The 55,970-nt window shown below is 60.1% G+C and carries 56 protein-coding genes and 1 tRNA gene (1 of these 57 running past the window's edge); 33 read left to right on the forward strand and 24 right to left on the reverse strand.

The genetic code is table 11. From position 1 onward, the window contains the following. The first annotated feature begins 993 nt into the window (after nt 1–993). The 5 genes from AACV02_RS22155 (at nt 994) to AACV02_RS22175 (ending at nt 6,294) form a co-directional block, all read left to right on the forward strand. Nucleotides 994–1,815, forward strand: coding sequence for an SDR family oxidoreductase (locus tag AACV02_RS22155; protein ID WP_119742024.1), 822 nt, complete (start codon nt 994–996; stop codon nt 1,813–1,815). Between the two features lie 29 nt (nt 1,816–1,844). Then, entirely contained in the window at nt 1,845–2,825 is a 981-nt protein-coding gene (locus tag AACV02_RS22160; protein WP_106576180.1) for a substrate-binding domain-containing protein, read from the forward strand. After that, nucleotides 2,822–4,321, forward strand: a complete 1,500-nt coding sequence (gene araG / locus AACV02_RS22165) for an L-arabinose ABC transporter ATP-binding protein AraG (RefSeq protein ID WP_119742026.1) — start codon at nt 2,822–2,824, stop codon at nt 4,319–4,321. Before AACV02_RS22160 ends, araG begins: the two co-directional genes overlap by 4 nt. A gap of 17 nt (nt 4,322–4,338) precedes the next feature. Then, nucleotides 4,339–5,304 (forward strand): L-arabinose ABC transporter permease AraH, encoded by a 966-nt coding sequence (gene araH, locus AACV02_RS22170; protein WP_106576704.1) that lies wholly within the window; start codon nt 4,339–4,341, stop codon nt 5,302–5,304. A 186-nt stretch (nt 5,305–5,490) separates the two neighbouring features. Next, nucleotides 5,491–6,294, forward strand: a complete 804-nt coding sequence (locus AACV02_RS22175) for an IclR family transcriptional regulator (protein WP_106576182.1) — start codon at nt 5,491–5,493, stop codon at nt 6,292–6,294. Here the strand turns inward: AACV02_RS22175 and AACV02_RS22180 are convergent, their stop codons facing one another. Continuing rightward, nucleotides 6,295–7,347, reverse strand: a complete 1,053-nt coding sequence (locus AACV02_RS22180; RefSeq protein ID WP_106576183.1) for an NAD(P)-dependent alcohol dehydrogenase — start codon at nt 7,345–7,347, stop codon at nt 6,295–6,297. It abuts the gene before it with no gap. 181 nt (nt 7,348–7,528) lie between these two features. On the opposite strand from AACV02_RS22180, the gene AACV02_RS22185 reads away from it, so the two are divergent. Then, nucleotides 7,529–8,419, forward strand: a complete 891-nt coding sequence (locus AACV02_RS22185; RefSeq protein ID WP_106576185.1) for an AraC family transcriptional regulator — start codon at nt 7,529–7,531, stop codon at nt 8,417–8,419. A 168-nt stretch (nt 8,420–8,587) separates the two neighbouring features. Here AACV02_RS22185 and AACV02_RS22190 read toward each other — a convergent pair whose 3' ends face one another. Beyond that, nucleotides 8,588–10,252 carry an electron transfer flavoprotein-ubiquinone oxidoreductase gene (locus AACV02_RS22190; RefSeq protein ID WP_119742028.1) on the reverse strand — a complete coding sequence of 555 codons (1,665 nt, stop codon included), beginning with the start codon at nt 10,250–10,252 and terminating at the stop codon, nt 8,588–8,590. A 532-nt stretch (nt 10,253–10,784) separates the two neighbouring features. Here AACV02_RS22190 and AACV02_RS22195 point away from each other — a divergent pair. From AACV02_RS22195 to AACV02_RS22260, 14 genes are all read left to right on the forward strand, one after another. Continuing rightward, the gene (locus AACV02_RS22195; protein WP_119742030.1) at nt 10,785–11,534 is read left to right on the forward strand and encodes an electron transfer flavoprotein subunit beta/FixA family protein; all 750 of its coding nucleotides are present in this window, start codon (nt 10,785–10,787) and stop codon (nt 11,532–11,534) included. Nucleotides 11,535–11,536: 2 nt separating this feature from the next. Then, the gene (locus tag AACV02_RS22200; protein WP_053257535.1) at nt 11,537–12,466 is read left to right on the forward strand and encodes an electron transfer flavoprotein subunit alpha/FixB family protein; all 930 of its coding nucleotides are present in this window, start codon (nt 11,537–11,539) and stop codon (nt 12,464–12,466) included. Between the two features lie 81 nt (nt 12,467–12,547). Beyond that, complete coding sequence (locus AACV02_RS22205; protein WP_119742032.1) at nt 12,548–13,369, forward strand: substrate-binding periplasmic protein; 822 nt, start codon at nt 12,548–12,550, stop codon at nt 13,367–13,369. A 9-nt stretch (nt 13,370–13,378) separates the two neighbouring features. Next, a complete protein-coding gene (locus AACV02_RS22210) occupies nt 13,379–13,741 on the forward strand; it encodes a DUF4398 domain-containing protein (protein ID WP_119742034.1) in 363 nt (120 codons plus the stop codon). After that, complete coding sequence (locus AACV02_RS22215; RefSeq protein ID WP_106576191.1) at nt 13,738–14,553, forward strand: OmpA family protein; 816 nt, start codon at nt 13,738–13,740, stop codon at nt 14,551–14,553. The genes AACV02_RS22210 and AACV02_RS22215 overlap by 4 nt, the downstream gene beginning before the upstream one ends. Nucleotides 14,554–14,805: 252 nt before the next feature. Continuing rightward, nucleotides 14,806–16,245: an aminotransferase-like domain-containing protein gene (locus AACV02_RS22220; RefSeq protein WP_106576193.1), complete on the forward strand. Its 1,440-nt coding sequence runs from the start codon at nt 14,806–14,808 to the stop codon at nt 16,243–16,245. A 117-nt stretch (nt 16,246–16,362) separates the two neighbouring features. Next, nucleotides 16,363–16,857 carry a translation initiation factor 2 gene (locus tag AACV02_RS22225; RefSeq protein WP_119742036.1) on the forward strand — a complete coding sequence of 165 codons (495 nt, stop codon included), beginning with the start codon at nt 16,363–16,365 and terminating at the stop codon, nt 16,855–16,857. Nucleotides 16,858–17,018: 161 nt separating this feature from the next. Then, nucleotides 17,019–17,273: a YkgJ family cysteine cluster protein gene (locus AACV02_RS22230; protein ID WP_083357231.1), complete on the forward strand. Its 255-nt coding sequence runs from the start codon at nt 17,019–17,021 to the stop codon at nt 17,271–17,273. Nucleotides 17,274–17,314: 41 nt separating this feature from the next. Further along, on the forward strand, nt 17,315–17,920 hold the full coding sequence (locus AACV02_RS22235; RefSeq protein ID WP_106576195.1) for an START domain-containing protein: 606 nt from the start codon (nt 17,315–17,317) through the stop codon (nt 17,918–17,920). Nucleotides 17,921–18,023: 103 nt separating this feature from the next. Beyond that, complete coding sequence (locus AACV02_RS22240; protein ID WP_106576196.1) at nt 18,024–18,260, forward strand: hypothetical protein; 237 nt, start codon at nt 18,024–18,026, stop codon at nt 18,258–18,260. A 213-nt stretch (nt 18,261–18,473) separates the two neighbouring features. Next, nucleotides 18,474–18,815 (forward strand): ribonuclease E inhibitor RraB, encoded by a 342-nt coding sequence (locus AACV02_RS22245; protein ID WP_003193463.1) that lies wholly within the window; start codon nt 18,474–18,476, stop codon nt 18,813–18,815. A gap of 483 nt (nt 18,816–19,298) precedes the next feature. Continuing rightward, a complete protein-coding gene (locus AACV02_RS22250) occupies nt 19,299–20,708 on the forward strand; it encodes a circularly permuted type 2 ATP-grasp protein (RefSeq protein ID WP_119742038.1) in 1,410 nt (469 codons plus the stop codon). Nucleotides 20,709–20,712: 4 nt separating this feature from the next. Next, nucleotides 20,713–21,663, forward strand: coding sequence for an alpha-E domain-containing protein (locus AACV02_RS22255; protein WP_119742040.1), 951 nt, complete (start codon nt 20,713–20,715; stop codon nt 21,661–21,663). Next, nucleotides 21,660–22,463 (forward strand): transglutaminase family protein, encoded by an 804-nt coding sequence (locus AACV02_RS22260; protein ID WP_119742042.1) that lies wholly within the window; start codon nt 21,660–21,662, stop codon nt 22,461–22,463. The genes AACV02_RS22255 and AACV02_RS22260 overlap by 4 nt, the downstream gene beginning before the upstream one ends. Nucleotides 22,464–22,608: 145 nt before the next feature. On the opposite strand, the gene AACV02_RS22265 is transcribed toward AACV02_RS22260, so the two are convergent. Further along, on the reverse strand, nt 22,609–23,415 hold the full coding sequence (locus tag AACV02_RS22265) for a c-type cytochrome (protein WP_119742817.1): 807 nt from the start codon (nt 23,413–23,415) through the stop codon (nt 22,609–22,611). Between the two features lie 647 nt (nt 23,416–24,062). Here AACV02_RS22265 and AACV02_RS22270 point away from each other — a divergent pair. The 3 genes from AACV02_RS22270 to AACV02_RS22280 all read left to right on the forward strand — a co-directional run bounded on the left by AACV02_RS22270 (nt 24,063) and on the right by AACV02_RS22280 (nt 28,376). Then, nucleotides 24,063–25,268: an acetyl-CoA C-acetyltransferase gene (locus AACV02_RS22270; protein WP_119742044.1), complete on the forward strand. Its 1,206-nt coding sequence runs from the start codon at nt 24,063–24,065 to the stop codon at nt 25,266–25,268. Between the two features lie 16 nt (nt 25,269–25,284). Beyond that, the gene (locus tag AACV02_RS22275) at nt 25,285–27,432 is read left to right on the forward strand and encodes a 3-hydroxyacyl-CoA dehydrogenase NAD-binding domain-containing protein (protein WP_119742046.1); all 2,148 of its coding nucleotides are present in this window, start codon (nt 25,285–25,287) and stop codon (nt 27,430–27,432) included. A 215-nt stretch (nt 27,433–27,647) separates the two neighbouring features. Further along, nucleotides 27,648–28,376, forward strand: a complete 729-nt coding sequence (locus tag AACV02_RS22280; protein WP_119742048.1) for an amidotransferase — start codon at nt 27,648–27,650, stop codon at nt 28,374–28,376. Nucleotides 28,377–28,414: 38 nt separating this feature from the next. Here AACV02_RS22280 and AACV02_RS22285 read toward each other — a convergent pair whose 3' ends face one another. The 3 genes from AACV02_RS22285 to AACV02_RS22295 all read right to left on the reverse strand — a co-directional run bounded on the left by AACV02_RS22285 (nt 28,415) and on the right by AACV02_RS22295 (nt 31,169). Beyond that, entirely contained in the window at nt 28,415–29,386 is a 972-nt protein-coding gene (locus tag AACV02_RS22285) for a magnesium and cobalt transport protein CorA (protein ID WP_058420797.1), read from the reverse strand. A gap of 136 nt (nt 29,387–29,522) precedes the next feature. After that, nucleotides 29,523–30,263 carry a lysophospholipid acyltransferase family protein gene (locus AACV02_RS22290; RefSeq protein WP_119742050.1) on the reverse strand — a complete coding sequence of 247 codons (741 nt, stop codon included), beginning with the start codon at nt 30,261–30,263 and terminating at the stop codon, nt 29,523–29,525. Nucleotides 30,264–30,476: 213 nt separating this feature from the next. Continuing rightward, nucleotides 30,477–31,169, reverse strand: coding sequence for a crotonase/enoyl-CoA hydratase family protein (locus AACV02_RS22295; RefSeq protein ID WP_119742052.1), 693 nt, complete (start codon nt 31,167–31,169; stop codon nt 30,477–30,479). Between the two features lie 336 nt (nt 31,170–31,505). Between AACV02_RS22295 and AACV02_RS22300 the strand changes: the two genes are divergently transcribed. Next, nucleotides 31,506–31,595 (forward strand) — tRNA-Ser (locus AACV02_RS22300). Between the two features lie 299 nt (nt 31,596–31,894). Then, nucleotides 31,895–32,263, forward strand: a complete 369-nt coding sequence (locus AACV02_RS22305; protein ID WP_119742054.1) for a hypothetical protein — start codon at nt 31,895–31,897, stop codon at nt 32,261–32,263. A 255-nt stretch (nt 32,264–32,518) separates the two neighbouring features. Here AACV02_RS22305 and AACV02_RS22310 read toward each other — a convergent pair whose 3' ends face one another. The 8 genes from AACV02_RS22310 to AACV02_RS22345 all read right to left on the reverse strand — a co-directional run bounded on the left by AACV02_RS22310 (nt 32,519) and on the right by AACV02_RS22345 (nt 37,870). Continuing rightward, nucleotides 32,519–32,893 carry a c-type cytochrome gene (locus tag AACV02_RS22310; protein ID WP_177410066.1) on the reverse strand — a complete coding sequence of 125 codons (375 nt, stop codon included), beginning with the start codon at nt 32,891–32,893 and terminating at the stop codon, nt 32,519–32,521. 192 nt (nt 32,894–33,085) lie between these two features. Continuing rightward, entirely contained in the window at nt 33,086–33,355 is a 270-nt protein-coding gene (locus tag AACV02_RS22315; RefSeq protein ID WP_106576259.1) for a short-chain dehydrogenase, read from the reverse strand. A gap of 222 nt (nt 33,356–33,577) precedes the next feature. Beyond that, nucleotides 33,578–34,618, reverse strand: coding sequence for a DMT family transporter (locus tag AACV02_RS22320; RefSeq protein WP_119742056.1), 1,041 nt, complete (start codon nt 34,616–34,618; stop codon nt 33,578–33,580). A gap of 68 nt (nt 34,619–34,686) precedes the next feature. After that, nucleotides 34,687–35,022, reverse strand: coding sequence for a hypothetical protein (locus AACV02_RS22325; protein WP_106576263.1), 336 nt, complete (start codon nt 35,020–35,022; stop codon nt 34,687–34,689). 100 nt (nt 35,023–35,122) lie between these two features. After that, the gene (locus tag AACV02_RS22330; RefSeq protein ID WP_106576264.1) at nt 35,123–35,476 is read right to left on the reverse strand and encodes a gamma-glutamylcyclotransferase family protein; all 354 of its coding nucleotides are present in this window, start codon (nt 35,474–35,476) and stop codon (nt 35,123–35,125) included. 9 nt (nt 35,477–35,485) lie between these two features. After that, nucleotides 35,486–36,145, reverse strand: a complete 660-nt coding sequence (locus tag AACV02_RS22335; RefSeq protein ID WP_119742058.1) for a M24 family metallopeptidase — start codon at nt 36,143–36,145, stop codon at nt 35,486–35,488. A gap of 207 nt (nt 36,146–36,352) precedes the next feature. After that, nucleotides 36,353–36,931 (reverse strand): DUF4337 domain-containing protein, encoded by a 579-nt coding sequence (locus AACV02_RS22340; protein ID WP_119742060.1) that lies wholly within the window; start codon nt 36,929–36,931, stop codon nt 36,353–36,355. A gap of 54 nt (nt 36,932–36,985) precedes the next feature. Then, nucleotides 36,986–37,870, reverse strand: coding sequence for a LysR family transcriptional regulator (locus AACV02_RS22345; protein ID WP_119742062.1), 885 nt, complete (start codon nt 37,868–37,870; stop codon nt 36,986–36,988). Between the two features lie 92 nt (nt 37,871–37,962). Here AACV02_RS22345 and AACV02_RS22350 point away from each other — a divergent pair, with 92 nt between their 5' ends. Next, nucleotides 37,963–38,931 carry an NAD-dependent epimerase/dehydratase family protein gene (locus tag AACV02_RS22350; RefSeq protein WP_119742064.1) on the forward strand — a complete coding sequence of 323 codons (969 nt, stop codon included), beginning with the start codon at nt 37,963–37,965 and terminating at the stop codon, nt 38,929–38,931. Here AACV02_RS22350 and AACV02_RS22355 read toward each other — a convergent pair. Together AACV02_RS22355 and AACV02_RS22360 are read right to left on the reverse strand one after the other, a co-directional pair. Next, the gene (locus AACV02_RS22355) at nt 38,918–39,274 is read right to left on the reverse strand and encodes a DUF2784 domain-containing protein (RefSeq protein ID WP_119742067.1); all 357 of its coding nucleotides are present in this window, start codon (nt 39,272–39,274) and stop codon (nt 38,918–38,920) included. The two genes, AACV02_RS22350 and AACV02_RS22355, sit on opposite strands and share 14 nt — an antisense overlap. A gap of 30 nt (nt 39,275–39,304) precedes the next feature. Continuing rightward, entirely contained in the window at nt 39,305–40,201 is an 897-nt protein-coding gene (locus AACV02_RS22360) for a LysR family transcriptional regulator (RefSeq protein WP_119742069.1), read from the reverse strand. A gap of 97 nt (nt 40,202–40,298) precedes the next feature. Between AACV02_RS22360 and AACV02_RS22365 the strand changes: the two genes are divergently transcribed. Both AACV02_RS22365 and AACV02_RS22370 read left to right on the forward strand, forming a co-directional pair. Further along, the gene (locus tag AACV02_RS22365) at nt 40,299–41,147 is read left to right on the forward strand and encodes an oxidoreductase (RefSeq protein ID WP_119742071.1); all 849 of its coding nucleotides are present in this window, start codon (nt 40,299–40,301) and stop codon (nt 41,145–41,147) included. A 104-nt stretch (nt 41,148–41,251) separates the two neighbouring features. Beyond that, on the forward strand, nt 41,252–41,941 hold the full coding sequence (locus AACV02_RS22370; protein WP_106576275.1) for an HAD-IA family hydrolase: 690 nt from the start codon (nt 41,252–41,254) through the stop codon (nt 41,939–41,941). Nucleotides 41,942–42,050: 109 nt separating this feature from the next. Here the strand turns inward: AACV02_RS22370 and AACV02_RS22375 are convergent, their stop codons facing one another. Further along, a complete protein-coding gene (locus tag AACV02_RS22375) occupies nt 42,051–42,797 on the reverse strand; it encodes a 3-oxoacyl-ACP reductase family protein (RefSeq protein ID WP_106576276.1) in 747 nt (248 codons plus the stop codon). 106 nt (nt 42,798–42,903) lie between these two features. Between AACV02_RS22375 and AACV02_RS22380 the strand changes: the two genes are divergently transcribed. After that, entirely contained in the window at nt 42,904–43,827 is a 924-nt protein-coding gene (locus AACV02_RS22380; RefSeq protein WP_119742073.1) for a LysR family transcriptional regulator, read from the forward strand. Between the two features lie 106 nt (nt 43,828–43,933). Here the strand turns inward: AACV02_RS22380 and AACV02_RS22385 are convergent, their stop codons facing one another. From AACV02_RS22385 to AACV02_RS22395, 3 genes are all read right to left on the reverse strand, one after another. Next, nucleotides 43,934–44,662 (reverse strand): aspartate/glutamate racemase family protein, encoded by a 729-nt coding sequence (locus AACV02_RS22385; protein ID WP_106576279.1) that lies wholly within the window; start codon nt 44,660–44,662, stop codon nt 43,934–43,936. Nucleotides 44,663–44,675: 13 nt separating this feature from the next. Then, complete coding sequence (locus tag AACV02_RS22390) at nt 44,676–46,205, reverse strand: NCS1 family nucleobase:cation symporter-1 (RefSeq protein ID WP_119742075.1); 1,530 nt, start codon at nt 46,203–46,205, stop codon at nt 44,676–44,678. 468 nt (nt 46,206–46,673) lie between these two features. Continuing rightward, nucleotides 46,674–47,408: a phosphoadenylyl-sulfate reductase gene (locus AACV02_RS22395; protein ID WP_106576281.1), complete on the reverse strand. Its 735-nt coding sequence runs from the start codon at nt 47,406–47,408 to the stop codon at nt 46,674–46,676. Between the two features lie 152 nt (nt 47,409–47,560). On the opposite strand from AACV02_RS22395, the gene thrH reads away from it, so the two are divergent. Continuing rightward, the gene (gene thrH / locus AACV02_RS22400; RefSeq protein ID WP_119742077.1) at nt 47,561–48,178 is read left to right on the forward strand and encodes a bifunctional phosphoserine phosphatase/homoserine phosphotransferase ThrH; all 618 of its coding nucleotides are present in this window, start codon (nt 47,561–47,563) and stop codon (nt 48,176–48,178) included. 219 nt (nt 48,179–48,397) lie between these two features. Here the strand turns inward: thrH and pabB are convergent, their stop codons facing one another. From pabB to rloA, 4 genes are all read right to left on the reverse strand, one after another. Continuing rightward, nucleotides 48,398–49,741 carry an aminodeoxychorismate synthase component I gene (pabB, locus tag AACV02_RS22405; RefSeq protein ID WP_119742079.1) on the reverse strand — a complete coding sequence of 448 codons (1,344 nt, stop codon included), beginning with the start codon at nt 49,739–49,741 and terminating at the stop codon, nt 48,398–48,400. Between the two features lie 177 nt (nt 49,742–49,918). Beyond that, complete coding sequence (locus tag AACV02_RS22410) at nt 49,919–50,905, reverse strand: alpha-L-glutamate ligase-like protein (RefSeq protein ID WP_106576284.1); 987 nt, start codon at nt 50,903–50,905, stop codon at nt 49,919–49,921. After that, on the reverse strand, nt 50,905–52,437 hold the full coding sequence (gene rloB, locus AACV02_RS22415; protein WP_106576285.1) for an osmotic stress tolerance membrane protein RloB: 1,533 nt from the start codon (nt 52,435–52,437) through the stop codon (nt 50,905–50,907). Before rloB ends, AACV02_RS22410 begins: the two co-directional genes overlap by 1 nt. 5 nt (nt 52,438–52,442) lie before the next feature. Further along, entirely contained in the window at nt 52,443–52,979 is a 537-nt protein-coding gene (gene rloA, locus AACV02_RS22420; protein WP_119742081.1) for a retropepsin-like aspartic peptidase RloA, read from the reverse strand. Between the two features lie 270 nt (nt 52,980–53,249). On the opposite strand from rloA, the gene AACV02_RS22425 reads away from it, so the two are divergent. The 3 genes from AACV02_RS22425 to prpC form a co-directional block, all read left to right on the forward strand. Further along, the gene (locus AACV02_RS22425; RefSeq protein WP_119742083.1) at nt 53,250–53,945 is read left to right on the forward strand and encodes a GntR family transcriptional regulator; all 696 of its coding nucleotides are present in this window, start codon (nt 53,250–53,252) and stop codon (nt 53,943–53,945) included. A gap of 11 nt (nt 53,946–53,956) precedes the next feature. Next, the gene (gene prpB / locus AACV02_RS22430; protein WP_025854214.1) at nt 53,957–54,850 is read left to right on the forward strand and encodes a methylisocitrate lyase; all 894 of its coding nucleotides are present in this window, start codon (nt 53,957–53,959) and stop codon (nt 54,848–54,850) included. Nucleotides 54,851–54,917: 67 nt separating this feature from the next. Further along, nucleotides 54,918–55,970, forward strand: partial view of a bifunctional 2-methylcitrate synthase/citrate synthase gene (prpC, locus tag AACV02_RS22435; protein WP_119742085.1) — the 5' portion only. It continues 75 nt past the right edge of the window; only the first 1,053 of its 1,128 coding nucleotides appear in the window; it begins with the start codon at nt 54,918–54,920; its stop codon lies beyond the right edge, outside the window.

Consider the following 55,970-nt stretch of genomic DNA (forward strand, 5'->3'; position numbering starts at 1 on the left):
TCGCGAAGGCGGTGTATCAGTAACAATCAAGCCGCCTGACCCACCGCTATCGCAGGCAAGCCAGCTCCCACCTTTATGGGTGACAGACCAAAATCTACGCACCCAGCGCAATCCAAATGTGGGAGCTGGATTGCCCGCGAAGGCGGTGTATCTGCACCAACCAAGCCGCCTGACCCACCGCCATCGCAGTCAAGCCAGCTCCCACACTAATGAGCGGCAGACCAAAATCTCCGCACCCATCTCAATCCAAAGATGGGAGCGGGCTTGCCCGCGAAGGCGGTGTATCTGCCCCAACCAAGCCGCCTGACCCACCGCCATCGCAGTCAAGCCAGCTCCCACACTAATGAGCGGCAGACCAAAATCTCCGCACCCACCTCAATCCAAATGTGGGAGCGGGCTTGCCCGCGAAGGCGGTGTATCTGCCCCAACCAAGCCGCCTGACCCACCGCCATCGCAGGCAAGCCAGCTCCCACCTTTATGGGTGACAGACCAAAATCTTCGCACCCACCTCAATCCAAATGTGGGAGCGGGCTTGCCCGCGAAGGCGGTGTATCAGTAACAACCAAGCCGCCTGACCCACCGCCATCGCAGGCAAGCCAGCTCCCACATTAATGAGCGGCAGACCAAAATCTCCGCACCCACCTCAATCCAAATGTGGGAGCGGGCTTGCCCGCGAAGGCGGTGTATCTGCCCCAACCAAGCCGCCTGACCCACCGCCATCGCAGGCAAGCCAGCTCCCCCACTAATGAGCGACAGAGCAAAATTCCGCATCCACCTCAGCCCAATTGTGGGAGCCGGGCTTGCCCGCGATGGCACTCCTCCAGCCAACCATCCACCTCTGGACGCACCGCATTCCCAAGAACCCGCACGCCCGCATTTTTCAGGCTTTGTTTCAATATATGGGATGCAAATTTATATATTGAGATATTTCAAAAGATGGGTTTATAGTCGCCTGCATCAGCACTCACTACCAAAAATAAAACAGGTGAAGCGATGCAGCCCCAACCGTTGTCATTACCCGCCGTGCCGGAACCCACCTACGGTGAGCGGCTGAAAAACAAAGTGGTGATCATCACCGGCGCCGCTCAAGGCATTGGCGAGGCGATTGTCGCCTGCTTCCAGGCCCAGCAGGCCCGTCTGGTGATCGCGGATATCCAGGCTGAAAAGGTCCAGAGCGTCGCCGCCCACTGGCGCGAACGCGGTGCCGACATTGTCGCGCAGGCCGTCGACATCACGTCCAAAGAGCAATGGCAGTCGCTGGTCAACCTGGCCATCGAGCGCTTTGGCCGTGTGGATGTGTTGGTCAACTGCGCCGGCGTCAATGTGTTCCGTGACCCGCTGGAGATGACCGACGAAGACTGGCGCCGCTGCTTTGCCATCGACCTCGACGGCGCCTGGTACGGTTGCCGTACGGTGCTGCCGCACATGATCGAGCAGGGCATCGGCAACATCATCAACATCGCCTCCACCCATTCCAGCCACATCATCCCCGGCTGCTTTCCCTACCCGGTCGCCAAGCACGGCCTGCTCGGCCTGACCCGCGCGCTCGGCGTCGAATACGCACCCAAGGGCATCCGCGTGAATGCCATCGCGCCGGGCTATATCGAAACCCAGCTCAATGTTGATTACTGGAACGGTTTCCCCGACCCGCATGCCGAGCGCCAACGCGCGTTCGACCTGCACCCGCCCAAGCGCATCGGCCAGCCGGTCGAGGTGGCGATGACGGCGCTGTTCCTGGCGACTGACGAGGCGCCCTTTATCAACGCAACCTGCCTGATGATCGATGGCGGGCGTTCTGTGATGTACCACGACTAAAATTTTTCGATAACAAGAAGAGGTGGTTCATGTTCAAGAAAACACTCGGCGCCCTGGCGCTCGCCGCAGCCTTCAGCGGCTTCGTGTCTGCCGAAGAGGTAAAGATTGGCTTTTTGGTCAAGCAGGCAGAAGAGCCCTGGTTCCAGACCGAATGGGCCTTCGCCGAAAAGGCCGGCAAGGACCAGGGCTTCACCGTGATCAAGATCGCCGTGCCCGATGGCGAGAAAACCCTGTCGGCCATCGACACCCTCGCCGCCAACGGCGCCAAGGGCTTTGTGATCTGCCCGCCGGACGTGTCACTGGGCCCGGCGATCATGGCCAAGGCCAAGCTCAACGGCTTGAAAGTGCTGGCGGTGGATGACCGTTTCGTCGACGCCAAAGGCAAGCCCATGGAAGACGTCCCTTACGTCGGCCTGGACGCCTACAAGATCGGCCAGAAACAAGGCGAAGCCATGGCCACCGAAGCCAAGCACCGCAACTGGGACTGGAAGGAAACCTACGCCGTCATCAACACCTTTGATGAGCTGGAAACCGGCAAGAAACGCACCGACGGTTCGGTAGAAGGCCTCAAGGCCGCCGGCTTGCCCGCCGACCACATCCTGTTCAGCGCACAGAAAACCCTCGACGTGCCGGGCAGTATGGATTCGACCAACTCGGCACTGGTGAAACTGCCGGGCACCGCGAAAAACCTGATCATCGGCGGCATGAACGACAGCACCGTGCTTGGCGGCGTGCGCGCCACCGAAAGCGCCGGGTTCAAGGCGGCCAACGTGATTGGCGTGGGCATCAATGGCACCGATGCCATCGAAGAACTCAAGAAATCAGACACCGGTTTCTACGGCTCGATGCTGCTGAGCCCGGACGCTTCCGGCTACAAAACCGCCACGGCGATGTTCGAGTGGGTGACCAAAGGCACTGAGCCGGCCAAGTTCACCGCCCTGGACAACGTGACCCTGATCACCCGCGCCAACTTCAAGGAAGAGTTGAGCAAAATCGGTCTGTGGAAATGACCGGCGCGGCCTTGCGCTTCAACGGCATCGGCAAGGAATTTCCTGGGGTCAAAGCCTTGGCGCAGATCAGCTTTGAAGCGCGGCCGCACTCGGTGCACGCGCTGATGGGCGAGAACGGCGCGGGCAAATCGACCCTGCTGAAAATCCTCGGTGGCGCCTACATTCCGAGCAGCGGCACGGTGCAGATCGGCGAGCAGACCATGGACTTCAAGTCTGCCGCCGACAGCATTGCCAACGGCGTCGCGGTGATCCACCAGGAGTTGCACCTGGTGCCGGAAATGACCGTGGCCGAGAACCTGTTCCTCGGGCATTTGCCGTCGCGTTTTGGCGTGGTCAATGGCGGGCTGCTGCGCAAGCAGGCGCTGGCGTGTCTCAAAGGCCTGGCCGATGAGATCGACCCGCAGGAGAAGCTCGGCCGGCTGTCGCTGGGCCAGCGTCAGCTGGTGGAAATCGCCAAGGCATTGTCGCGTGGCGCCCATGTGATTGCCTTCGACGAACCCACCAGCAGTCTGTCGGCGCGTGAGATCGACCGTTTGATGGCGATCATCACGCGCCTGCGCGACGAGGGCAAAGTGGTGCTCTACGTGTCGCACCGTATGGAGGAGGTGTTTCGCATCTGCGACGCGGTGACGGTGTTCAAGGACGGCCGCTTTGTGCGCACCTTTGACGACATGGCCACACTGACCCACGACCAATTGGTAACGTGTATGGTCGGCCGGGATATTCAGGACATCTACGACTACCGCCCGCGTGAGCGCGGCGAGGTGGCGCTCAGGGTCGAGGGGCTGCTGGGCCCGGGCCTGCGCGAAGCGGTCAGCCTTGAGGTGCACAAGGGCGAGATTCTCGGCCTGTTCGGGTTGGTTGGCGCGGGGCGTACCGAGTTGTTTCGGCTGCTGAGCGGATTAACGCGCTCCACCGCCGGTCAGCTGCAGCTCTTTGGTGAAACCCTGCACCTGCGCTCGCCGCGTGATGCCATCGATGCGGGCGTGCTGCTGTGCCCGGAAGACCGTAAAAAGGAAGGCATCATCCCGCTGTCCAGCGTCGCCGAGAACATCAACATCAGCGCACGCGGCGCCCATGCCACCTTTGGCTGGCTGCTGCGCGAGGGCTGGGAGAAGGGCAACGCCGACCAGCAAATCAAGGCAATGAAAGTCAAAACGCCAAACGCCGAGCAGAAAATCATGTACCTGTCCGGCGGTAACCAGCAGAAGGCCATTCTCGGCCGCTGGCTGTCGATGCCGATGAAGGTGCTGCTGCTCGATGAGCCGACGCGCGGCATCGACATCGGCGCCAAGTCGGAGATCTACCAGATCATCCACAACCTGGCCGCCAGCGGCATCGCGGTGATCGTGGTGTCCAGCGACTTGATGGAAGTCATGGGCATCTCCGACCGCATCCTGGTGATGAGCGAAGGCGTGCTGACCGGCGAGTTGAACCGCGATCAGGCGGACGAAGCACAGCTATTGCAACTGGCACTTCCGCGTACGCGGGCTTGAAGAATTCGAGGTGAATGATGTCGCAAATAAAAACTGCAAAGAGCTTCTGGCCGGGTTTTAACCAGCGCAAGTTTCTTGATGATTGGGTGATGCTGCTCGCCGCGTTGAGCATCTTTGTGCTCAGTGCGTTGTTTATCGACAACTTCCTCTCGCCGCTGAACATGCGCGGGCTGGGCCTGGCGATTTCCACGGTGGGCATCGCTGCGTGCACCATGTTGTTCTGCCTGGCGTCGGGGCACTTCGACTTGTCGGTGGGTTCGGTGATTGCCTGCGCCGGCGTCGTGGCGGGGATTGTGATTCGTGACACCGACAGCGTGGTGCTCGGCGTGTCGGCGGCGTTGGCCATGGGCCTGGTGGTGGGGCTGATCAACGGCATTGTCATCGCCAAGCTGCGTATCAACGCCTTGATTGCCACGTTGGCGACCATGCAGATCGTGCGCGGCCTGGCCTACATCTTTTCCAACGGCAAAGCCGTCGGCGTAATGGACGAGCGCTTTTTCGTGTTCGGCAATGGCCAATTGATGGGCGTGCCGGTGCCGATCATTATCACCGTACTGTGCTTTGTGTTCTTCGGCTGGCTGCTCAACTACACCACCTACGGGCGCAACACCATGGCCATCGGCGGCAACCAGGAAGCGGCGTTGCTGGCCGGGGTGAACGTCGATCGCACCAAGATCATCATCTTTGCCGTGCACGGTTTGATCGGTGCCCTGGCTGGGGTGATCCTCGCCTCGCGCATGACCTCGGGCCAGCCGATGATCGGGCAGGGCTTTGAGCTGACGGTGATTTCCGCCTGTGTACTGGGCGGCGTGTCGCTGAGCGGCGGCATCGGCATGATCCGGCACGTGATTGCCGGGGTGCTGATTTTGGCGATCATCGAGAATGCGATGAACCTGAAGAACATCGACACCTTTTACCAGTACGTGATCCGCGGTTCGATCCTGTTGCTGGCGGTGATTATCGACCGCATGAAGCAACGCTAAAGTCGTGCCCTGTGGAGATCAAAATGTGGGAGCTGGCTTGCCTGCGATAGCGGTGTGTCAGCCTGCACGTTTACTGCTGACACGCCCTCATCGCAGGCAAGCCAGCTCCCACAGTGGATCTCCTCTGTTCAGGAGGGCTGCATTTGCCATAATGGCGCCGTTTTCGTACTTCCCAATAGGCCCGATATGCAGGAAAACGCCCACATCCCCGTCAAAGACGCCGCGCCCACCGGCACCCAGACTCTGTTGCGTGGCCTGGGCGTGGTACAGGCAGTGGCGGCCGGTGCGCGGGATCTGAAAGAGATCGCCCGGCGCATCGGCACCACCCGCAGCACTACCCACCGCCTGGCCAGTTGCCTGGTGGAAGAGCGTTACCTGCGCGTGGTGCCGCAAGTCGGTTACCTGTTGGGGCCCAAGCTGATCGAGTTGGGCTTCCAGGCCCGTGAAGAATTGCCGTTGGTGAGCCTCGCGGTGCCGTATCTGGATGAGTTGTCGGCGCTGACCGGCGACACCATCCACCTGGCGATTCGCGAATACGACGACGTGCTTTACCTGCACAAGAATCCCGGCCGTAACGGTCCGGAAATGCGCTCGCGGGTGGGCCATCGCATGCCACTGGCGCGCACGGGTGTGGGCAAGGCAATGTTGCTGGACGACTCGGTGCAGGAGTGGCAGCGCCTGTATGAAGCCAGCCTTCCGGCCGGTGGCAAGAGCCAGCAGTGGCCGCAGCACCCGGAGCAATCCTGGGCGCAGTTCGAGCAGCGCATGCGCGAATACGTGGCGGGGGGGTATGCGTTCGATCTGGAAGACAACGAACCGTCGATCCGTTGTGTGGCGGCACCGGTGCGCGATGCCAGCCGGCGAATCGTCGCCGGCATCAGCATCGCCAGTACCGTGCCCTACATGCCGCTGGAAAAAATGGCCGAGCTGATCCCTGTGATCAAACAGGTCGCAGCGCGGCTGTCAGCGGAGTTGGGCGCCAAGGCCTGATCAGGCCTTCAAGGTCGCCATGTCGATGACAAAGCGGTATTTCACATCACCGGCGATCATGCGGGTGTAAGCCTCATTGATCTGGCGGATGTCGAGCATTTCGATGTCGCAGGTGATGTTGTGCTCGGCGCAGAAATCCAGGACTTCCTGGGTTTCGGCAATACCGCCGATCAACGAACCGGCCAGCACTTTACGGCCCAGCACCAGCTTGGCAGCGTTGACCGGCGGATCGACCGGCTCGATCAGGCCGACCAGAATGTGCACGCCGTCAAAGCGCAGCACGTCGAGGTAGGGGTTCAGGTCGTGCTGCACGGGAATGGTGTCGAGCAGGAAGTCGAAGCTGCCGGCAGCGGCTTTCATTTGCTCGGCGTCGGTGGACACGATCACGTGATCGGCGCCCTGGCGACGGCCTTCTTCAGCCTTGCTCGCGGAGCGGGTGAACAGCGTGACTTCTGCGCCCATCGCCTTGGCGAACTTGATGCCCATGTGGCCCAGGCCACCCATGCCCAGCACGCCGACTTTGTCGCCCGCTTTCACGCCGTAGTGCTTGAGTGGCGAGTAGGTGGTGATGCCGGCACACAGGATCGGTGCGGCGCTGGCCAGGTCGAGCTTGGCCGGGATTTTCACCACGAAGTGCTCGCTGACCACGATGCTGTCGGAGTAGCCGCCCATGGTGTTGCTGCCGTCGACCCGGTCCGGGGTGGCGTAAGTCATGGTCGGGCCTTCGAGGCAGTATTGCTCCAGGTCCGCGTGGCAGGCGTCGCAGTGACGGCACGAATCAACCATGCAGCCTACGCCGACCAGGTCGCCGACTTTGTGCGCGGTGACGCTGGCGCCGACGGCGGTGACTTTGCCGACGATCTCGTGGCCCGGCATCAGCGGGTAAACGGCAATGCCCCACTCGTTGCGCGCCTGGTGGATGTCGGAGTGGCACACGCCGCAGTAGAGAATCTCGATGGCCACGTCATCGGCGCGCGGGCTGCGGCGCTCGAAGGACATCGGGGCGAGGGGAGTGGTCGGCGACTGGGCGGCATAACCGATGGCGGTATACATGAGGAAACCTCGCAGCAGGAATAACTAGGGAGGCGGCGCATTCTCCGCGCCGCGCCTGAATGCGGCCATGGCGATTGCTCCGAGTCTCATGCCTATTCGTCCGGGAGTGCCCCTTGTTTGGATCCATGTGCCCTCAGACCTGCGATGATGCTCTCATCCCTTTTTCGCGAAGTTTTTTGCCATGTTGTTGACCCGCCATCTCGACGCCAACGCCACGTTGGTGGCCTTGATAAAAGGGCTTACGCCCTGCGACGGATTTTCGCCGACGAACCTTCCCGGCGTGCAGGTCTTGCGCGCCAGTTGCGACGTGGCGCGCGGCCCGCAGATCTACGAGCCGAGCCTGATGATCGTCGCCCAGGGCAGCAAGGTCGCCTACCTGGGCCCGCGTACGCTGGAGTATGGCGCCGGGCATTATTTGATCCAGGCGATGCCGGTGCCGTTTGAATGCGAGACCTTTGCCCTGCCGAACGCGCCGTTGTATGGCGTGACGGTGGGTATTGATCGGGTGGTGCTGGGCGAGTTGGTCATGGCCATGGGCATTCAGGCCGGGCCGCCGCCGGCAGCGCAGACGCTGGAATCGATGAGTTCGGTGGTGCTCGATGATGCGATGCGTGGGTGCGTCGAGCGGCTGTTGCAGTGCCTGCACGATCCGCTGGAGAGCCGGATCATGGGCCCGGCGCGGGTGCGCGAATTGTTGTTCACCGCGTTGCGTGGGCCGCAGGCCGATGTGTTGCGGGCGTTGGTGGAGCAGCAGGGGCAGTTTTCGCGCATCGCCACGTCGTTGAATCACCTGCATGCCCATTACGCCGAGCCGCTGAATATCGAGACGTTGGCAGGTTATGCGCACATGAGCGCGTCGACGTTTCACGAGCATTTCAAGCGCTGTACGTTGTTGTCGCCGGTGCAGTATTTGAAGCGGTTGCGGTTGCTCAAGGCGCAGCAGTTGCTGCTGGTGGAGGGCATGGGTGTGGCGCAGGCGGCACACAATGTGGGGTATCAGAGTACGTCGCAGTTCAGTCGCGAATATAAGCGCTATTTTTTGCGTAACCCCGGTGAAGAGCGGGCTGCCTGATCACACCTTGCTCAATGTGGGAGCTGGCTTGCCTGCGATGGCGATGGGTCAGCTAAAGATTGGTTGACTGAGACTCCGCTATCGCAGGCAAGCCAGCTCCCACAGTTGATATATGTTGCCCATAAAAAAGGCTCCCATTTGGGAGCCTTTTTTGTTCAAGCAGCTGGCTTACATATTCGGGTAAGTCGGCCCGCCCGCGCCTTCCGGCGTCACCCACGTAATGTTCTGCGAAGGGTCCTTGATGTCACAGGTCTTGCAGTGCACGCAGTTCTGGGCATTGATCTGGAAGCGCTTCTCGCCGTCTTCCTTGGTGATCACTTCATACACGCCGGCCGGGCAGTAGCGCTGCGCCGGTTCATCGTAGAGCGGCAGGTTGGTGCCGATCGGGATGCTCGGGTCTTTGAGCTTCAAGTGGCACGGCTGTTCTTCTTCGTGGTTGGTACCGGAGATGAACACCGAGCTCAGCTTGTCGAAGCTCAGCTTGCCGTCGGGTTTTGGGTAATCGATCTTCTTGCTGTCCTTGGCGAGCTTCAGGCAGGCGTAGTCCGGCTTGGTGTCGTGCAAGGTGAACGGCATTTTGCCGCCGAGGATGTTCTGGTCGAACCAGTTGAATCCGGCACCCAGGATCGGGCCGAATTTGTGCATCGCCGGGCCGAAGTTGCGGCTGGCAAACAGCTCTTCGTAGAGCCAGCTGGCTTTGAAGCTGTCGACGTAGTTGGTCAGTTCGTCGCCGCCTTCAGACTCGGCGAACAGGCGTTCGGCCACCGCGTCGGCGGCGAGCATGCCGGACTTCATCGCAGTGTGGCTGCCCTTGATCTTGGCCACGTTCATGGTGCCCAGGTCGCAGCCGATCAAGGCGCCGCCTTCGAAGACCATCTTCGGCAACGAGTTGATGCCGCCTTTGGCCAAGGCACGCGCGCCGTAGCTGACGCGCTTGCCGCCTTCCAGGTACTGGGCCAGCACCGGGTGATGCTTGAGGCGCTGAAACTCATCGAATGGCGACAGGAACGTGTTGCTGTAGGACAGGTCGACGATCAGACCCACGACCACCTGGTTGTTTTCCAGGTGATAGAGGAAAGAACCGCCCGTGTTCTCGTTGCTCATGATGTCCAGCGGCCAACCGGCGGTGTGTACCACCAGGCCAGGTTGGTGCTTGGCAGGGTCGATTTCCCAGATTTCTTTCAGGCCGATGCCGTAGTGCTGTGCGTCGGCGTCGCTGTCCAGGTTGAAGCGCTGGATCAGTTGCTTGCCGATGTGGCCACGGCAGCCTTCGGCGAACAGCGTGTACTTGCCACGCAGCTCCATGCCTGGGGTATAGACGCCTTCTTTTGGATGGCCTTCGCGGTCGACGCCGAGGTCGCCGGTGATGATTCCGCGGACCACGCCGTTTTCGTCGAACAGCGCTTCTTGAGCGGCGAAGCCTGGGTAGACTTCCACACCCAGGTTCTCAGCCTGCTGGGCCAGCCAGCGGCACAGGTTGCCCAGGGAGATGATGTAGTTGCCTTCGTTGTGCATGGTCTTGGGCACAAAGAAGTCGGGAACCTTGGTGGCGGCTTCCGGGCTGCGCAGTACATAGATGTCATCGCGCACCACGGGCGTGTTGAGCGGGGCGCCAAGTGCTTTCCAGTCCGGGAACAGTTCGTTCAGGGCGCGGGGTTCAAACACCGCACCGGAAAGGATGTGCGCGCCGACTTCGGAGCCTTTCTCGACCACGCAGACGCTGATTTCTTTACCGGCTTCGGCGGCCTTCTGCTTCAGTCGGCAGGCGGCAGACAGGCCTGCCGGGCCAGCGCCGACGATGACCACGTCGAATTCCATGTATTCGCGTTCCACAGGCTATCTCCTACTCAAGGCTCAACAGGCTTTTTTTTTAATGGGTGGAGGTTCGGTGTCGCATCCGTCATCACTGCATTCGGAGCACGCGATGACCCACCTTTCTCTCTAGGTGGCGCATTATATCTACACCACTGGCAGCGTCCAATACAAACGTTTGTTTGAATTGCTTGGAAGCTAGGTAAATCAAAGCAACGCGGCTTATGACTGGCTATTTTGGCGTATTGACCAGAATAGGCGTTCCGGTCAATATACGGTCGGTTTTGCGCATACCGTAGGCATACCGCAGGTTTCAAGAGCACGTCCAAAAGCAGGGCCAAGGCAAAACAGGTGACGCGCGTTTCATTGATGGCGCGCAGTTTACACGCCGCGATAAAGAATGACCTCTCAGTCACCACTGACGAACGGTCATCATTTCCCGTGAGCAAGGTCATCCGCCGACGTTTTTGGAGGTGCCCTTGTGTGCCGATGAGCATCAACCGCCAGGTTCGCCTAGGCGACTTTCTTTTCACCGGAGAGTAACGAGGAATCCATGAAGGTTCTTGTAGCTGTCAAACGCGTTGTCGATTACAACGTGAAAGTTCGCGTCAAGGCGGACAATTCCGGCGTCGACCTCGCTAACGTCAAGATGTCGATGAACCCTTTCTGCGAAATCGCTGTGGAAGAAGCCGTACGCCTGAAAGAGAAAGGCGTGGCGACTGAAATCGTCGTGGTTTCCATCGGTCCTACCACTGCCCAAGAGCAGTTGCGTACCGCCCTGGCACTGGGCGCCGACCGCGCCATCCTGGTTGAATCGGCTGAAGAGCTGACCTCCCTGGCCGTTGCCAAGTTGCTCAAAGCCGTTGTCGACAAGGAACAGCCTCAGATGGTGATCCTCGGCAAACAAGCCATCGACAGCGACAACAACCAGACGGGCCAGATGCTGGCTGCGCTGACCGGTTATGGCCAGGGCACTTTCGCCTCCAAAGTCGAAGTGAGCGGCGACAGCGTTGCTGTTACCCGTGAAATCGACGGCGGCGCACAGACCGTTTCGCTGAAACTGCCGGCCATCGTCACCACCGACCTGCGTTTGAACGAGCCGCGCTATGCGTCCCTGCCAAACATCATGAAAGCCAAGAAGAAGCCGCTTGAGTCGCTGACTCCAGAAGCTTTGGGCGTTTCCACCGCCTCCACCAACAAGACCGTCAAGGTTGAAGCGCCGGCTGCACGCAGCGCGGGCATCAAGGTCAAGTCGGTGGCCGAACTGGTCGAGAAACTGAAAAACGAAGCGAAGGTAATCTAATCATGACTATCTTGGTAATCGCAGAACACGACAACAAGGTGCTGGCCCCGGCCACCCTGAACACCGTGGCTGCCGCTGCGAAAATCGGTGGCGACATTCACGTGCTGGTCGCAGGTCAAGGCGCTGGCGCCGTGGCTGAAGCCGCAGCGAAAATCGCTGGCGTGAGCAAAGTACTGCTGGCCGACAACGCCGCTTACGCGCATCAGCTGCCGGAAAACGTTGCCCCTCTGGTTGCAGAGCTGGGCGCTGGCTACAGCCACATCCTGGCTGCCGCTACTTCCAACGGCAAAAACATCCTGCCACGCGTTGCCGCGCAGCTGGACGTTGACCAGATCTCCGAGATCATCTCGGTTGAAAGCGCTGATACCTTCAAACGCCCGATCTACGCCGGTAACGCCATTGCCACCGTGCAGTCCAACGCGTCGGTAAAAGTCATCACCGTGCGTGCCACCGGTTTCGATCCGGTGGCTGCTGAAGGGGGTTCGGCTGCCGTTGAAGCCGTCTCCGCTGCCCACGACGCCGGTACTTCCAGCTTTGTTGGTGAAGAGCTGGCCAAGTCGGATCGTCCTGAGCTGACCGCTGCCAAGATCGTCGTTTCCGGCGGGCGTGGTATGCAGAACGGTGACAACTTCAAGCACCTGTACGCCCTGGCCGACAAGCTGGGCGCTGCGGTGGGCGCGTCCCGCGCGGCCGTCGACGCAGGTTTTGTACCCAACGACATGCAGGTCGGCCAGACCGGCAAAATCGTTGCGCCACAGCTGTACATCGCCGTCGGTATCTCCGGCGCGATCCAGCACTTGGCCGGTATGAAAGACTCCAAAGTGATCGTTGCGATCAACAAGGACGAAGAAGCGCCGATCTTCCAGGTGGCTGATTACGGCCTGGTGGCAGACTTGTTCGAAGCCGTACCCGAGTTGGAGAAGCTGGTCTAATCCAGCCGCTTCACTTATAAAGAGCCCGGTCTTTGGACCGGGCTTTTTTTTGCGCGCCCCTTTTTATTCTGGAGAACCGCCATGGATCTGCGTCCCGTAGTGCTGGCACTGACCCTTGGATTGGCGTTACTGCCGAGCCTGGCGCTGGCCGCCGGCAAATGTGAGCGCCTGGTGATCACCGGCAGCCCGGATGCGCCGCCTTTGCTATGGCGTGACCCACAAGACCCGACGCACCTGATCGGCGCCACCGCCGATGTGTTGCAACAAGTGGCCAAAGAGCTGGGGCTTAAAGTCGACCTGCTCTATGGTGGCAAACGCGCCTTGGCCCTGGATGAAGTACGCAGCGGGCGCATGGACATTCTTGCCGATGCGCCGTTGAACCTGGGTGAGTTGGAAAGCCTTGATTACATCCACCCAGCCTTGATGCGGATCGACTACCTGGTCTGGACCCGTAAGGATTCGGCGCTGGTCTATGCCACGGCGGCCGACCTGCACGGCCAAAAGGGCGCAGTCTCGGAACGCGCGCGCTTGAGTGCCGATTTTGACACCTTCGCCAGCCAACAGCTCAACCTGCAACGCTTTCCCACCTTGACGCCGGCCTTTCAAAAACTGTTGCTGGGGGAAGTGGACTACGTGCTCGCCGGGCGTTATTCGGGCATGGCCATGGCCCAGACTCTGGGCATGAGCAATGACCTGATCGCACGTGAAGTGCCTGTCGATCAGCCCGGCTTGTACCTGGCGATTTCCCACAACTCGGCCTGCAATGATCCGTGGCTGCGCGGACAGCTGGCCAAAAAGATGACAGAATTGCCCGCGTCCGGTGTGGTGCAAGCAGCAATGCAGCGCAACCTCGAGCGCTGGAAAGCGCAATTGCAGCAACCCGTCGGCACCCCAGCAAAGTAAGGATTTACAGTGACTATTCGACCTCTTTTCGCGGCCCTCGCCGTTGTTGCTTTGGCGGGATGTGCAGCCGATCCTGCGCCGAATGAGCAAATACGGCTCACCCAGCAAGCCCTGGAACAAGCCAGCGCCGTGGGGGCCAGCGCCGACGACTCGCCTGAGCTGAAGCTGGCCGAAGACAAGTTCGCCAGGGCCAAGGCCGACATGGCCGATGAGTCCTACAAGCATGCGCGCATGCGGGCCGAACAAGCCGAGTTGGACGCGCGTCTGGCCGAAGCCAAGATTCTGACCCAAAAGAGCCAAGAGCAACTGAGCGTGCTCAACACCCGCATCACCCGCCTGCGCAAGCAATTGCAGCTGGGAGAAGCCCAATGAGCCCGATGATCCGTGGTTTGAGTTGTGTCGTGCTGCTGGGCAGCGCCGCCCTGGGCGGTTGCGCCAGCCAACCGAACAGCGAGCAGGCCTTGCAACAGGCCGGCACTGATTTCCAGAAGGTCAAGGAAGACGCCAATGTGCTGCGCTTTGCACCCAAGGACGTCATTCGCGCCGGTGAGTCCCTGGCGCGCGCCGATCGTTTGTCCAGCTACTGGGGCAGCGGTGCCGACGTGGTGCATTACGCTTACCTGAGCCAGCGTTACAGTGCGATCGCCCGCGAACACACCGAACAGGGCCTCAACGCCGAGCGCGGCACCAAGCTCGAATTGGAACGCCAGCGCCTGCAGCTGGCGCTGCGCGAAAACAAACTTGCCAGCGTGCAGCAACAGGGCAAGTGGCTCGAAGAGCAAATCGCCAGCCTGACCACCACCCAGACTGATCGCGGCCTGGTGATGACCCTCGGCGATGTGTTGTTCGACACCGGCGAAGCGCAATTGGAAAACTCGGCCAACCGCACGGTGTTGAAAATTGTGCAGTTCCTGCAACTGAACCCCAAGCGCGTGGTGCGCATCGAGGGCTACACCGACAACACCGGTGGCGAGCAGGAAAACCTGAAGCTGTCGCGCGACCGTGCGCAATCGGTGGCCGACGTGCTGATGGACCTGGGGATCGATGAAAAACGTATCCAGGTCGAAGGCTATGGCGACCAGTACCCGGTCGAAGCCAACGCCTCCGAACGTGGCCGCGCGCAGAACCGTCGGGTGGAAATTGTGTTCTCCGATGAAAAGGGCCAGCTGGGCGCTGCCCGCTAACGCCTGACGCCGATCAACCTGTGGGAGCGGGTTTGCTCGCGAATGCATTGGGTCAGTCAACATTTCAGTGGCTGACACACTGCATTCGCGAGCAAGCCCGCTCCCACATTTTTGTTCGGGGTACCCCCTTACAGTTTTTTCTATCACTGCCGCCCGCGCTCGACTATTCTCGCAACTGTCCCCGTACACTTCTAAACTGTGCCGGTATGTTTCACACAAAAATAAAATACCCGTGAAATCGAGTGCTGCGTCATGACCAATCTGTTGCTCTACCAACGTATCGCCCAGCAACTGGCTGAGGACATCCGCCGTGGCGTCTATCAGCCCGGTGAGCGTGTGCCCTCGGTGCGCAAAATGAGCTCCCAGCTCAACGTCAGCCACGCCACGGTGTTACAGGCCTATGCCAACCTGGAAGACCAGGGGCTGATCCGGGCGCGGCCGCAGTCGGGCTATTACGTGCACCAGACACCTGCGTTGACGGCCCCCACGCCGGACATCGCGCGGGTCGAGCGCCCGGGGTTGGTCACCCGCAGCAGCATCATCCAGCAAGTCTTGGTCGAGTCGCGCCGCGAAGGTGTGTTCCCATTGGGCGCCGCCGTGCCGAGTGTGGATTACCTTCCTGTGCGGGCGCTGCACCAGCAATTGGCCAAAGTCACCCGCTTCCAAAGCCCGCGCGCATTCAGTTACATGTTCAGCCCGGGCTTTGAGCCATTGCGCCGCCAAGTGGCGATTCGCATGCGCGACGCCGGCGTAGTGGTGGACCCCTCCGAAGTGGTGATCACCCACGGTTGTGTCGATGCGTTGCAGATGTCGTTGCGCGTGCTGACCCGTCCGGGCGACCTGATCGCCGCCGAATCGCCCACCTATTACGGTTTGCTGCAATTGGCCGATCTGTTGGGCCTCAAAGTCATCGAGATCCCCAGCGACCCGTCCACCGGCATGAGCCTTGAGGCCTTGCAACTGGCGGCCAACCAATGGTCGATCAAGGCCCTGGTGCTGACCACGCGCCTGAGCAATCCCCTGGGCGCGACCATGCCTGAGGAACGCCAGAAACAGTTGCTGCGCCTGGCCTCGGATTTCGATATCCAGATCGTCGAGGACGATATTTACGGCGAACTGATGTTCGAACTGGGCCGCACCAAGGCGCTGAAAGCCTACGACCGCCTCGACCGGGTGATCTACTGCTCGAGCTTTTCCAAGACCTTGTCTCCCGGCGTGCGCATCGGCTGGATGATTGCCGGCAAATACCAGCAGGAAATCCAGCGGCTGCAGATGTTCAGCACCCACTCGGCCTGCAGCGTGACCCAGATGGGCGTTGCGGCCTACCTGGAAAACGGCGGGTATGACCGCCACCTGCGTTATATCCGCCAGGAGTACCGCAAGAACCTCAGCGCGTTTCAGCTGGCGGTGCAGCAGTATTTCCCGGAAGGCACGCAAATGACGCGCCCCAACGGCGGCTTTATCCTGTGGGTCAGTTTGCCGGGGCGGGTCAATACCCAGGAACTGCACGTGCGCGCACTGCAGCAGGGCATCAGCATTGCGCCGGGGGTTATTTTCAGTAATACGGAACAGTTCAACCACTGTATTCGCCTCAACTGCGGCACGCCGTGGAACCGCGAAGCAGAGCGGGCGCTGATGACCTTGGGGATGCTCGCCAGCCAGCTGTGCCAGGAAACCGCAGCCGGGCTTTGAGGCCGGTGGCTGAGGCGTGTAATGGGGACAGTACCGATAGCGGGCTAATCACCAGACTTGTCATGCCGCGCACAACAAGCGAGCATATGGCCCTCTGCCGTTAATGCTGTTGGCGATATGACATCTATTTTTCGCGCTGCTGTAGTGGTTGGCCTGTTAAGCCTGTGTAACGTCGGCACCGTGCTGGCGGCAACGCCTGTGGTGTCTGAAAGCAAGCCCGCCGCCAGTACCGAGCAGGACACCCCCGCGAAAAAACCGGCGCCTGCTAAAAAAGCCCCGGCGGCCAAAAAGAAAACCGCCACGGTGAAAAAGCGCGCACCCGTCGCGAGCAAGTCCAAGTCAGCCCATGAAGTGGCGCAGACCAAACTGCCACCGGCACAGTTGGACCTGACACTGCCTAATGAGATGGTCAGGCACTTGCAGCCCATTGGCACCCTGCCCAAGCCCAAGAGCGTGCCCTTGCTGCCGCCGATGTTTGGCGAGAAACCCTCCGACAACAGCGCGTTCCAGATCAACGGCCGCTTGCTCAGCAACGAGATGAAGCTGCAGTTGCGTAACGACGAACGTCGCGACATCGAAGGCGCGGCGCTGGATTTCGAATTCAAGCAATAAATTTCCGCGCAAAGGTGACGCCACCCATCGACCATCTGTCGCAGACTGGTCAGTCACTTTTGTTTTGTGCGAAAAACCCCTGTTAGACCATTTTAAAACGGCTGTTTAAGGGCGTACTCTAGCCCGGCCATCCACATTGAGTCGTCGAGGACCTGTTGGTCATGAAATGCCGTGAAGGCTGTGGCGCATGCTGCATTGCCCCCTCCATCAGTTCGCCATTGCCGGGAATGCCTCACGGCAAACCCGCGGGCGAACGCTGCCTGCACCTGTCGGTCGAACAGCTATGCCTGCTGTTCGGCCAACCGGAACGCCCAGCGGTGTGCAGTGATTTCAAGGCAGATCTGGATGTCTGTGGCAACGACCAGGCCGATGCGATCCGGTTGATCGGCTGGTGGGAGCAGATGACGGCGGCTTGATGGGCTTTACTATCGGAACTTCGACAATAAGGAATACAACAATGGGTTCGCTGAAACGAGTGGCTGTGTTGTGCGGTTTTACGGTGTTGTTCGCTGCCACGGCGCAGGCTGAGGACTGGCAGGTCGCCAAGGACGAGGACGGTATCAAGGTGTCCCTGAGCGAAATTGCCGGCTCCAAATACAAGGCCTACCGCGGTGTGACGCTGATCAAGGCGCCTGTCGCCAAGATCCAGGCCCTGCAGGAAGACGTGGCCGGCGCCTGCTCCTGGATCCACGAATGCAAATCGCAAAAACTGCTCAAGACCGAAGGCGACAAGAGCTGGACCTACACCCAGTTCAAGGCACCGTTCCCGGTGACCGACCGCGATTCGATCCTCGAAATCACCACGTCCAAGGCCGCCGATGGCACCGTGACCCGCAAATTGCTGGAAGTGCCGACTTACCAGCCGGAAGTAAAAGGTTACGTGCGCGTTGCCCAGGTAGACGGCTACTGGAAGCTTGTGCCAAAAGGCGACAACCAGACCGAAGTGACCTACCAGGTGCACACCGAACCAGGCGGCAGCGTGCCATCGTGGCTGGCCAACAAGTTTGTGGTGGACGCGCCGTTCAACACCTTGAAAGCCTTGAAAGAACACGCTGAAAAATAAGTGTCATTAATCAGGTGCCTCCTGACTTGAGTGGAACGTTTGCCGAGCCCTCAAGGTCCAGATAGTTGTAAGCCCACACACGGGTTTTATCGAGGAGGCACCGATGCAAAAGTGGCAGATTACCTTCGTTGATGATCACGGCGTTCAGTCCGTCGAGCAGTTCAGCTGCGACCAGAAGCCCAGCCTCGAAGACGCGGCACACATGATTCGTAACAAGCTGGTGCCAGTGGCCGCCGAACTTGACCTGAACGATTTGGAAGGGCGCAAACCCGAGCCTACGGTCAAGATTCTGAAAGACCAGAACAGTATTCAAATCCTCGACATTTCGCCCGCCGCCTGAACATTGCCTGTATGCCCTTCAAGCGCCTCTGGTGGAGGTGATAGCTTCGCGCTACTCTGCAACCGAGATCAGCGAATGAATCGCTAAGGTCTGGTCTTGTCAGCTACATGCTTGTTTTCCCGCGGTGTCGTTAATGCCGTAGCACCCGCGCCAGCAGGGCGCGGTCTTCGGGAAGCACGGAAAGTCTATCCATCAGTTTGAGGAGGACGTTTCATGAGCACAGCCTATCAAGAAGACATCAGCACCAACGTACTGCGCCGCATGAAAGAAGGCGGTTTCGACTTCTCACGGTTTCACCCCATCGAGTTCTACGCCATTTTCCCGGATGAGGAACGGGCGCGCAGGGCTGCGGGTCGATTTCGTGGGGAATCCCTGAATGCCCAGGTCAGCGCGCGCGATGATGGCGCCTGGTACCTGGAACTGAGCAAAATCATGTTCGCCACCTACGACGGCATAGGAGACTTCGAGCAAGACTTTGAAGCAGTGGTCGAGCCTTTGGGCGGGATCATCGAGGGATGGGGCGTCAAGCAGGAGGTGCGTGGGTTACCCATGTAGCGGCATTCGATGAGCAACACAGCGTATCGGCTGACCCTTGGGTCGGCCGATTTTGTTTGTGCACGCCTCACAACCGCATCCTCAATATAGCCACCCACTACGAGCCTGGCCTGCCGCCGATAGCGTCTTTAACGTCGCGATCGCCGGCAAGCCGGGCTCTTGGCTTTCTACCGCGCAAAAAAAACCACCCAAACAGGGTGGCCTAAAGGGAAGAGCGGTTCGCTGACATCTCAGGAAACATCCTGGTCAGCCGGTGTGGGGATTATCCGCAAGCGTGACCGGGCAGTGAAATCAACTCTGACTATGCTGTTGATAGTCAAAGCCCGCATTGCGATGAAGCGTGGTACAGGACAGCGGGCGTTCTACGCACCAGGACGGTGCGCGCGAAACCCGTAGGTTATTCAACTCACTGATTTCTAAGTGTTTATGCCGCTGGCACGGGCCTTGCGACGGTTCTCGCGCCCGGGTGACAAGGAGTACGGCATGATCCGCACTTATTACGATGAAATGTACGACGGGGCAGGGCAGGTCCGCCCCCATTACCGCGAGTTCGCCCGCTGGTTAGCTGAAACCCCCGCCGAACTGCTGGCCCAGCGCCGGCGTGAAGCCGATTTGCTGTTTCACCGCGCCGGGATCACCTTCACCCTTTACGGGGACGAGCAGGGCACCGAGCGCCTGATTCCTTTCGACACCATCCCGCGCAGCATTCCGGCGAGTGAGTGGCGGATTGTCGAGCGCGGCTGCATTCAACGGGTCAAGGCGCTGAACCTGTTTCTCGCCGACCTCTACCACGAGCAACGCATCATCAAGGCCGGAATCATCCCCGCCGAACAGGTGCTGGCCAACGAGCAGTACCAGTTGGCCATGCAGGGCCTGGACCTGCACCGCGGTCTGTATTCCCACATCTCCGGTGTCGACCTCGTACGCGATGGCGACGGCACTTACTACGTATTGGAAGACAACCTGCGCACACCGAGCGGCGTCAGTTACATGCTCGAAGACCGCAAAATGATGATGCGCCTGTTCCCCGAGTTGTTCGCCGCCCAGCGCATCGCGCCCATCGACCATTACCCCAACCTGTTGCTCGACACGCTGAAAAGCTCGAGCCCCCTGGATAACCCCAGCGTGGTGGTGCTGACCCCGGGGCGCTTTAACAGCGCGTTTTTCGAGCACGCCTTTCTGGCGCGGGAAATGGGTGTGGAACTGGTGGAAGGCGCCGACTTGTTCGTGCGCGACGACCGCGTATTCATGCGCACCACAGACGGCCCCAAGGCCGTGGATGTGATCTACCGTCGCCTCGATGATGCCTTTCTCGACCCACTGGCTTTCAACCCGGACTCCATGCTCGGCGTGCCCGGCCTGCTCGCGGCGTATCGCTCGGGCAATGTGGTGTTGGCCAATGCGATTGGCACCGGGGTGGCGGATGACAAGTCGGTGTATCCCTTCGTCACCGAGATGATCCGTTTTTACCTGGATGAAGAGCCGATTCTGAAGAACGTGCCTACGTTTCAATGCCGTAAGCCCGACGAATTGTCCCACGTGCTGGCCAACCTTCCGGACCTGGTCGTCAAGGAAACCCAAGGTTCCGGCGGCTACGGCATGCTGGTGGGCCCGGCGTCGACAAAAGCGGAAATCGAAGCCTTCCGCGCCCGCATCAAAGCCAAGCCCCATGCCTATATCGCGCAGCCGACGCTGTGTTTATCCACGTGTCCGACCTTTGTCGAAAACGGCATTGCGCCGCGCCATATCGACCTGCGGCCGTTCGTGTTATCCGGCAAGGAAACCCGCGTGGTGCCCGGCGGCTTGACCCGCGTGGCCCTGCGCGAAGGCTCGCTGGTGGTCAATTCGTCCCAGGGCGGCGGCACCAAAGACTCCTGGGTGGTCGAGGACTGATGCCATGTTGAGTAGAACTGCCTCGGATTTGTACTGGATGTCGCGCTACCTGGAACGCGCGGAAAACCTCGCGCGCATGCTTGATGTCAGCTATTCGCTGTCGCTGATGCCTCAGGACGGTCGCGGTGATGGCCTGCACGAATTGGCCATGCCGCTGCTGATCACCGGCACCTTGGAGGATTACCACGAGCACCACGGCGAACTGCATGCCGAGCGCCTGCTGCACTTCTTTGCGTTGGACGCGGCCAACCCGGCGAGCATCTACAGTTGCCTCGGCGCCGCGCGCGCCAGCGCCCATGCAGTGCGTGGGCGAATTACCGCCGACATGTGGGAAAACATCAACGCCACTTGGCTGGATATTCGTGATATCGCCCAGCAAGGGCTGAGCCGCTACGGCATGAGCCGGTTCTGTGAATGGGTCAAGGAGCGGTCGCACCTGTTCCGTGGCGCCACCTACGGCACCATCATGCGTAATGACGCGTTTCGCTTTATTCGGCTCGGCACCTTCATCGAGCGTGCCGACAACACCCTGCGCCTGCTGGATGCGCGCTACGAAATGGCCGGCGACCAAGCCGCTGCGGTCAGCGACGGCACGGCTCATGCCTACTATCAGTGGAGTGCCTTGCTGCGCGCGCTGTCATCGTTTGAGGCTTACACCGAAATCTACCGTGACGCCCCCGGCGCCCGGCAGGTGGCCGAACTGCTGTTGTTGCGCGCCGATGTCCCACGCTCGCTGCGTGCCTGCAGTGAGGAGATCGACCAGATCCTTGCCAGCCTGCCCGGCCTCAATGGCCGCCCGGCCCAGCGCCTGGCCGCCGAGATGGACGCGCGCCTGCGCTTTACGGCCATCGACGAAATTCTCGAGGAAGGCCTGCATGCCTGGCTGACCGACTTCATCCCTTTGGTCCGCCAGTTGGGCGACGCCATCTACAGTTCCTACCTGGAGGCGGCATGAGACTTTCCATCAGCCACGAAACCACTTACCACTACGAAGACATGGTGCGCGCCAGCATCCAGTACCTGCGCCTCACGCCCCACGACAGCGAACGCCAGCACGTGCTCAGCTGGCAGCTCGATCTGCCGCGCCCGGTGCGCGCGCAGGTCGACCCGTTTGGCAACATCCTGCATGTGCTGACCCTTGATGAGCCCCACGACGCCATCATCATCGGCGCGCGTGGCCAAGTGGACATCGATGAGTTGCGCGAGGCTGAGCACGAAAGCCAGTCGGCGTTTCCGTTTCTGCGCAGCACGCGGCTGACTGAGCCGGACGACGCGTTGCGCGGTTTTGCCCACCAGCATTGCCGTCAACGCCGCGACCGCTCTGCGTTGATCGACCTGATGCATGCGCTCAACCAGTCAATGGCCTACACGCCCGGCGCCACTGAAGTCGACACCTGCGCCGCCACGGCGTTTGCGGGGCGCGTAGGCGTGTGCCAGGACCACACTCATGCATTCCTGGCCTGCGCGCGCAGCCTGGGCATTCCAGCGCGATATGTGTCGGGGTATTTGTACACCGAAGACAGCACGCACCTGGCCAGCCACGCCTGGGCCGAAGCCTGGCTGGATGACGCGTGGTACAGCTTTGATGTGACCAACCAATTGGCGCGGCCCGAGCGACATTTAAAGTTGGCGGTGGGCCTGGATTACCTGGATGCCTGCCCGGTACGCGGCATGCGCCGAGGCGGCGGGCATGAGCAGATGCACGCCAAGGTGTTCGTGGCGCCGACGCCGGTGATTCTGGTGCAGCAGCAGTAATCTTCAAAACGAAGCAGATTAAAGGTGGGAGCTGGCTGGCCTGCTAAAGCGGCGGGTCAGCTGTAAATGGGTTACTGACCGACCGCCATCGCAGGCCAGCCAGCTCCCGCAGTGAGCGGTGGTGTTTTCAGAGTCTTTGCCAGGCTCAAGGCTGCTGCTTACGCCCCGCCATATGCTTCAAATACCCCACCAGCAAATCCAGCTCACCGTCCGGCAACACACTGGCCGCGAACGCTGGCATCTTCGCCTGGGGCCAATGCCGCAGGCTCTGCGGGTCACGGATATAACGCTTGAGGAAATCCCCGCTGAAATATTCCGTAGGGTTGTAGGGAATATTCAGGTCCGGCCCCACCTGCGCATCGCCGGCGCCGTTGAGGCGGTGACAGGCCAGGCAGTTTTTCTGGAACACCGCAAACCCCTGGTTGATCGGGTCATTCGCGGCGAGTTTCGGGTCAGGCAACAACGCCGGAAAACGCTCGGCCACCGTCTTCAATTGCTTGATCCCGGAGATCTGGAAAGGCCACTGCTCAGGGCTGATGTTGCCGGCTTGCGGGTCGGTCCACACCAGATAGAACGGCCCGGCACTCGGCTTGCCTTCGGCGAGCGCGGGCCAAGGATGAGCCGGGTCTTCCACCGCCAGCCAGGCACGGGCACCGTGTTTTTGCAGCAATGGCGCCGCCGTCAGCTCGGCGGCGAACCCGTCGAGGGCGACGGCTTGCAGATGATTTTCCGGCGAGAGGCCGGGCAACAGAGCCGCCAGCGGCACCGCGCGATAAGTCATCTCGCGCTTGTAGGAAACGTCATCGACGATATGCACCGTCTGCGCATCCGGATGCTTGAGCAGATCTTCGGTCTGCCAGGTTTTGCTGGCGTGGTCCAAGTCGATGGTCAACTGGGCAGCCGCAGCGGGAAGGGCCAACAGCGCGGTGAGAAAGGCGAGGATCAGTTTCAAGTGTGAGCCCGGTTTGAAGTGGCGATAGCGCCCACGATACCGGAAATCGGCACGCAAAAAGACAGCCCCTGCAACAGGACCGCTATACGCAATGTCCCGGCAGGTGCTGCCAAACGCTGCAGTCCTGATGCAATGTGTGCACGGAATGTGAGGATCGAGTCGTCACCCAATAACCTTGGTTAAATTGGGCAAGATCAGAATCAGTGTGGTGGCGAACAGAATAAGTCCCGCCTGACGTACTTTCGAATGTTTGAACATGGCTGACTGCCTTTTGTTGTTATTCCTGAGCGTCAAATGCGTGCCGGTCAATTTCAGTATCGCAACGTGACGTGTCGCTTTTCTTACAGCTGCTCCAGCAAAACCCGGCAGCAACTTCTTACTGATTGAACCTTAGAGCCCTCGTTCTGCGTGGCTTAGATCCATTTAATATCAGCTAATCAGCATTTCTACTTAAAAAGGCATGAGGCATATCGCCATCTTGGCGCCAATGCCTTGGCTAGACCGCTAAAACGATTAACCCGCGCTTTCCCATAGCACCCTACCGTTCGTCCGAGCGTGAGGGTCAAAAGCAATGAGCGCATCCGTCATTGAAACCGTGTCAATCGGGCCTAAGGTAGGGGCACACACGCACTGCGTTCGAGGATGTCATGACCCAAGCTTTGATCTTTGATGCGATACGCACGCCCCGGGGCAAAGGCAAGGCCGACGGCGCCCTGCATAGCGTCAAGCCGGTAAACCTGGTGGCGGGTCTGCTCACCGCGCTGGCACAGCGCAGCGACCTCGACACACGCCAGGTGGACGACATCGTGCTCGGTTGCGTTACCCCGGTGGGCGACCAGGGCGCCGACATCGCCAAGACCGCCGCACTGGTGGCGGACTGGGACATCAGCGTCGCTGGCGTACAAATCAACCGTTTCTGTGCTTCGGGCCTTGAAGCGGTGAACCTGGGCGCGATGAAAGTGCGTTCCGGCTTTGAGGACCTGGTGGTGGTCGGCGGCGTCGAATCCATGTCGCGTGTGCCCATGGGCAGCGATGGCGGCGCCTGGGTGCTCGATCCGCAGACGAACATGCACAGTCACTTCACACCTCAAGGCATCGGCGCGGACTTGATCGCGACCCTGGAAGGCTTCACTCGCCAGGACGTCGACGCCTTCGCCCTACATTCCCAGCAGAAAGCGGCCAGGGCGCGTGCGGACGGTTCTTTCAACAAGTCGCTGATCGCGGTGCAGGACCAAAACGGCATCGTGCTGCTGGACCATGACGAGTTCATTCGCGGCGACTCCAGCCTTGAAGGCCTCGGCAAGCTCAAGCCGAGCTTCGAGATGATGGGCCAGATGGGCTTCGATGCCACCGCCTTGCGCGTCTACAGCCATGTGGAACGCATCCATCACGTGCACACGCCAGGTAACAGTTCCGGCATCGTCGACGGCGCCGCGCTGATGTTGATCGGCTCCGAGGCCAAAGGCCGCGAACTGGGCTTGCAACCGCGGGCGCGCATCGTCGCCACGGCGGTCACCAGCACCGACCCGACCATCATGCTCACCGGCCCGGCCCCGGCCACGCGCAAAGCCCTGGCCAAGGCCGGTTTGCGCGTGGAAGACATCGACCTGTTCGAGGTCAACGAGGCGTTTGCCTCGGTCGTCCTCAAGTTCATCAAAGACATGGGCATCGACGCTGCGCGGGTCAACGTCAACGGCGGCTCCATTGCCATGGGCCACCCGCTCGGCGCCACGGGCTGCGCGATCCTCGGCACCCTGCTCGACGAACTGGAAGTGCGCCAGCAGCGCTACGGCCTGGCCACCCTGTGTGTCGGCGGTGGCATGGGCATCGCCACCATCCTCGAACGCCTCTGAGCCCAAGGAACCTGTCATGACCGACGCCATTCGTTACGAAAAAGGCCAGGACCAGATCGTGGTGCTGACCCTCGACATGCCCGGCCAGAGCGCCAACACCATGAACGGCGTGTACCGCGAGGCCATGGCGGCCACAGTCGCGCGCCTGGAAGCAGAAAAGGACGGCATCGCCGGGGTGGTGATCACCTCGGCGAAGAAAACCTTTTTTGCCGGCGGTGACCTCAATGAATTGATCAAAGTCGACAAGGCCCACGCCACGGAATTTTACGACGGCGTGGTGGTGTTGAAGGCCCAACTGCGCCGTCTGGAAACCCTCGGCAGGCCAGTGGTGGCCGCCATCAACGGTGCGGCGTTGGGCGGCGGCTGGGAGATTTGCCTGGCGTGCCATTACCGTGTTGCGCTGGACGACAACGCGACACAACTTGGCCTGCCCGAAGTCACCTTGGGCTTGCTGCCGGGCGGCGGCGGGGTAGTGCGCATGGTGCGCATGCTGGGGTTGGAAAAGGCCCTGCCGTATTTGCTGGAAGGCAAGAAAGTGCGGCCGCAGCAGGCGCTGCAAGCCGGGTTGATCAATGCGCTGGCGAGGGATCGCGATGAGTTGCTGGCCAAATCCCGCGCCTGGATTCTGGCCAATCCCGAGGCCAGGCAACCGTGGGACAACAAGGCTTATCAGATCCCGGGCGGCACGCCGTCGAACCCGAAAGTGGCGCAAATGCTGGCGATTGCGCCGTCGATTTTGCGCAGCAAAACCCATGGCTGCTTCCCGGCCCCGGAGAAAATCCTCTGCGCCGCCGTGGAGGGCGCCCAAGTGGATTTCGACACGGCGCACCTGATCGAAACGCGCTACTTCACCGAACTCGTCACCGGCCAGGTGGCGAAAAACATGATCGGTACCTTTTGGTTCCAGCTTAATGAAATCAACGCCGGCAGCTCACGGCCACAAGGTTTTGCGCCGCACGTCACGCGCAAAGTCGGCGTACTGGGCGCGGGGATGATGGGCGCGGGCATCGCCTATGTCAGCGCCAGTGCGGGCATCGAAGTGGTGCTCAAGGACATCAGCCTGGCCGCGGCGGAAAAGGGCAAGGCGCATTCGGCTGCGCTGCTGGACAAGAAGATCAGCCGTGGGCAACTGACCGCCGAACAGCGCGACGTCACCCTTGCGCGGATCCATCCTACGCAAGACGACGCCGACCTGGCCGGCTGCGACCTGATCATCGAAGCGGTGTTCGAAGACCGTGAACTCAAGGCCAAGGTCTCGGCCGCCGCGCAACGTGTGGTCGGCAGCGACGCGGTCATCGCCTCCAACACCTCGACCTTGCCCATCAGCGGCCTGGCCAACGCCGTGCCCGATCAAGGCAAGTTCATGGGTCTGCATTTTTTCAGTCCGGTCGACAAGATGCCGCTGGTGGAAATCATCAAGGGCGCCCACACCCGCGACGAAACCCTGGCCCGAGGTTTTGATTTCGTTCTGCAAATCAAGAAAACGCCGATCGTGGTCAACGACAGTCGTGGTTTTTTCACCTCGCGGGTGTTCGGCACCTTCACCAACGAAGGCATTGCCATGCTCGGCGAAGGCGTGGCCGCGCCGATGATCGAAACCGAAGCGCGCAAGGCCGGCATGCCGGTGGGGCCGTTGGCGGTGTCGGATGAGGTGTCGCTGAGCTTGATGAGCCACATCCGCCAGCAAACCGCGAAAGATCTACAGGCTGAAGGCAAGGCGCCGCCGACGCATCCCGCGACCCAGGTGATCGACCTGTTGGTGAATGAGTACAAACGCGCGGGCAAGGCGGCGGGCGGTGGTTTTTACGACTACCCCCAAGGGGCGCAGAAACACCTGTGGCCGGAGCTGAAAGCGCGCTTTGAACAGCCCGACAACCAAATTTCGCCACAGGATGTGCGCGACCGTTTGCTGTTTATCCAGGCCATCGAAACCGTGCGTTGTGTGGAGGAGGGCGTGTTGAGGTCGACGGCTGACGCCAACGTCGGCTCAATCTTCGGCATTGGCTTTGCCGCGTGGAGCGGCGGCGCGCTGCAGTTTATCAACCAGTACGGCCTGAACGACTTTATCGCCCGGGCGCGCTACCTGGCCGAGCAGTATGGGGAGCGCTTCTCGCCCCCGGCTCTGCTGCTGGAAAAAGCAGCGCAGGGAGACATATTCGCCTGACCGAAACGCCCTATCCTGAATCATGGAAAACCAAGGTGGGAGCCGGCTTGTCCGCGATACCAGTGTGTCAGCCAATGCAGATTTCGGCCGATATAACGCCATCGCAGGCAAGCCCGCTCCCACATTGAGGCACTTGGCGAGACTTGCTTTGCAGGGGTGTTTCAAGGCAGGCTCTGGGGTGTGCATTATTCCCATCACCGTGTCAGGTATTTTTTATGTCGCTACGCGTCTGTATCCTGGAAACCGATATCCTGCGTCCAGGCTTGATCGATCAATACCAAGGGTACGGGCAGATGTTCAAGCGCCTGTTCTCCCAGCAGCCGATCGCTGCCGAGTTTGTGGTGTACAACGTGGTTCAGGGTGAATACCCGCCGGATGACGAGGCGTTTGACGCCTACCTGATCACCGGCAGCAAGGCCGATTCCTTTGGCACCGACCCGTGGATCCAGACCCTCAAAATCTACCTGCTTGAACGCTATGAACGCGGCGACAAGTTGCTGGGCGTGTGCTTCGGCCACCAATTGCTCGCGCTGCTGTTGGGCGGCAAGACGGAGCGCGCCAGCAAGGGCTGGGGCATGGGCATCCACGACTACAAGCTCAATGCCAAGGCGCCGTGGATGAGCCCGGTGGTGGAAGAGCTGACCTTGTTGATCAGCCATCAGGATCAGGTCACCAGCCTGCCGGAAAACGCTACCGTGATTGCCTCCAGCGATTTCTGCCCGTACGCCGCTTACCACATTGAAGACCAGGTGCTGTGTTTCCAGGGCCACCCGGAATTCATCCACGATTATTCCCGCGAGCTGCTGGAAATTCTTCAGACAACGTTGGGCGAAAAGATCTACACCAACGGCGTGGCCAGTCTGGCGCGTGACCACCACGGCGCAACCGTGGCGGAATGGATGATGCGTTTTGTGGCGCACAAGCCAGAAGCCGACGTGGCCTGAATCACGCTTGAGGCGGGGGCCGGCTCGCCGGCGTTGATTTACAACCAGCCCGACCGCTTGAAGCTGGCCCACAAACTGGTGCAGCCCACCGCAATAAACCCGAGCACCGCAAAGTAGCCGTAATGCCATTGCAGCTCGGGCATGTTCTGGAAGTTCATCCCATAAATCCCCGCCACTGCGGTGGGGAACGCCAGGATCGCCGCCCACGCGGCGAACTTGCGCTGCACCACGCTCTGGCGCGACGCTTCGAGCAATACACCAATCTCAATCGTCTGGCTGGCGATATCGCGCAAGGTGGTGAGGTCTTCCATCTGCCGTGTTACGTGGATCTGCACGTCACGAAAATATGGGCGCATGTTCTTGTCGATAAACGGGAAGCTCAGCTTTTGCAGTTCCTGACTGATCTCCACCATCGGCGCCACGTAGCGTTTAAGCCGCAGCACGTCGCGGCGCAGGCCGTGGAGGTTCTGGATATCACGCTCGCTCAGCGAGCTGCACAGCACATTGCGCTCCAGCTCATCAATTTCGGCGTGGATCGCTTCGCTCACCGGCTGGTAATTCTCGGTGACGAAATCCAGCAGCGCATAGAGTACGAAATCTTCCCCGTGCTCCAGCAACAGCGGCCGCGCCTCACAGCGCTGGCGCACAAAGCCGTAGGACGCCGAGTGGCCGTTGCGGGCGGTGATGATGTAGCCGTTGCCGGCAAAAATATGGGTTTCGATAAACTCCAGCTTGCCGTTCTCGCGCACCGGTGAGTAGGTGACGATAAACAGCGCATCACCGAAGGTTTCAAGCTTGGGGCGGCTGTGTTTTTCGAGGGCGTCTTCGATGGCCAGTTCGTGCAGGTTGAACTGGCGTTGCAGGTTGGCCAGCTCTTGAGCGCTGGGCTCTTCCAGGCCGATCCACACAAAGTGATCGGGCTTGGCGGCCCAGGCTGCGCCTTCATCGAGGGTGATATCAGTGACTTTCTTTCCGGCGCTGTAGACGGCCGCCGCAACAACTCTACCCATGGTGCTGATCGCTTCTTATTGGGAGGACAGGTGTTGGGCAGCTTAGCGTGAATGGCGTTCCCTTGTTGCTCATGCAGACACGCTTTTTGTGGCGAGCACGCTTACTTGTGCGCAGGTGCAACGTGCCTGCAAAAAATCACAAAGGCGCGGGTGCCCAAGCGGTCTGCAGTTCGCGGTCCATCTGTGCAATACACGCATCCATCTGCTTCTGACACGCCTGCATCAACGCCGGGATGTCATCCGAAGTCAGTCCTACGGTAGGAATCGGCGGCAGCGAGCGTATGAGCACATCACCGCTGTCCCAGCGATTAAGCTGCATGTGCGTGACGTAGTTGCTGACACACACCTGCACGATGGGCACACCCGCCGCAATCGCCATATGAAACGCGCCTTTCTTGAACGGCAGCAGCCCTTTGCCCAAGTTGCGTGTACCTTCCGGGAACACCCAGATCGATGTGTCTTCATGCTGCAAAGTGCGCGTCGTGGTGAGCATCGCACGCCGCGCCTTGTGCGCGTTGCCCCGGTCGATCAGCACATTGCCCGCCAACCAGAACAACTGGCCGAACAGCGGCACCCATTTCAGGCTTTTTTTGGCAATGCACACCGTGCGATGCGGCACCACCGTGCCCAGCACAAACAGGTCGTAGTTGGACTGATGGTTGGCGATGATCACGCACGTGCCGGGCTTATTACGCAGCGAGTCAACGTCCGCCCTCACGTTCAGTCGCAATATCCACATCGCAGGCAACCCATACAGGCGAGCGCACAAGCGACTGTTATCCGGGTTGAACGGCCGACAGATACCCAGCAGTACGCCCAGCACACCGGAAACCATAAAGTGCAGGCCCATCAACAACATACGTAACAGAAAAAGCATCGACACGGCCCATCGGGACAAAAGGTGGCGCAGTGTACGGATGTGCACTGTATTCGGCAATTGCCCCTACAGACGTAGGAGATAGGCGATGTTTAAGCACATGTTTCAACGTGTGCCGGCAACGCCCAGCTAGAGCGGTTTAAGAAGTGTCCGCTTTTTTTGTAAGAAAAAGCCCGACTCAAGGTCGGGCTTTGGCACAACTTGGGTAAGGCATCAGATCAGGTTATGGCCCTGATCCTGAATGATCGCGTCATCCAAGGCTTCCAGCAGTGCCTTGCGCACCTTCAACTTGGTGTGCTTATGGGCGTTCATGTTGATCTTCTTCAATTGGCGCGCCGCTTCCAGGGCCGCCGCGTGCAACTCTTCTGGCGCAACCACTTTATCCAGGAAGCCGGCTCCCAAGGCACCTTGCGGGTCAAACATTTCGGCATTGATGACCGACCGGTGAAACGCCGACTTGCGCAGACGATCCCGCGCCAACTCGATACCGGCGTGGTGCATGGTCATGCCGATCGCCACTTCATTCAGGCCAATGCTGAACGGGCCTTCCACACCAATGCGGTAATCGGCCGACAACAGCAGGAATGCACCTTTGGCCACCGCGTGCCCAGGGCACGCCACAATCACCGGGAACGGGTGCGACAGCAGGCGACGCGCCAACGTCGAGCCCGACGTCACCAGGCTGATGGCCTCTTTAGGTCCGGCCGTCATTACCTTCAAATCATAACCGCCCGACAGAATCCCCGGCGTGCCGGTGATGATCACCACCGCGCGATCCTTCTCGGCCTGATCCAGTGCCGCATTAAACTCACTGACCACCGCCGGAGAAATGGCATTCACCTTGCCGTTGCTCAAGGTCAGGGTCGCGATACCGTCTTCGAGGTGGTAGGCAATCAACTCACTCATGACGCGGTTCCTTGTAGGATTTGTTATAGATAGGCTGTTTATAGAAGCGCATGCGCAGACGTTACCCACCACGCCCGCCCCGGTAAAGCGCCGTGACTGACTACCCAGTCAGACTTTTCCCGCATCCCCAAGGGTAGACGGCCCGGAGCAGGGCGCAGCAGCCCCACCAAACGCGTACCGCCGACGCCCGAGAATGGCAGATTCACCGTCACTCGCTGGGTGGGTAACGGCATAACCGTCTAAGCGCATGAAAATTCTGAAAAAAACCTTTGCCATCAGAAAGGCTTTCGACTACATTAGCGCGCCTCGACAGACTGAACTGGTTTGACGAGATACGGTGAAGTGTCCGAGTGGCTTAAGGAGCACGCCTGGAAAGTGTGTATACAAGAAATTGTATCGAGAGTTCGAATCTCTCCTTCACCGCCACATTAAGTAAACACAGACCCCTGATTTTCCTAGAGAAAGTCGGGGGTTTGTGGTTTCTGGTGTCTGGAAATTATCTCCATGGGACGGGTGTGCTAGGTGGGTACATAAGTACAGCCAATAACTGAATTGGCAGGGCCGATCCATCTGCCGCTGACGACTTTGTCTATGTGTGACTGATCCCACCCAAGCGGCTATTCAGCTATCACAAGTCAGCGGCGTTCAGTCCTCAGTGCCCTTGCCCCCGGTGCGTCGTAAACCTACAACTACACTTTGTGCATCGAGCACTCTCAGGACAGCGCATGGATATCACAATTCATCGCAAGAAAGGCCTGTTTGATAGCGCTTATGGTCAAGCTATTGCGCTGGCAATCTTGTTTGACGGTAAGGTCGAAGGGCGCCTGGAAACGGGTGAAACATTATCTCTAGTCCTTCCGGATGCTTGCGGGACGTTGCAAGTCGGTCTGCTTGACCCCGCAAATTCGCCTTATGTAGGAAGCATGTCTGGTGCGCTCATATCGATCAGCAATGCTCAGAGCCTTACCCCGGGGCAAGCCGTTCAGGCTTTTTCGGTACGAACTCGCAAATGGGTGTTTTTTGATGTGCTGGGTTTGGCGGGCATAGCACCCTTTAAGCGCTGGGCGCTGGCGCTTGAGATAGATCGAAGTTAGAACGCTTCTGACAAACTGCAATTGACGGCAGTAGACCTTGGCCATGCGCCGCTTCGATTTGTAAACGGCAGGCCGTTATCAGCAAGGCGATAAAAGAACTTTATAGTGGCTGAACGCTGAATTCGAATAAGGCCGCTTATTTGATACAGGCCCTCACACGCTCGCTCGGTGAGAGAGCTTGTTTTGCGAGAGTTATCCCCATCTACTTGGCAAATGACAAAGTAATTGATACTTGGATTGCTGTTTAAAAAAACATCATTTTTTTAAAATAGCGCCACTCATATATTGATTCAAATCGCGAAAATCATTAACCGTCCAGGCATGGGGCGGCACCTTCACACCATTGTCCCGCAACGTTCTCGGAATCAAGTCTCCATTCGGCCGAAGTATTACCGACGATACAATAACGCCCGGATAATCACTCAGTCGTTTCTTGAAAGCAGGCGTTGTCAAATCAGGCGTAGGCGGATTGCTCTTATGCGCTAATGGTCCTGTTCCCTTGATATCAGCGCCGTGGCACATGGCGCATCGCTGTAAGAACAGGTTTTTCCCATTGGTATTTTCCGCGAAGGAGAGGGGTGTTTGAATGAGCGATAACATTCCCAGCGTAGCGATGAACACTATTTTCATTTTTATAAGGTCTTGTTGTTTGAGTCAGGGCTGAATCGAGGGGAATCCCGCAGGTGCCATTGCAGCTCAGTGTATAGGCGAGCCCTTGAATTCTAAAGCGAGGGACATGGCGTCAAATACGAGGCAAACAAAACCCCCAGGTTTCTGCAGAGACCTGGGGGTTGTGGAGTTTGAAAGCGTAGCGTTCTTAGATCATGCGCGCGGCATGTCCATCCGCCGCGCAATGACATCCAGCAAGTCGCACCCGTCTCGCAGCGGAATTGAGCAGAGCAACGCAAAATCGCTGAGCACCACTGCATCACTACTTATCTCACTACGTAGTGCAAGGTTCTCAAGCACTTGGGTGACGGCCTGCAGCCGATAACTCGCGGCGTCGAGGAGTACTTCCAGCGGTGCAGTGGTATCGACAAAAAGTGCCGGTGTGGCGCTGTCGTTGCTGGTAAGGGCCATGTATTGGTTCATGAGTGACTCCATTAAGACAAAGATAAATAACCACGACGCTTTTTCACCCGCTACGGCCAAAAACGGCCGTTGCCTGGCATAGCGTTGTTTGCATTCCGTCTTGTAGTCGAGTCGCCAAACCCGGCCGCTCACACAGCGACCGAGCGACTATAAGGTTGGTCTTTGAAAAACAGGAGCGAGCTGCTTCCGAATGGGCTGTAGGACGTTGCTCAAATCGGTGCCTCAATGCCGATGCCGATGATGCACATCCGGAAAGTGCGCATGGCTATGCTTCATCACGCTGTGAACATGCACGTGACTATGTGGCTGCGCCGGGTCCCACTCGAACCCATGCTCATGCTGATGATGCTCATCATGCACGTGCCGATGCCCGTGTTCCGTCGCGTCATGCAGATGTTCGTGCGCATGCCGCTCTGTCAGGTGCAACCACACGCCCACGGCCATCAGCGCCGACGCAATCCAGAACGCCACCGTCACCGACTCCCCGAATGCCAACAGGGCAACCGCCGCCCCAAGGAACGGCGCCGTCGAGAAGTACGCTCCGGTGCGCGCACTGCCCAGCCCGCGCAAGGCCAGGACAAACATGACCAGGCTGATGCCGTACCCGAAAAACCCCACCAGCAAGATCGGCGCCAGCTGCGCCACACCCGGCATCTGCGCCCCGAGGTACAGCGCGAGGCTGCAGTTCACCGCCCCGGCAATCAAACCTTTGGCGCCGGCGATGAACAATGCGTCCGCCGCAGACACCTTGCGCGTCAGGTTGTTATCGATGCCCCAGCACAAACAGGCGACTGCAACGGCCACCGGCCCGAGCCAATCGTGGCTGGCGCCGCCGGCGTCGGACCAGGACAGCACCATGCCGCCCAGCACAATGGCGATCATCCCGAACACAATGCGCCGGTCGGCATTTTCTCTGAACACCCGCCAGGCGATGACGGCGGTCAACACCGATTCAAGGTTGAGCATCAGCGAGGCGGTCGTGCCGGCGGTGCGGGTCAGGCCGAACATCAGTGCCACCGGCCCGAGGATACCGCCGAACGCGATGGCGCCGATCAGCCACGGCCATTCCGCCGGGGTGAGCCCGGTGGGTTTCCAGCCATGATCACGGATCAGGCGCACGCCTGCGAGGCCGACGCCGCTGCCGAGGTAGAGCAGGCCGGCGAGCAGTATGGGCGAGAGGCCCAGGCCGAGGGTTTTGGCGAGCGGGGTGCTGGCGCCGAACAGCGCGGCAGCGGCGAGTGCGTAAAAGATACTGAGGTTCATGGGCCGTCCTCGAAGGTCTGGCCCATGATACGTCGCTTGTCGGGCTCAAGGCCCTGACAACTTCCTGCTTATTGCGCGGTTTTCAGCTTGATCACATCACCGGAGATTTTGGTGGTGTAACCGCTCAGTACCCAGGCCCAGAACCAGTTTTCCTGCACTTGGGTGTTGATCAGCGCGTCGCCGCCTTTGGCCTTGATGGCCGCAGTCTGGGCGCGCACGAAGCGGCTGTTCTGGCCGATCGGGATGACGCCGAACAACATGATGCCGGTAGCGCTGGCTTCACTGTGGCCCAAAACGGTGTATTGGCTGCTGTCGTACTGCGGGGATTTGATGGCGGTGCCGGTGCAGCCTGCGAGGGTAAAACCGAGAACAGCTGCTGCAACCACTTTACTGACGTACTTCACTGTGTAACTCCATGGACTGACCCTCGAGATTCAATTCTCGAGGGGGCGCCACTTTAATCTGCACAGTGGCAGATTGAAATCAATTGCCCTTAATTTCATCTCAGGCTTGCACGTAGACCCACGCTGTCAGGCCCGAAGCCAATGCCACTGACACACGCTTGTAGTCCGACACCTCGTAGGCATCGGCTGCCGCCAGTTCCTGCTCGTTGATCTGAAACACCATGCCTTCAACGCTGGCAGCCTGTTCTTCGGTCGGCGCGACAATCGGGTGGTGCGTCTTGCCGCTGGTGGCTAGCACTTCGGGGTCGGTGATTTCGACCCAGCTTTGCGAATAGCCGAGCATCGCGTCGTGCTGGCCGACCAGTTCCCGGCCAAAGTTGGCCAGTTGCACGGCCTTGTCTTGCAAGGTGCCGTAGGAAAACAACAGCACGGGGAATTGGGTGGAGTGTTCCATGGGTATTCCTTAAGCGAGTAGGTCTTCGTAAAAAGCGCCGTAGGGCTTGCTCGGGTGGGCAATCTGAATTTCCAGGATCCACAGCCCGGCGTTCGGGCAATGCTCGAAATCCCCCAGGTCGCCGCCACGGTGGATCGCGTGAGGAAAGTCGCTGACGCGGTGGCCCTTGATGTCCAGGTTCAGTTGCCAGCCCATGGCCTTGGCGTGTTCCTCGGCGTAGCGGTACAGCTCAAGGCCTACGACCTGGTCATTTTTCCAGCGCGATTGTACGCGGTCGAACAGTACGTTGGCGGCGCTGGCGCAGGCGATCATTTCAGGGTCGTTGCCGGTGGTGAAGGTAGCGCCGGCGTCACCTTCGTGGCCTTGCCAGACGGCGCCCATGTCGATAAAGAAGATATCGTTTTCACCCAGCACCGGGTCGCCGTCCGAGCGCTGGTTGAAAGCCTTGAGGGTATTGGCGCCAAACCGTACCAGCAGCGGATGCCAGATGCGTTGCATGTCGAGCTCGGCGAGCACCTGTTTGCCCAGCTCACGCGCTTGGGATTCAAGCATGCCGGGGCGAATGCGTTGGGCGAGGTGGTCGATGGCTTGCCACGTCATGGCCTGGGCGTAGCGCATGGAGTCGATACTGTAGGCGGCGCCCACGGCTTCTTTGGGTTGTGCAGTCACCGGTTTCCCCTCGCATTGAACAGCATCAGGCGTTATGCGTTTTACTATATAGCGATGTGATGGCTGAACCCAACTCCGAAAACACCGCAGAGCCCATGTGGGAGCTGGCTTGCCTGCGACAGCGGTGGCACAGCAAACATTAATGCTGCTTGACCCACCGCCATCGCAGGCAAGCCAGCTCCCACATTTTTGACTGTGATCAGTCTGTCAGAGGTGCAACCACGCCAGGCCACCCAGCACCACGGCGACCCCGCCAGCGGTATAGGACATGCGTTTGAGCCACTCCTTGCGCGTCAGCAACGTAATCGCCGCCAACGAAATCGCGATCTGAATCGCCGTCATCGCCTGCGCCCAACGGTGATGCTGGTGCAGCGCCTCTTCGGATTTCTGATCCCATTCCTTGGAGGTCGCCTCAAGCTTTTCGGCCTGTTTGCGCACGTCTTCCTTCTGGCTCTTGTAACGCTCGATCTCATCCTTGTAATGCGCAGCGTCCACGCCGGGAATATGCGTGGCCAGTTCGGCCAGGTTCTGCCGGCTGGATTTGGCCTGGTAGTAGTTCCACTGGTTGGCGGCTTCGGTCTTGATGATGGCGGCGTTGTTCTTGTCCATCGCCGCTTCGCTTTCGGTGGAGCCGGCCTGGTAGCTGAGCATGGCGCCGAGGGTGGCCATCAGCGCGGTCATCACGGCGATGCGGCTGGCAAAATTGTCACCGCGCCCGTGCGCATGTTCGGTGGTGTGTTCGATGTGTTTTTCGTGGGGGCTGGGGACTTCGAAGGCTTCGGACATGGGGGCGTCTACGAACGGAATGAGGGAGACTGATTCTTTACCAACCAAGCTGTCTCAAGCCTGTACGTAATGCTGCAAACCTGCGACCAGCGCATCAAAGGTCACCCGGCAGCGCGGGCTGTTGCGCAGGTCTTCGTGCATGGTCACCCAGGTGTCCATCTTGAACGCGAAACCTTCAGGCAGCACCCGGTGCAGGCGTGGGTTCTGCTTGGCCAGTTGCACCTGGCAGCCGCCGATACCGGCACCCGCGCGGATCAGCGCCAGTTGCGCCAGGTCACTGTCGCTGCTGATGGCGAAGGCGCTGCGTTCAAAGCCCTTGATGGCCAGGCTGCGGATAAACGCGTTCTCCTGGTCGAAACCGATCACGGAATGGCTGACCAAGTCCTGCATTTGCACAGGGATGCCGTGTGCTTGCAGGTAATCATCGCGGGCGTGCAGGCCTACTTCGATCAAGCCGACACGCCGCGCCAGCAATTGCTCCTGGCTGGGGCGGACCATGCGCACGGCGATGTCGGCTTCCAGTTGCAGCAGGTCGATCAGGCGGTTGGTCAGGATCAGTTCAACCCGCAGGTGCGGGTGCTGGCGGCGCAGCGCGGTGATGATCGGCGGCAGCACTTCCACGCCGATCACTTCACTGGCCGAGACCCGCACCACCCCGCGCACTTCATCGCCTTGAGAAGACGCCGCGCGTTCCAGGGCGGCGGCGGTGCGCTCCATGGTTTCAGCATGGGCGCGCAGGGTGTGCGCCACCGCAGTTGGCAACAGCCCCGTCGGTGAACGGGTAAAAAGCACCACGCCCAGCGCCGTTTCAAGCGCGGCAATGTGCCGACCGACCGTGGGCTGTGTGATGCCAAGCTGCCGTGCGGCCCCCGACAACGAACCTTCCTTGAGTACACCAAGGAACGATCGGTAAAGCTCCCAACCAATATTTGCGGCCATGCATAAATGTATAGCGGCTGGATGCTCTTCGGCAATTTATCTATAGCCACGCTGCACACAAAATGGCCTCACCAACAACGTGGGAGAAGGTCATGAGCAAAGTTCTGGTACTGGGTGCAACGGGCGGGATTGGCGGCGAAGTGGCGCGGCAGATGCGCGCGGCGGGCTGGGAGGTGTGTGCGTTGACCCGTGATGTGGACAAGGCGCGGCGTGAGAACGCGGGCTTTTCCTGGATCAAGGGCGACGCGCTCAATCGTCAGGAAGTCCTCGCTGCCGCCCATGGCTGTGCGGTGATCGTGCATGCGGTCAACCCGCCGGGCTATCGCAATTGGGCTGAATTAGTGATCCCGATGATCGACAACACCGTGGCGGCGGCCATCGCCGAGGGCGCGACCATCGTGTTGCCCGGCACGGTCTACAACTTCGGTCCGGACGCATTTCCCGTGCTGCACGAAGACTCGCCGCAACACCCGCAAACCCGCAAGGGCGCGATCCGGGTGCAATTGGAGCAGCGCTTGGAACAGGCTTCCCGCCAGGGCGCGCGGGTGTTGATCGTGCGGGCCGGGGACTTTTTCGGTGCCCGCGTGGCCAACAACTGGTTTGCCCAAGGCCTGGTCAAACCCGGCAAGCCGGTGCACGCCGTGAGTTATCCGGGCGCGCCGGGTGTGGCGCACCAATGGGCGTACTTGCCGGATGTGGCGCGCACCATGCTCGAGTTGATTGAGCGCCGGGCAAGCCTTGATGCGTTCGCGCGCTTTCATATGGCGGGGCACGTGGACACCGATGGCACGCAGATGACCCGGGCGATCCAGCGTGTGGTGCTGCGCAGGACGGGTCATCAACCCCGCGTAGGCCGCTTCCCGTGGTGGTTGATGAAACTCATCGCGCCCTTTGTCGTCACCGTCCGCGAGATGCTGGAGATGCGTTACCTGTGGCAAACCCCGCTGCTGCTCGATAACAGGCGACTGGTTGCGGCGCTGGGGCAGGAACCGCACACGCCGCTGAAACAAGCGGTGGAAGCCACATTGGCCGACCTTGGCTGCCTGCCTACGCCCGTCTGATCAGGCGCACATACACCGCGATATTGATCAGCAACACCAGCGCGCCAAGCACCAGTTGAATGTTCGGAGTCAGCCCGGCCGGGTAGATCAGCGTGACGATGTAATGCTCGATAAACCTGCCGCCATAACCGTCCTGCCCGGCGAGGTGGCGAAACAGGTTTTCCCAGCGAGTCAGCGGGCAGGGCAGGTGAAACACTTCCACGGCCACGCCCCAGGCGGCAGCGGGCAAGTGCAGCCACATGACTGGCCGCCACTTGAGCGCCAGCAGCCCGCCGAACAGCACGAAGAGGATGAAACACAGGTGAAACAGCACCAGGCTGTCGGCGGCAACGCGATAGAACATGTGTGGGTTCGCTTTTAAGGTGGGCCCGTCTCAGGCGCCGAGTTGTGCTTGCAGGTAGTCGATAAACACGCGCAGTTTTTTCGGCGTATTAGTGCGGTTGAAGTAGTACAAATACAACGCGCTGTGCGTGATCCAGTCGCCCAATACTTCCACCAATTCACCGCTGCGCAAATATGGCTCGACGCTGGAGCGCGCCACATACGCGAAGCCGAAGCCGTCCAGTGCGCCCTTGATCATCAGTTCGATGTCATTGGTGGCCAGCCGGCCTTTGACCGTAACGCGCATCGGCTTGCCGTCTTTTTCGAAATCCCAGCGGTGCATCAAACCGGTCTGGGCACTGCGGTAGTTGACGCAGTCGTGCTCAAGTAAGTCGTGAGGATGGGTCGGGATTTTGCGCCCCTGCAAGTAACCCGGCGTGGCGACGATGACAAAGCGCAGCTGCCGGGCGACCGGTATGACCACCATGTCCTCGGCGAGCACGTGGTCATAGCGGATGCCCGCGTCAAAGCCTTGGGCGACGATATCCACCAGGGCATTGTCCACGGCCACTTCCAGGTTGATCCCCGGGTGCGCGCGCAAGAAACCCTGCAGCAACGGTTGCAGCACCATCCGGCTGGCGGTGGAGGGCACGTTCAGGCGCAGGGTGCCACTGGCCTCGACGGTGGCGGCGGCGACGCTGTGCAGGCTGGTTTCCAGCTCTTCGAGCAGCGGTGTGATTTTTTCCAGCAACTGCGCACCGGCTTCAGTGAGGCTGACACTGCGAGTGGTGCGATTGAGCAGGCGCACGCCCAGCTGTTTTTCCAGGGCGCCGACGCGCTGGCTGACGGTCGACACCGACAGGCTCACCGCATCGGCGGCCTGGGTAAAGCTTCTGGCTTGTGCAACCTGCAGGAACAGGCGCAATTGCTGAAAATCAGGCGTGTCCATTGTGTGGTTTTTCCGAAAGGGTCTTGTGGATTATGCATCTTTTTCACACGAACGCTGGCGCGCATACTTTTTCTACACCCACGAGGAAGGCCCCTTCATGACCGATTCAACTGCAAAACCTGTCTGGTTTATCACCGGTTGTTCCACCGGTTTCGGCCGCCAATTGGCGCTGCACACCTTGAGTCTGGGTTACCCGACGGTGGTCACTGCGCGCAACCCGCAACAGGTACAAGACATTGTTGCCGGGCATGAAGACAAGGCACTGGTACTGGCGCTGGACGTGACAGACCAGGCCCAGGTCGAGGCGGCCGTGCAGGCGGCTCAGGCCCGCTTCGGGCATATCGACGTGTTGGTCAACAATGCCGGTATCGGCTATTTCGGCGCGTTTGAAGAAAGCGACCTGGATGAAGTGCGCCGCATGTTCGAGATCAACGTCTGGGGCCTCAGTGCCATGACCCGTGCCGTGTTGCCGAGCATGCGCGCCCGTCGCTCGGGCACGGTGGTGAATATTTCCTCGGTAGGCGGGATTGCTGCGTTCCCGTCCTTGAGTTTCTACAACGCCACCAAGTTCGCGGTGGAAGGCTTGTCCGAGGCGCTCTCCCAGGAAGTTGCCCCGTTGGGCATCAAGGTGCTGCTGGTCGAGCCGGGCCCCTTCCGGACTGACTGGGCCGGGCGTTCAGCCAATGAGGCGCCTCACGCCATTGATGACTACCGCGACACAGCCGCGGCGCGTACCAGCCGCGTGCGTAACTACAGCGGCAAGCAGCCCGGTGACCCGGTGCGCGCAGCGCATGCCATCGTCAAGGCGGTGGAAGCCGAGCAACCGCCCTTGCGCCTGTTGTTGGGCAAGGCTGCGCTGGGTTTTGCGCGCACCAAGGTCGAGGCGTTGAGTGCTGATTTTGACGCCTGGGCCGCGGTCACTGAGGGCGCGGATTTCCCTGAGTAAGGCCTGAGGGGGAAGGGCTGTGGCGGTCGCAACGGTTGCTTGCAGGCAACCATGACCGTTATTGTGCTGAATCCTTTTAGTCCTTCCCCCAAGGTTCTGTTGTGATGAATGCACCGCGTATTGCAGTCGGTCCAATCAAGGCCGTGATTTTCGATATGGACGGGTTGTTGCTGGACACTGAAGGCATCTACACCGAAGTCACGCAGATCATCGCCGAACGTTACGGTCGCACCTATGACTGGGGGATCAAGCAGCACATCATCGGCCGAGGTGCGCAGGACCTGGCCGACTATGTGGTGAAAGCGTTGGACTTACCGATCACGCCGGCGGAGTTTCTGAAAATTCGCGAACCGCTGATGAGCGAGCGTTTCCCCAAGGCCTTGGGCATGCCCGGCGCCGAAGCGCTGGTGCGGCACTTGAACGCGCATAACATCCCGATTGCGGTGGGCACCAGCTCGTCGCGTCATTCGTTTGGCCACAAAACCACGTTGCACCGCGAATGGTTTGGCCTGTTCGGCACCATCGTCACCGCTGACGACCCGGAAGTCGGCGCCGCCAAACCGTCACCGGATATCTTCCTCACCGCTGCGCGCCGCTTGGGCGTAGCCCCAGAAGATTGCCTGGTGTTCGAAGATTCACCGTTTGGGGTAACGGCCGCAAAAGCGGCCAACATGACGGCCATCGCCGTGCCGGATGAAGCCATGGCCGACAGCAAGTACGCGCATGCCGACCAGATCATCCGCAAACTCGCTGACTTTGACCTGGCCGCCTACGGCCTCCCACCTATGCGCTGACTCAACACCGTCAAAAAATGTGGGCGCTGGCTGGCCTGCGATGGCGACCTTGAGGACACCATCGCAGGCCAGCCAGCGCCCACATTGGGTTGTGCTGTTCTCCAACCCCTTAGGCGCTGAAGCCACCATCGATGGTCAAGCTGGCACCCGTGATATACCCGGCTTCCGGCCCCGCCAGATACGCCACGAAACTGGCAATTTCCTCCACGTGGCCATAACGTCCCACTGCCATCAACCCGATCAATGTTTCGGCAAATTCGCCATTCGCCGGGTTCATATCGGTGTCCACCGGCCCAGGCTGCACGTTGTTAATCGTGATGCCACGCGGCCCCAGGTCCCGCGCCAAGCCCTTGGTCAGCCCCACCAGCGCCGCCTTGCTCATTGCGTACGGCCCGCCGCCGCCGAACGGCATGCGCTCGGCATTGGTGCTGCCGATATTGATCACGCGGCCGCCTTCGCTCATATGTTTGGCCGCTTCCTGCGTGGCAATGAACACGCTGCGCACATTGATCGCCAGGGTCTGGTCGAAGTCTTCCAGCTTGAAGTCTTCCAGTGGCGCGATGGCCAGCACCCCGGCGTTGTTGACCAGGATATCCAGGCGCCCGAAGGCGTCGACGGTGGCGTTGACGGCGGCGCGAATCGCTGTGGCATCGGCGCTGTCGGCCTGTATCGCCAGGGCTTGGCCGCCTGCGCTGATCACGCTGTTTTGCAACGCTTCGGCTTTTGCGGCCGAGCTGACGTAGGTAAAGGCAACGGCTGCGCCCTGCGCGGCCAGGCGTTTGACGATGGCGGCACCGATGCCGCGGGAACCGCCTTGAATCAAGGCGACTTTGCCAGTGAGGTTGTGTGCAGTCATGTCGATCTCCAAGTAGTTGATGGGGTGAGTATCGACCTCGTCCCGCCGCCCCGGTAGACCGTGATTGCTATAGTCTGTGTAAACCAAAAGTTTGCAATGGGGCGATATGGAAAGCTTTGGCAGTATCGAATGTTTTGTGCGCAGCGCCGAAGGCGGCAGCTTTGCCGAGGCCGCCAGGCACTTGAGCCTGACGCCGGCGGCGGTGGGTAAAAGCGTCGCCAAGCTGGAGGCACGCCTGGGTGTGCGGCTGTTCCAGCGCAGCACCCGACGCCTGACCCTGACCGAGGCCGGCAAGCTGTTCCTCGAAGAGGTCAGTGGCAGCCTCACCACCATCCAGAACGCCGTGGCCAACCTGGCCAGCGCCGAAGGGCGGCCGGTGGGCACGCTTAAAGTCAGCATGGGCACGGTGTTCGGCAATCGTTATGTGGTGCCGCTGCTGGCGGAGTTTATGCGGCGCTTTCCGGACATCAGCCCGGATTGGCATTTCGATAACCGTCAGGTCGACCTGATCGGTCAAGGCTTCGACGCTGCCATCGGCGGTGGTTTTGAACTGCCCCAGGGCGTGGTGGCGCGCAAGCTGAGCCCCGCGCATCGAGTGCTGGTGGCCTCGCCGGATTACCTGGCGCGACGCTCGCCGGTGCACGCGCCCGAAGATTTATCGCGGTGCCTGGGCATCCTGATCCGCTCACCGCAAACCGGCCGCGTGCGCACCTGGCAACTCACCGGCCCGGACCGTGAACAACGCCCGCTGGTGCTCAAGCCGCGCATGACCATGAGCGACTCCGAAGCCGCCTGCTGCGCCAGCGCTCAAGGCCTGGGCATTGCGCTGGTGAGCATGCCGATGGCCGTGCCGTTTCTGGACAGCGGTGCGGTGGTGCGGGTGTTGCCCGACTGGTACGTCGACGACGGCAACATCTCCCTGTACTACGCCGAGCACAAACTGCTGCCCGGCAAGACCCGGGTGTTTGTGGATTTCATCATTGAGCAGTTTGCCGAGCAGCAACTGGGGCGACGGTTCAGCGCCATTTGATCACGGCGGCCTACCGAGGCGCGGCCATCGCGGGCAAGCCCGGCGCCCACTTTTAATCGCATTCCCCTGTGGGCGTCGGGCTTGCCCGCGATGCAGGCGAAGCGGTCTACCGGCCGAACTGACCCGGCCAGCCAATCACTTTCTTCGGCCTCGGCGTGGCATACGTCCTGATCTTCGACGTCGACAACCCCAGCCGCACCAGCGATTCGGCAATGGTCACCGCGGCCGTCACCCCATCCACCACCGGCACGCCGGTGCGCTGGCGAATCTGTTCATCCAGCCCGGCCATGCCGCCGCAGCCCAGGCAGATCACCTCGGCCTTGTCTTCGTGAATGGCCCGTTCCGCCTGACGCACGATGGCTTCCATCGCCGCCAGCGGGTCTTCTTCCAGTTCCAGGACTGCCATGCCACTGGCGCGTACCGAGGCGCAGCGCTGGTACAGGCCGGCGAGTTTCAGGCGGTCTTCAATCAAGGGTACGGTGCGATCCAGGGTGGTGACTACTGAATAGGCATGTCCCAGGAACATTGCTGTGCTGGCGGCTGCTTCCGTGATGTCCACCACTGGCACGTTCAACAGCTCCTGCAACCCTTCACGGCCATGTTCGCCATAGCCGGCCTGGATCACCGCATCAAACGGCTGGTCGTAGGCCATCACGCGGTCCATCACCGCGATGGCGGCCAGGTAGCTTTCGAAATTGCCTTCCACTGATTCGGCGCCGAAGTACGGCGTGAGCCCGACAATCTCAGTGCCTGGCGAGGCGACGGCGCGCGCCTGCTGGGCAATGGTTTCAGTGATGGATTCGGTGGTGTTGACGTTGACCACGAGGATACGCATGGAATGTCCTTGATTAATGACTGACGTTATCGACTGCAATGCTTTCGCCGCTGACATCGGCGTAGTGCGGCCGACGCTTGGCGATCAAGAGGTACAACAGCCCTGCAATACCGGCGCCAAACAGCCAGGAAAACGGGGCGACGCTGGCAAAACCGGGCAACAGCGCCAGCAGAATTGCGATCACCGCTGCGGGAATAAACGCCGCGACAGCACGTAAATTGGCTCCGCGGCTGTAGTAATAAACGCCATTGGGGTCTTCGCTATACAACTGCAATACGTCCACCTGGCTTTTACGGATCAGCCAGTAATCGACCATGATCACCCCGTAAAGCGGCCCCAGCAGTGCGCCCAGGCCCGAGAGGAAATACACGATCACCAGCGGGCTGTTGTAGAGGTTCCACGGCAGGATCAGCACTGCCAGCGTGGCGCTGATCAACCCGGCGCGCCGAAAGTTCAGGTACTTGGGCGCCAGGTTGCTGAGCACAAACGCGGGGGCGACGAAGTTGGCCATGATGTTGACGGCCACGGTAACGATCAGGAAGGCCAGGCAGCCGAGCACCAGGAAGAAGGTATTGGGAATGGCTGCGATGATTTCGGTCGGGCTTTCGATCACCCGGCCATTGAGCTGGAACTGCCCGCCGCAGAGCAGCACGGTGATTGCGGCAAACACCAGGATATTCACCGGCAAGCCCCAGAAGTTGCCGACCAGAATGGTCTTGCGGCAGGGAGAGGAGCGGGCGAAGTCGCAGAAATTGAGGATCAGCGTGCCGTAGATCGTCAGCCACAACGCGCCACCGGCAAAGATATTGCGCCACATCTCGCCGCCGCTCAGCGGCTCGCGGATCGACCAGGCAATATTGCCGCCGACCTGGAAGTACATCCAACCGGCCAGCGAGGCCACCGTCACCAGAATCACCGGCCCGGCGAACGCCTCGTAGCGGCGCACCATTTCCATGCCGTAAGCCAGGATCACCAGCTGCACAAACCAGATCGCCACGAAACACGCCCAACCGAGGGTCGACAGGCCGAGGATGGAGTTGTGGTCATAGTCGGCAAATCCTGGATGAATGGCCGACAGCAGCACGCGGAAAACCACCGAGGCCAGGTAGGTCTGGATACCAAACCAGGCAATCGCAATGACCGCACGAATCAGCGCCGGAATCTGTGCACCGTGGATGCCGAAACTGATGCGGCTGATCACCGGGAAGGGCACTCCGGTCTTCTGGCCCATAAACCCCGACAAGTTCATGAAGAAGTACACCAGCGCTGCGCCGATCCCCAGCGACATCAGAATCTGCCAGCCGCCAAGGCCCAAGGCATACAGGCCGATGGCAAACGAATAGTTGGCGATGTTGTGCACGTCATTGGTCCACAGCGCAAAAATGCTGTAGCGGCCCCAACGTCGGCCTTCAACCTTGGTGGGCGCCAGGTCTTTGTTGTGCAAGCGCGGGCTGAGCACGAGCGGGCCGGGGCTTGCGGCCACAGGGTTCAGGACGGAGGAGGGCAGATCCAGTGCGATGTTATTCGAGAGGCTTGTACGCATTCCGGCAGGCTCCGGCGCATCTGCTGCAACGTCGCAGATGGCAAAGTGTATGTAGGTTTTGTATTTATTGTATACAAAGCGTAAATCACCTTAAGCCACATGCGTGCCAGTTTTCGATCTATAAAAACGGTGTTTAATTTCGTTTTTACTGATTATTAAAATAACTATCTGAATTTAAAGCGATATAAATTGACCGTTTGAACAGGTATTTATTTTTTAATGGAGAGGCGCGCTATTGGATAGGCAAACAGCACGTGGGGAGGGGTGTTACGTTTTGGTGCGGTTAAATATGAATTGCACACATAAATGGCACCGATAGTTACATAGGTGTGTACAAAATTTTGTCCCTCACAAAGCAAATGTGGGAGCGGGCTTGCCCGCGATAGCGATCTATCAGCCAACAATTCATTGACTGACACACCCTCATCGCGAGCAAGCCCACTCCCACATTTTTTACTGCGACAGACCTCAGGCCTTGCTGATGATATTCCCGGCGTGCAGCCCGCATTCCTTCTGCGTGGCTTCTTCCCACCACCAGCGGCCTTCACGCTCATGCTGGTTCGGCAATACTGGCCGGGTGCACGGCTCGCAGCCGATGCTGATAAACCCGCGCTCATGCAGGCTGTTGTACGGCAGCTCAAGCATGCGGATGTAACCCCAGACTTCCTCGCTGGTCATTTGCGCCAGTGGGTTGAATTTGTACAGGGTACGCTCGGGTGTAGAGAACGCCGTGTCAATTTCCAACGCCGCCACCTGGCTGCGGGTGCCGGGGCTCTGGTCACGGCGTTGGCCGGTGGCCCAGGCGCTCACGCCGGACAGTTTGCGTCGCAGCGGTTCGATTTTGCGCACACCGCAGCACTCGCCATGGCCATCCTTGTAGAAACTGAACAGGCCCTTTTCCTTGACGAAGGGTTCCAGTTTGCTCTGGTCCGGCGAGATCAGCTCGATGTCGATCTTGTAGAACTCGCGCACCTGCTCGATGAACCGGTAGGTTTCCGGGTGCAGGCGCCCGGTGTCGAGGCTGAACACCTTGACGTTCTTGTTCAGCTTCCAAGCCATGTCTACCAGCACCACGTCCTCGGCGCCGCTGAAGGAAATCCACAGGTCGTCACCGAACTGGCTGAACGCCAGTTTGAGAATGTCCTGGGCGGATTTGTTGGCGTAAGTCGTGGCGAGTTCAACGACGTCGAAGGCTTGGTTCATCAGGACGGTTCCTACAGGTCAGTGGCGCTGAGCGCTCTATAGGGAAGCGATGGTACCAAAATCCGCCCTGCGTTGCGGCGCAGAGCTTGAGTCGCTAGAGTTCGGCAGTCCTTTTGCTCGCTCAACTAACAACATCTAAATGGGAGTGTCTTGTGGAAATTGCCTGTCTTGACCTGGAAGGGGTGCTGGTTCCGGAAATCTGGATCGCCTTCGCCGAAAAAACCGGTATTGAATCCCTGCGCGCCACGACCCGCGACATTCCCGACTACGACGTGCTGATGAAGCAACGCCTGCGCATCCTCGACGAGCATGGGCTCAAGCTTGCCGACATCCAGGAAGTGATTGCCACCCTTGAGCCGCTGGACGGTGCCATCGAGTTCGTCAACTGGCTGCGCGAGCGTTTCCAGGTGGTGATCCTGTCCGACACCTTCTACGAATTCTCCCAACCGCTGATGCGCCAGCTGGGCTTTCCGACCTTGCTGTGCCACCGCTTGATCACCGACGAAAACGACCGGGTGGTGAGTTACCAACTGCGTCAAAAGGACCCGAAGCGCCAATCCGTGCTGGCATTCAAGACCCTCTACTACCGCGTGATCGCCGCCGGCGATTCCTACAACGACACCACGATGCTGGGCGAAGCTGACTGTGGGATTCTGTTCCATGCGCCGCAGAATGTGATTCGCGAGTTCCCGCAATTTCCGGCGGTGCATACGTTTGAGGATTTGAAGAAAGCGTTCATCAAGGCGTCAAATCGGGCGTTGAGCCTGTAAGTTTTTCATCGCTGCTGATGGCCCCTTCGCAGGCAAGCCCGCTCCCACATGTGATCGGGTTCACACAGTTGAATGTGTGGTGGCTGGCTTGCCTGCGACAGGGCCGGTACAGCCAGGTCAGGCCCCTGCGAGCAACCGATCATAAGGAATACTCAAGCCCTCATGCAGGCTTTTTCGGCAGCGCGGCTCTGCGTCTGAGCCTCAGGCAGGGCCGGGCTGCTACAAGCCTTCCAACGTTTGTAACAACACCCGCACTTTCGTCAGCGACTCCTGATACTCCGCCTCCCACTGCGAGTCCGCCACGATCCCGCCACCGCCCCAGCAGCACACCTGCCCATCCTTGACCAGCAAGCTGCGAATCGCGATAGAGCTGTCCATCTCGCCGCGCACATCCAGGTACACCAACGAGCCGCAGTACAACCCGCGCCGCGTGGGTTCAAGCTCGTCGATGATCTGCATGGCGCGAATCTTCGGTGCGCCGGTGATGGAGCCACCGGGGAAGCTGCCGGCGATCAGGTCGAGGGCGTCTTTGTCGTCGGCCAAGGTGCCAGTGACGCTGCTCACCAAGTGATGCACGTTGGGGTAGCTTTCCAGGCTGAACAATTGCGGCACTTTCACCGAGCCCGTCCGGCAGGTGCGGCCAAGGTCGTTGCGCAGCAGGTCAACGATCATCAGGTTTTCGGCGCGATCCTTGGGGCTGGCCATCAGCTCGGCGGCGTGGGCTGCGTCTTCTTCGGGTGTCAGGCCACGCGGGCGGGTGCCTTTGATCGGGCGGGTTTCGACGCGGCGCTCGCTGATGTGCACAAAGCGCTCTGGCGACAGGCTCAGCACGGCGCCGTCGTCCGGCAGGCTCTGGAACCCGGAAAACGGGGTAGGGCACGCCTCACGCAAGGCGCAGTAAGCCGCCCACGGATCGCCGACGCACGGCGCGCGAAAACGCTGGGCAAAGTTGACCTGGTAGCAGTCGCCGGCCTGGATGTAGTCCTGAATGCGCACGATGGCCTGCCGGTAAGCGTCGGCGGTCAGGTCCGCAACCATGGGCCCGTGCAGTTTGAAGCTGGCCTGGCTGTCGATTGCGTCAACGTTGAACAGCGCAATCAAGCGTCGTCGCTCGCTGTCGATCAGCGAAGGGTGGAAGACCAGCTGACTGCTCTGCACCTGGTGATCGCTGATCAGCGCCCAGGCATACAGCCCAAAGCGCGCGTCCGGCAGGTGCAGGTCGTCCACCGCCAAGTGCGGCATGTGTTCCAGGTGGCGGCCGAAGTCGTAGCTCAGGTAACCGATCAAGCCGCCAGCGAACGGCAACTCATAACCCGCAGGCAGCCCCGCCTCACCCAACTGCGTGAGGTTTTCGCGCAAGCGTTGCAGGAAATCACTGCCGTTTTCGTCAGGCCGTACCGTCAGCGTTTCCACTGGCCAGGCGCTGAGCAGGTCATAGCGCCCGCGTTCGGCAGCCGGGCGGCCGCTGTCGAGCAACACTGCGCCGGGAGCGTGACGAATCGCCGCGAAGTAGTCGGCGGGGTTGGCCCGGTAGGGCAGCGGGTGTACAGAACAGGTCGACATGCGGGGTGGATCAGCTGTTGGCTTGGGGGAGGCGATTGTAGTCCCCCGAAGGGTTTGGTCCTAGAGCGCGCTTTAAATGGGGCAGCGGGTTTGCTCGCGACGGCGGCGTATCAGTCCCGGTTGTGTTGAATGGCACTCCGCTTTCGCGAGCAAGCCCGCTTCCACAGTTGAGTGGCGTCAGCCTTCAACGGCGGGAATATGCCCGAACATCTCCTGCACGAATTTAACCCGCTCTTCCGGCGTTTCCGTCACGCCTGCAGCTTTCAGTTCTTCCAACCGCGCTTCCACCGCATGGGTGCGCAACGTCAGGCCGCAGTCGTTGGCAATCTGGATATTGAGCCCCGGCCGCGCGTTCAGCTCGAGGATCAGCGGGCCTTTTTCCTGGTCCAGCACCATGTCCACGCCGATGTAACCCAGCCCGCACAGCTCATAACAGCTGGCCGCCAACTTCATGAAACCGTCCCAGTTGGGCAGTTGCACGCCATCCACCGCGTTGGTGGTGTCGGGGTGTTTGGTGATGATGTTGTTCAGCCAGGTGCCGCGCAGCGTCAAGCCCGTGGCCAGGTCGACACCCACGCCAATCGCGCCCTGGTGCAGGTTGGCCTTGCCGCCGGACTGGCGCGTCGGCAAGCGCAGCATGGCCATTACCGGGTAACCCATCAGCACAATAATGCGGATGTCCGGCACGCCTTCGTAACTGATGCTCTTGAAGATCTGGTCGGGCACCACGCGGTACTCGATCAGCGCGCGGTCACGGTGGCCGCCCAGGGAATACAGGCCGGTGAGGATGCTGGAAATCTGGTGTTCGATTTCTTCATGGCTGATGATCTTGCCGGACACCGTGCGATAGCGCCCTTCAAACCGGTCGGCCACCACCAGGATGCCATCGCCGCCGGCACCCTGGGCCGGCTTGATCACGAAGTCGCTGCGCCCGCCGATGATCTCGTCGAGCTTGTCGATTTCCTTCTCGGTGGAAATGATCCCGTACATTTCCGGCACGTGAATACCGGCCGCCATCGCCCGCTCCTTGGTGATGATCTTGTCATCCACAATCGGGTACAGGCTGCGCTTGTTGTACTTGAGCACGTAGTCGGCGTTGCGCCGGTTGATGCCCATGATGCCCCGCGCTTCCAGGGCCTTCCAGGTCTTCCAGAAGCCGAACATTACGAATCAGCCTTGAGGAAGGCCTTGAAACGCACCAGTTCGGTCAGGCGGTAGCCGCGATAACGACCCATGGCCAGCATGAAGCCCACCAGGATCAACAGGACTGCCGGGAAGGTGAACACAAAGTAGATCAGCTCCGGCACGCTCATGATGATGTGCGCCAGCGAGGCGGCGAACAGCGTACCGATCGCCACTTTCAGCGCATGGTTGGCGCCGCGTTCTTCCCAGGTGATCGACAGGCGTTCGATGGTCATGGTCAGAATCACCATCGGGAACAGCGCCACCGACAGCCCGCGCTCAAGGCCCAGCTTGTGGCTGAACAAACTGATGGCCGCAATCAGCACCACCACGAAGGTCAGCACCACCGACAGCCTCGGCAGCATCTGCAGCTTCAAGTGTTCCAGGTACGACCTGAGCGACAAGCCCAGCGCGGTAATAATGGTGAACAGCACAATGCCAAAGCCCAACTGCGTCTCGCGGAACGCCAGGGCAATCAGCACCGGCGTAAAGGTGCCTAGCGTCTGCAGGCCGATCAGGTTGCGCAGGATCAGAATCACCAGCACGCCAATCGGGATCATCACCATGATCATGAAGGTCTGCTGGGTTTGCAGCGGCAGGCCGTACAGCGAGTATTCGAGGAAGTTGGCGTCGGTGTTCTCGTCGGTCAGCTTGGCCAGGCGAATCGCGTTCATTTCGCTGTTGTTCAGGCTGAAGGTCACCATGGCTTTCTTGCCGCCATCCACCGTGATCAGGTTTTCATCGCCGGTCCACCACAGCAGGCGGTCAGCGGGCAGGCCTTGCTCGCCGGTTTCCGGGTTGAAATACAGCCAGTCATTGCCATTGAAGCTGCGCAGCCATAGTTCCGGGGTTTGCGGCTGGTCGGCGACGAGGCGGATGGTGTGGACTTTTTCCACCGGCACATGGGCGATGGACAGCAATAACTCGACGATCTTGGCCTTGTGCGGCGTCGACGGGTCGCCCGCCAGCAGCAGCTTCACATTGTCGTCGTTGAGGTTGTTGGTGCGCTTGATCGCTTCGGTAATAAAGGTTTCGACGTCGGCCGAATGCTGGCGGATCGGCGCCAGCAAGGCTTCGGCGGCGATTTTCTCCGGGCCTTCCACGGCAATGCTGTCGCGGAAGGTCGGACCTTTGACCTTGACCTTTTCGCCGCTGTAACGCTTGGTCAGCACCAGGCGGTAATACAGCGTCTGGTTGCCCTTGGCGCGGCGCGCCGACCAGGTGACCTTGCGGTTGCCGTCGGTGCGGTTGACGCTCACGCCGTAGTTATTGGAGATGAAACTCTCGTTGAGGCTGACGAAGTCGCGGCTCAGGGGCGGCACGAACATCGAGATCTTCACCGGGTCTTTGGGGCTGGCGACAAACTCGACCTTGGCGTCGATGTTCCACAGGTCGTCGGTGGCGTCCTCGGTGACGGGAATCCCCAGCACGAAAATCTGGTAGGCGGTGACCGAAATACCCAACACCACCAAAATGGTGATGAGGATTTTCAGGTGCAGGGTCAGAGAGCGCATTCGGTTTACTCGGCTGTAGGAGCGTCAGCGGCGCAGGCAGGTTTGCCCGCTGCGTATTTAAGACTGGGGTCGACCAGCGCATCAAAGCGTTTCAAGGCTTCGGAGCCGATCAGCAGCGGGTATTGGAATGCGCTGCGGTCAGTCAAGTTCACTTCGATGCTGCGTAAAGCAGTGCCCATGCAGATGTCCAGGGCGATCACTGGGCGGGCGGTGTAGTTCTTGTCCTCATCGGGGTCGTAGTCACCGGCGCGGCGTTTGATTTTGCTGACGCGGGCCAGGGGGCGTTCGATGGGGTGGGAGTGGGCGGTGTCGATGGCCAGGTAGAAACGTACCCAGGATTCACCGTTGCGTTTGAAGCGCTTGATGTCGCGGGCGCTCAACGAGGCGGTCTTGGCGCCGGTGTCGAGTTTGGCCGCCACTTCCAGGTCTATGCCTGCCAGTTTCGCGTATTCATTCAGGCCATACACGGTCTTCTCGGCGGCGCCGCCAAGGCTCGGTATGCACGCTAGGCAAAACATTAAAAGGAAGGGCTTGAGTCTCATAGATCCTGAGGCGCTGCAGTGCGATGTTTAATTCAAGGCGACTGGCATTGCTGCGCAATCTCGGGTGCGCCGTTTCATCAAGTGATGTCAGGCAAAAGCGGCGGGCATTCTAACATGATGCTTTTTTGGCGCCAGCGCTGGCAGGCGGCCATGCCCCTATTCGGCGCACACGGGGTTATTAGACGATTGTCGACAATGTTGATTTATTCTTTGACTATTTTGGTCTGAGTGGCTAGTTTTTGCGGCATTGCTTTTAAAGGTGTCGACAATATGCTGGATCAACTGGAAACCCCAGTGGTGGCGCAAGACGATTCCCAGACCATGTCCGAGAACGTCTTCCGGCGCATCCAGGCCGCCATCGTCAAAGGCGAAATCGCCCCCGGCAGCAAGATTTCCGAGCCGGAACTGGCCCGCACCTACGGCATCAGCCGTGGCCCGTTGCGCGAAGCCATCCACCGCCTGGAAGGCCAGCGCCTGCTGGTGCGCGTGCCTCACGTTGGCGCGCGAGTGGTGTCCTTGAGCCATGCCGAGCTGATCGAACTCTATGAAATCCGCGAGTCCCTGGAAGGCATGGCCTGTCGCCTGGCCGCCGAGCGCATGACCGACGCGGAAATCGAAGAGCTGCGCCAGGTGCTTCATACCCATGAGCGCGACGAAGCGTTCCAGGCCGGCCTGGGCTACTACCAGCAGGAAGGCGACTTCGATTTTCATTACCGGATAATTCAAGGCGCCGGCAATCGCACCCTGACCCAAATGCTCTGCGGCGAGCTGTACCAGTTGGTGCGCATGTACCGCATCCAGTTCTCCGCCACGCCCAATCGTCCACGCCAGGCTTTTGCCGAGCACCACCGCATTCTTGACGCGATTGCCGATCGTGACGGTGAACTGGCCGAATTGTTGATGCGCCGGCATATCGGCGCCTCCAAACGCAATATTGCCCGTCACTTCCCCGACGGCACTTCCTGAAGAGGTGAGTCATGAGTTCTAACAATAAAAGTACACCCGGCCAGCGTTTCCGTGACGCGGTTGCCAGCGAACATCCGCTACAGGTCGTTGGCGCGATCAACGCCAACCACGCGCTGCTGGCCAAGCGCGCCGGTTTCAAGGCGATTTACCTGTCGGGTGGCGGCGTGGCGGCGGGCTCTCTGGGTGTGCCAGACTTGGGCATCACGGGCCTGGATGACGTGTTGACCGACGTGCGCCGCATCACCGACGTGTGCGACCTGCCGCTGCTGGTGGACGTGGACACCGGTTTTGGTTCCTCGGCCTTCAACGTGGCGCGCACGGTCAAGTCGATGATCAAGTTCGGCGCCGCCGCCATCCATATCGAAGACCAGGTTGGCGCCAAGCGCTGCGGCCATCGCCCGAACAAAGAAATCGTGTCCCAGCAGGAAATGGTCGACCGTATCAAGGCCGCCGTGGATGCGCGCACCGATGACAGTTTCGTGATCATGGCGCGCACCGACGCCCTCGCCGTCGAAGGTTTGGAATCGGCACTGGAACGCGCCGCCGCCTGCATCGAAGCCGGCGCTGACATGGTGTTCCCCGAAGCCATCACTGAGCTGGAGATGTACAAGCTCTTCGCCTCCCGCGTGAAGGCACCGATCCTGGCCAACATCACCGAATTCGGCGCGACGCCGCTGTACACCACCGAACAGTTGAAATCTGCCGATGTTTCCATCGTGCTGTACCCGCTCTCGGCCTTCCGCGCCATGAACAAGGCCGCCGAGAATGTCTACACCGCGATCCGTCGCGATGGCACTCAACAGAATGTGATCGACACCATGCAAACCCGCATGGAGCTATACGATCGCATCGACTACCACACCTTCGAGCAGAAGCTCGACGCGCTGTTCGCCGCGAAAAAATAAACCCTGTGGGGGCGAGCAAGCCCGCTCCCACACGCTCCCTGAATAACTACAAAATTGGAGAACAACCATGGCTGAAGCAAAAGTATTGAGTGGCGCCGGCCTGCGTGGCCAGGTGGCCGGGCAGACCGCACTGTCCACCGTGGGCCAGGCCGGCGCCGGTTTGACCTATCGCGGCTACGACGTGCGTGAACTGGCCGCCGATGCGCAATTTGAAGAAGTTGCCTACCTGCTGCTGTACGGCGAATTGCCAACCAAAGCCGAACTGGCGGCCTACACCGCCAAACTCGGCAAGCTGCGCGACCTGCCGCAGGCGCTCAAAGAAGTGCTGGAGCGCATCCCCGCCGACGCCCACCCGATGGACGTGATGCGCACCGGCTGCTCGTTCCTGGGCAATATCGAGCCGGAAAAAGACTTTAGCCTGCAGCGCGATGTCACCGACCGCCTGCTTGCCGCTTTCCCGGCGATCATGTGCTACTGGTATCGCTTCAGCCACGATGGCAAGAAGATTGATTGCGTGACCGACGAGCCGAGCATCGGCGGCCATTTCCTGCACCTGCTGCATGGCAAGAAGCCGAGCGCGTTGCACGAGAAGGTCATGAACGTGTCGCTGATTCTCTACGCCGAGCACGAGTTCAACGCCTCGACCTTTACCGCCCGTGTGTGTGCCTCGACCCTGTCCGACCTGTATTCCTGCGTCACCGCCGCCATCGGTTCGCTGCGCGGCCCGCTGCACGGCGGCGCCAACGAAGCGGCGATGGAAATGATCGAGCGTTTCGGCTCGGCCGAAGAAGCCGTCGAAGGCACCCTCGGCATGCTGGCGCGCAAGGACAAGATCATGGGCTTTGGCCACGCGATCTACAAAGACAGCGACCCGCGTAATGAAGTGATCAAGGGCTGGTCGAAAAAACTCGCTGACGAAGTGGGCGACAAGGTGCTGTTCCCGGTCTCCGAAGCCATCGACAAGACCATGTGGGAGCAGAAGAAACTGTTCCCCAACGCCGACTTCTACCATGCCTCGGCGTACCACTTCATGGGCATCCCGACCAAGCTGTTCACGCCGATCTTCGTCTGCTCACGCCTCACCGGCTGGGCTGCGCATGTGTTCGAGCAGCGCGCCAAC

This window comes from Pseudomonas sp. Larv2_ips, from assembly GCF_963879675.1.
Classification (GTDB): Bacteria; Pseudomonadota; Gammaproteobacteria; order Pseudomonadales; family Pseudomonadaceae; genus Aquipseudomonas.

Coding starts and splice junctions, on each gene's coding strand:
- AACV02_RS22370 (WP_106576275.1), top strand. CDS start 41,252: ATGAATGCACCGCGTATTGCAGTCGGTCCAATCAAGGCCGTGATTTTC.
- AACV02_RS22280 (WP_119742048.1), top strand. CDS start 27,648: ATGTCGCTACGCGTCTGTATCCTGGAAACCGATATCCTGCGTCCAGGC.
- AACV02_RS22315 (WP_106576259.1), bottom strand. CDS start 33,355: ATGAACCAATACATGGCCCTTACCAGCAACGACAGCGCCACACCGGCA.
- AACV02_RS22240 (WP_106576196.1), top strand. CDS start 18,024: ATGCAAAAGTGGCAGATTACCTTCGTTGATGATCACGGCGTTCAGTCC.
- AACV02_RS22205 (WP_119742032.1), top strand. CDS start 12,548: ATGGATCTGCGTCCCGTAGTGCTGGCACTGACCCTTGGATTGGCGTTA.
- AACV02_RS22410 (WP_106576284.1), bottom strand. CDS start 50,905: ATGTTCGGCTTCTGGAAGACCTGGAAGGCCCTGGAAGCGCGGGGCATC.
- AACV02_RS22250 (WP_119742038.1), top strand. CDS start 19,299: ATGATCCGCACTTATTACGATGAAATGTACGACGGGGCAGGGCAGGTC.
- AACV02_RS22360 (WP_119742069.1), bottom strand. CDS start 40,201: ATGGACACGCCTGATTTTCAGCAATTGCGCCTGTTCCTGCAGGTTGCA.
- AACV02_RS22275 (WP_119742046.1), top strand. CDS start 25,285: ATGACCGACGCCATTCGTTACGAAAAAGGCCAGGACCAGATCGTGGTG.
- AACV02_RS22255 (WP_119742040.1), top strand. CDS start 20,713: ATGTTGAGTAGAACTGCCTCGGATTTGTACTGGATGTCGCGCTACCTG.
- AACV02_RS22290 (WP_119742050.1), bottom strand. CDS start 30,263: ATGCTTTTTCTGTTACGTATGTTGTTGATGGGCCTGCACTTTATGGTT.
- AACV02_RS22225 (WP_119742036.1), top strand. CDS start 16,363: ATGACATCTATTTTTCGCGCTGCTGTAGTGGTTGGCCTGTTAAGCCTG.
- AACV02_RS22365 (WP_119742071.1), top strand. CDS start 40,299: ATGACCGATTCAACTGCAAAACCTGTCTGGTTTATCACCGGTTGTTCC.
- AACV02_RS22425 (WP_119742083.1), top strand. CDS start 53,250: ATGCTGGATCAACTGGAAACCCCAGTGGTGGCGCAAGACGATTCCCAG.
- AACV02_RS22270 (WP_119742044.1), top strand. CDS start 24,063: ATGACCCAAGCTTTGATCTTTGATGCGATACGCACGCCCCGGGGCAAA.
- araH (WP_106576704.1), top strand. CDS start 4,339: ATGTCGCAAATAAAAACTGCAAAGAGCTTCTGGCCGGGTTTTAACCAG.
- AACV02_RS22175 (WP_106576182.1), top strand. CDS start 5,491: ATGCAGGAAAACGCCCACATCCCCGTCAAAGACGCCGCGCCCACCGGC.
- AACV02_RS22385 (WP_106576279.1), bottom strand. CDS start 44,662: ATGCGTATCCTCGTGGTCAACGTCAACACCACCGAATCCATCACTGAA.
- AACV02_RS22305 (WP_119742054.1), top strand. CDS start 31,895: ATGGATATCACAATTCATCGCAAGAAAGGCCTGTTTGATAGCGCTTAT.
- AACV02_RS22195 (WP_119742030.1), top strand. CDS start 10,785: ATGAAGGTTCTTGTAGCTGTCAAACGCGTTGTCGATTACAACGTGAAA.
- rloA (WP_119742081.1), bottom strand. CDS start 52,979: ATGAGACTCAAGCCCTTCCTTTTAATGTTTTGCCTAGCGTGCATACCG.
- AACV02_RS22245 (WP_003193463.1), top strand. CDS start 18,474: ATGAGCACAGCCTATCAAGAAGACATCAGCACCAACGTACTGCGCCGC.
- AACV02_RS22220 (WP_106576193.1), top strand. CDS start 14,806: ATGACCAATCTGTTGCTCTACCAACGTATCGCCCAGCAACTGGCTGAG.
- AACV02_RS22155 (WP_119742024.1), top strand. CDS start 994: ATGCAGCCCCAACCGTTGTCATTACCCGCCGTGCCGGAACCCACCTAC.
- AACV02_RS22200 (WP_053257535.1), top strand. CDS start 11,537: ATGACTATCTTGGTAATCGCAGAACACGACAACAAGGTGCTGGCCCCG.
- araG (WP_119742026.1), top strand. CDS start 2,822: ATGACCGGCGCGGCCTTGCGCTTCAACGGCATCGGCAAGGAATTTCCT.
- AACV02_RS22355 (WP_119742067.1), bottom strand. CDS start 39,274: ATGTTCTATCGCGTTGCCGCCGACAGCCTGGTGCTGTTTCACCTGTGT.
- AACV02_RS22395 (WP_106576281.1), bottom strand. CDS start 47,408: ATGAACCAAGCCTTCGACGTCGTTGAACTCGCCACGACTTACGCCAAC.
- AACV02_RS22260 (WP_119742042.1), top strand. CDS start 21,660: ATGAGACTTTCCATCAGCCACGAAACCACTTACCACTACGAAGACATG.
- pabB (WP_119742079.1), bottom strand. CDS start 49,741: ATGTCGACCTGTTCTGTACACCCGCTGCCCTACCGGGCCAACCCCGCC.
- AACV02_RS22320 (WP_119742056.1), bottom strand. CDS start 34,618: ATGAACCTCAGTATCTTTTACGCACTCGCCGCTGCCGCGCTGTTCGGC.
- AACV02_RS22230 (WP_083357231.1), top strand. CDS start 17,019: ATGAAATGCCGTGAAGGCTGTGGCGCATGCTGCATTGCCCCCTCCATC.
- AACV02_RS22180 (WP_106576183.1), bottom strand. CDS start 7,347: ATGTATACCGCCATCGGTTATGCCGCCCAGTCGCCGACCACTCCCCTC.
- AACV02_RS22295 (WP_119742052.1), bottom strand. CDS start 31,169: ATGAGTGAGTTGATTGCCTACCACCTCGAAGACGGTATCGCGACCCTG.
- AACV02_RS22345 (WP_119742062.1), bottom strand. CDS start 37,870: ATGGCCGCAAATATTGGTTGGGAGCTTTACCGATCGTTCCTTGGTGTA.
- AACV02_RS22235 (WP_106576195.1), top strand. CDS start 17,315: ATGGGTTCGCTGAAACGAGTGGCTGTGTTGTGCGGTTTTACGGTGTTG.
- AACV02_RS22185 (WP_106576185.1), top strand. CDS start 7,529: ATGTTGTTGACCCGCCATCTCGACGCCAACGCCACGTTGGTGGCCTTG.
- AACV02_RS22380 (WP_119742073.1), top strand. CDS start 42,904: ATGGAAAGCTTTGGCAGTATCGAATGTTTTGTGCGCAGCGCCGAAGGC.
- AACV02_RS22375 (WP_106576276.1), bottom strand. CDS start 42,797: ATGACTGCACACAACCTCACTGGCAAAGTCGCCTTGATTCAAGGCGGT.
- AACV02_RS22310 (WP_177410066.1), bottom strand. CDS start 32,893: ATGAAAATAGTGTTCATCGCTACGCTGGGAATGTTATCGCTCATTCAA.
- prpB (WP_025854214.1), top strand. CDS start 53,957: ATGAGTTCTAACAATAAAAGTACACCCGGCCAGCGTTTCCGTGACGCG.
- AACV02_RS22340 (WP_119742060.1), bottom strand. CDS start 36,931: ATGTCCGAAGCCTTCGAAGTCCCCAGCCCCCACGAAAAACACATCGAA.
- AACV02_RS22390 (WP_119742075.1), bottom strand. CDS start 46,205: ATGCGTACAAGCCTCTCGAATAACATCGCACTGGATCTGCCCTCCTCC.
- AACV02_RS22215 (WP_106576191.1), top strand. CDS start 13,738: ATGAGCCCGATGATCCGTGGTTTGAGTTGTGTCGTGCTGCTGGGCAGC.
- AACV02_RS22350 (WP_119742064.1), top strand. CDS start 37,963: ATGAGCAAAGTTCTGGTACTGGGTGCAACGGGCGGGATTGGCGGCGAA.
- AACV02_RS22330 (WP_106576264.1), bottom strand. CDS start 35,476: ATGGAACACTCCACCCAATTCCCCGTGCTGTTGTTTTCCTACGGCACC.
- AACV02_RS22160 (WP_106576180.1), top strand. CDS start 1,845: ATGTTCAAGAAAACACTCGGCGCCCTGGCGCTCGCCGCAGCCTTCAGC.
- rloB (WP_106576285.1), bottom strand. CDS start 52,437: ATGCGCTCTCTGACCCTGCACCTGAAAATCCTCATCACCATTTTGGTG.
- AACV02_RS22285 (WP_058420797.1), bottom strand. CDS start 29,386: ATGGGTAGAGTTGTTGCGGCGGCCGTCTACAGCGCCGGAAAGAAAGTC.